The organism is Pseudochelatococcus sp., from assembly GCF_050946405.1.
Taxonomy (GTDB): Bacteria; Pseudomonadota; Alphaproteobacteria; order Rhizobiales; family Beijerinckiaceae; genus Pseudochelatococcus.
Map to the genome: position 1 here is coordinate 172,331 of NZ_JBMNUS010000006.1, position 57,671 is coordinate 230,001.

A 57,671-nucleotide genomic window follows, 5' to 3' on the forward strand; every position below is an offset into this window, starting at 1 on the left:
GCCGCGTCCGCGCCGGTCATCTGGTGCAGGCGCGTGAAAACCGGCACGAAGGCGGCGTTGAAAGCGCCTTCGCCGAAGATCGCGCGAAAGTGGTTCGGCAGCCGCAGGGCGACGAAGAAGGCATCGGCGATCAGCCCCGCGCCGAGCAGCGCGGCCGTCGCCAGATCGCGCACCAGGCCGGTGACGCGCGACAGCAAGGTGAAGCCGCTGACGGAAATGAAGTGCCTGAGCATGGTGCGGTCAGTCTGGGGCAGTTTGCGCTCAAGCCGATCAATCGATTTGAACGCAAGTTGCGGTGAGGTGCGAAATCCGGAGCGGCATGACGATCCCACTTGAATGCGCGCCGCTCCAGCGCCATCAAGTCCGGCGCCATCAGTCCAGCGTCATGCCGGCCGCCACCGCCAGCGCCCGGCGCATGGCGATATTGGCCGGATCGCCCGTCTGCGGCAGGCCCTCCAGTTTCTCGAAGGCCATGATGGCCTGCCGGGTGGCGGGGCCCATCAATCCGTCGGCGGTGATGGCGTAGCCGAGCTTGACGAGCGCCTTCTGCACGGCGAGCACGCCGGCGGGCGCACCCGCCGGCTTCGCCTCGCGCGGCGGCGCGCCCGTGGCGAGGAGATGGGCGATGGGGTCGTTCGCGGCGGGTGCGGCGTCGATGACCGTGGCGGCGCCGCCGCGCCTTGGCGGCTGCGGCTGCGCCGCCGTTGTCTCTGCGGGCGTATCTGCCGGCAAGGATGCTTTCGCCGGCAAGGACATTTCGGCCGGGCGCGGTGCGGGCGGCAGCGGAACGGGCTTCGCCGGCGCGCGCGGCGCGGAGGGGGCCGCCGTTTCCCTGCCCGCGCCGAACAGCGGCGAGGGATGCGTTGTTTCCTGAAGGAAGGCGGCGTTGACGATGATCGCCACGGCCATCGCCGTGCCCGCGATGCCGCCGCCGAGCGCCGCCGGATAGCGTTTCAGCGCGCCGAGGCACGCTGCCGCCACCGTTATCGTCACCGTCACGCCGAGCGCCGCGATGCCTGCCGCCATGTCGAGCGTGCGCCTTGCCGGGGAGGGCGGGCGTTGCGGGGCGCGGCGCGCGCGCGCGGCTGGCGATGCCGGTCCGCGCGTGCGTTCCGGCGCGGGCGCGCGCCTGACGGCATCGAAGTCGGAGCGGGCGAGAGCTTCACGCACGGGTCTGATCGTTTCCTTCACGGGGCGCGGCCCCGCTGGTGGGGCGGGGCGATTCCATCGCCGGCGAGTATGGCACGGCAGGTTTAAGCGAACGCTAAAGGTTCCGCCACTGAAGGTTCCTGCGGGCGGATATCATGAGGCCAGCGCCTGCGCGACATGGGCGCGCAACTCCCCCAGCGTGAAGGGCTTCAGCATGATGCCGGCGAGATTGGCGAGCCCCTGCGCGCGCTCGTGCTGGTCGGAATAGCCGGTCATGATGAGGATCACGAGGCCGGGCCATTGCGCGGCGGCGGCCTGCGCCAGCGCGATGCCGTCCATCAGCGGCATGCGCACGTCGGTGAGCAGCAGGTCGAACGCGCCGTGCGCGGCGGTCAGCACATCCAGCCCTTCCGCGCCGTCGCCCGCGGTCTCGACGTCGTGGCCGTCGAGTTCCAGCCCGCGCTTGAGAAAGCCGCGCACGCTGGCCTCATCGTCGACGAGCAGGATGCGCGCCATGGTCAGCTCCCGTGCTTTTCGATGACGCCGATATACGGCAGTTGGCGGAAGGAATGGGCGGCGTCCATGCCGTAGCCGACGACGAACAGGTCGGGACAGGTGAAGCCGACGAAATCGGGGTGGATCACGGTGGCGCGCTTGCCGGGCTTTTCCAGCAGCACGGCGGTCAGCACCCGCCGCGCGCCGCGCGCGACCAGCAGATCCTTGGCGAAGGCGAGCGTGCGGCCGGATTCGAGGATATCGTCGAGCAGCAGCACGTCGCGGCCCACCACGTCGCTGTCGATATCCCGGACGATATTGACGGTGCCCGACGACACCAGCGCCTCCTTGTAGCTGGAGAGCTGGATGAACTCGACCTGCGGCGCGAGGCCCGCCCGGTGCAGGGCGCGGATCAGATCGGCCGCGAACATGAAGCTGCCCTTCAGCACCGCGACGACCAGCAGGTTACGCGGCCGCGCGGCCGCGATCTCGCGCGCGACTTCTTCGTTGCGGGCGGCGATGGCGGCCTCGTCGAACAGGGGCCTGATGCGCACGGACTGGTTCATGCCTGATTCCGGTGTTGGTCGAGCGCGGGAGATACCACGTCGCCGCCGCCTTCTCCAGCCCTGCCGCGCGGCGCGCGACGCATCTGGCGCGGCGTGCCGAGTCCCGGCGTCAGGCCCTCGCGCATCACCATCCGCCGCAGCGGCGCGATGAGGCCGAGCGCCAGCAGGCCCGCGCCGCGCAGCAGGTCCGCGGGCAGCATGTCGGCGAGCAGGGTGCGGTTCAGCAGATCGATGGCCCCGGTGCGAAGCTGCGTGTCAGCCGCCCGCCCGCGCCCGAAGCGCGCCAGCACCTGCGCCGCGCCGATATCCTCCGCCCTGTCGCGTGCATCCGCCACCGCGTCGCGCAGCGCCGCCCCGTCGCGCAGGCCCAGGTTGAGCCCCTGCGCGCCGATGGGCGGGAAAACGTGCGCCGCCTCGCCGATCAGCACGAGCCGCCGCGCCGTCAGCGGCGAGGCGCTCATGCCCGACAGCGGCACCGCGCCGCGCGGCCCGGCGACCTGCATCGCGCCGAGCAGGCTGTGCGCCTCGTTCTCCACCGCGCGGGCGAAGGATGCGTCGTCCAGCGCGGCGAGGCGCGCCGCATCCTGCGGCCGGTTGACCCAGACGAGGCTCGACAGACGCCCCGGCAGCGGCACCAGCGTGAAAGGCCCCGCGCGCGTGTGGAACTCGGTGGAGGCGCCGCCGTGATCGCGTGCATGCGACAGAATCGCTGTGACGGCCGTCTGCGGATAGGCCCAGGTGCGCGTGCCGATGCCCGCCGCGCGCCGCAACGTCGACTGGCGGCCCTCGGCCCCGGCCGCGAGGCGGGCGGTGATTCGCCTGCCGTCGGCGAGCGTGACCGCCGCCGCCGTGTCATCGGCGGCGAAGCCCGCCGCGCGGGCCGGGAAGAGCGCGAGCCCGGCGCGCGCGCGCGCCTCCTCGGCGAGGTGGGCGACGAGCTTCGTGTTCTCGATATTGTGGCCGAAAGCGTCGAGACCGATCTCGCGCGCATGGAAGGTGACGGGCGGCGGGCGGAACAGGCTGCCCGTCGCGTCGACGATTCGCATCTGCGTCATGGGCGCGGCGTCGGGCGCGATGCGCTCCCACACGCCGATCGCCTTGAGAAAGCGCACCGAGCCGTCGAGCAGCGCCACGGTGCGCCCGTCGCGCGGCACGCCCGCCTCGCCGACGAGGGCGGTTGCGAAGCCTTCGTTCGCCAGCGCGATGGCCGTCGCCAGGCCGGCAGGACCGGCGCCCGCGACAACGATGTCGAAATCGTGCGCCACACCGGAATCCGTCGCCATGGATCTCTCCCTGTGCCGTGCCGTCCGCCGCGTGCACGTTATCCGATTACATAGAGCGCTTTCCGATCAAATGGAATTACCAGATCGACACGAATGGGCTCAAAACAGGGAATCGCGGTGCGTCGGGACGCGCCGGGCGAAACGTTTGCGTCGATGTGCGCTGCCGCACCGGCGCCCCGCGGCAAACCGGTTGGCATACGCACGGACACCGGCATACTCTTCCGGAAGTTTGCCGGCGCTTGCCGTTTCGCCTTTCCGTCACGAGAAGCAATCCAGGGAGCATTTCAATTGAGCGCGATCGTCGTACATGCCTATGGCGGCCCCGATGTGCTGTCGTTCGAGCCGCTTGCGGTTCGTCAGCCGGGGCCGGGAGAGGTGCTGGTGGCCAACCGGGCCGTGGGCGTCAATTATATCGATACCTACGTCCGCTCGGGCGTCTACAAGGTGCCGCAGTTTCCCTTCGTGCCCGGTGACGAGGCGGCGGGCGAGGTGGAGGCGGTGGGCGAGGGCGTCGACGAATTCGTGCCCGGCGACCGCGTCACCTACACGAATCATCTCGGCGCCTATGCCGAACGCACGGTCGTGCCGGCGAAAAGCGTTCTGAAGCTGCCGGGCGCGATCGGTTTCGAGACGGCGGCGGGCAGCCTGCTCAAGGGCCTGACGGCGGAATACCTGCTGCATCGCACCTTCCGGGTCGAGCCCGGCCATACGGTGCTGATCCATGCCGCCGCCGGCGGCGTCGGCCTCATTCTCACGCAATGGGCGAAGCATCTCGGCGCCACCGTCATCGGCACCGCGGGTTCGCCCGAGAAGGTGGCGCTGGTGCGCGCCAACGGCGCCGATCACGCCATCGACTACAGCCGGGAGGATTTCGTCGCCCGCGTGCGCGAGATCACGGAAGGGCGGGGCGTCGATGTCGTCTATGACGGCGTCGGCAAGGCGACGTTCCCGGCCTCCCTCGACGCGCTGAAGCCGCTCGGGCTGTTCGTGAGCTTCGGCAACGCCTCCGGCGTCATCGAGGCGTTCGACATCCTGCTCCTCAGCCGCAAGGGATCGCTCTTCGTCACCCGGCCGACGCTGGGCACCTTCACGTCGCAGCGCGATGTTCTGCTCGCACAGGCGGAAAACCTGTTCGGCGTCATCGAGAGCGGCAAGGTGCGGATCGCCGTGAATGCCCGCTACCCGCTGAAGGACGCGGCGCAGGCGCACCGGGCGCTGGAGAGCCGCACGACCACGGGCGCGACGATCCTGTTGCCATAAGGCGCCTGTCGATCGGATGGAATCATCTGATCGACAGGAATGCGCTCATGATCAAAACCTCGCCGGCGATTGCTGCCGGCGCGGCTTCCCGTTCAGGTGCGATCGTCCATCGGAATGCTGGCATCGGGCTGCGCCGTCTCCGTCGCCTCCTTTGCGCGTTGGAACAAACTTTCGTCCAGTTCCCGCAATCTCCGGGACAGCGGCTTGATGTAATGGGACGTTTCCTCGCTCACCTTGTAACGTTCGCCGACCTGGCTCCAGCCTGCGGGAATGTACCGGGACTGCGCTTTTTCCGCCAGAACGTCGCCGATGGCGTTGATATGGACGACGCGCACGTCCGCCATACTCTTCCCCATGGCGCGCCGGAAGTGGGCCAGACGTTCGATGAGATAGGGAGACAGCGCCATGGCGTCGAAACAGGTCGTTTCGGTGCCGTTGAGGATGCCGGCGTACTGCGCCAGCCCGCCGCCCAGCGAGTTGCCGGTGACATGGACCCTGGCTTTCCTCTCGCTGACCTGTTTGCCTTGCTCGCTCCGCTCGATGACGGCCTTGACGAGATCGCCCGCCCGCCTGAAAATGCCGACATCGACGCCGAACATGCCCAGGGTGGCGAAGCCCATGGTGGCCGCGCTGCGGACGCCGTTGAAAGCGACGAGTGTCTCGCCGTCGTCGCGCGTGAACACATTCACCCGGACGGGAAGTTTGAAGCTTCGGATGAGTTCGTCGTAGCTCGCATCCCGCCGCCAGCCATCCACTTCGTTCCCGTCGATCCAACTGTCATCCGTCGTCTGCGACAGGATATCCGCCAGCGGCGCGACACGGTGAACGATCTCCTGATGCTCCGGGTTCTCTTCCGACAGAACCCGCTGCTTTTCGCCGCGCGTCTTCCAGCCGTCTTCGATCAGGTCCACCGACTTCTTGAGCAGGCGGTTGTCCACCAGCGAAACCGGGATACCGACAGCGCCGCCGATGATGCCGAGCAAGATCTTGCCCGTGTTGATCGTCAAACGCTCCACTGCCGTGACAGCCGTCCCGGCGAGATCGCCGGTGCCTCTCAGCAGAACGCCTACCCCGCTGACGGCTTTGCCCGTATATCTCGCGAAGCGGTTCGGCGAGGCTTCGAGATGGTCGCCGGCCCCGGCGATCAAGGCCCCCGGAACTCTTAGCAGCGCTCCGGTCAGGAAGCCGAGGGATGCCTTGCCTCCGCGTGTCGTGAAACGGCTCGCATCGACGGGGGAAGAGGACGGCAACGCCGTGCAACTTTCATCGGACGTATTCCGGACATTGGACAAGCTGTTTTGTTGCGAGAACGGGAGATTTACATGCTGTGCGGAAGTCTGGCCGGCGCTGCCGGTGTGAGTAGCGCCTTGTTCCGGGTATGACACGGGCCCGCTACGGCCAAGTATGGGTTTGACCATGGCAATATCCTCTGAAAAACATAAAAAATAAACCGCCGCAAAATACTGCGGATGCTTTCGGGAATCAATCGAAATGCCACGGGGCAACCCGCCTGCATTTTCCGCTCCGGCCTGTTTCCTCTCTCGCTTGTTTCCTCTATGGCTGGTGCCCGCGCGGCTTCCTGTTGATGCGCGACCATCCGCCGTGCAGTCCGAGCAGGATCAGCGCCAGCACGAAGGGGATGAGGTAGTAGAACAGGCGGAACATCAGCACCGCGCCCAGCACTCCCTCGCGCGACAGATGCGAGAGCGCGATCAGCATCGTCGCCTCGAACACCCCGAGCCCGCCGGGCGAGTGGCTGATGATGCCCAGCATGCAGGCGAATACGTAGATCGCCAGAAAAGTCTCGAAGCTGATGTTGTGGCCGCCGGGCAGCAGCACGAACAACACCGCCGCGCTGGCGCAGACATCGCCCGCGCCCAGCAGCGTTTGCCCCAGCGAAAGCCGGAAGCCCGGCAGATCGAGCCGCCAGCCGCGCACGATCACGGCGCGGCGCTTCAGCGACACCCAGACGAAATAGCCCGCCAGCGCCGCCAGCACGCCGATGCCGGCAAGCTCGATGATGGACGGGCGCAGGTAGAGGATGGCGCTCAGGGCCGGCGCCTCCCGGAACAGGCTCCACGCCAGCACGCAGCCCATGCCGAGCCAGAATGTGATGCCGGCGATGATGGTGAGCGAGGCGATCTTCCAGGCCTTCAGGCCCGTCGGCGAGTAGATCCAGTAGCGCACCGTCCCGGACGTGACCACGGGAAAGCCGAGCGTGAAGCTCACCGCATAGCTCGTGAAGGAAGCGAGCGCCGTAATGTGGTAGGCGATCCGCTCGCCCAACTGGCGCAGCGCGAGAAAATCATAGCCGGTCAGCAGGCCGTAGCTCACAAGGGTGAACAGCGCGGCGAGGCCGATCTGGCGCAGGCTCGCCGATTTCAGCGCCTCGCGCAATTGCGCCGCGTCTACCTCATGCGCCAGATGCCACAGCGCCACGAGGGCGGCGAGGAAGATGCCGGCGCTGAGCAGCGCGCCCAGCATCTGCCAGCGCTGCCGGCGGCGGATCAGCGCCTGCGCCCGCTCGCGCCGCCGCTGCGAATCCGTCAGAGCCTGCGAAACCGGGGCGTCGGAGGAGCCGTGCGGATCTGAAACCTGCGGATTCATTCGTATTCCACCTGCGAACCGCCGGCAGGGAGCCTGTGGCGTCGTTGAGATCGCTATTTCCTTGAGCCGCTCACCGTCCGCCGTCGCCATTGTCCGCCGGATCGTGGCGAATACGCGGCGGCGCATCGGTCCGGCGGTGAAACGCAAGGTCGATCACCGCTTCCACGCGCACCAGCCGGCGGTCGATGTCGATGGCGAGATTGGCGAGTTTTTCGACCTTTTCACCTTGCTGGCGCACGCGCTCCTCGATCAGGATGATGGAGCGGATCGCCGCCATCGCATCGCGCAAGGCGCTCACGCCGCCTGCCCCTTCGCCTCTTCCCTGGCGGAGAAATAGGCGAGCGCCGCGTCGAGCGCCGCATCCGTGCGATCGAGCTGGGAGAGGGTCGCCGCGCGCGAGGCATGGAGCGCTTCCAGCAGCAGTGCCAGTTCCCGCTCTTCCTCCTCGCGCCGCTGTTGCGCAGCCGCTTGCGACGGGTCGAAACAGTGCAGGCTGCGGCGCACGTATTCGGCGGTGGATATGCCGATTTCGCGCGCGCGCGTCTCCACCCGCCGCTTGTCCTGCGGCGAGATGGGCACGATCAGCCGCTCGGATGCGAGAACGCTCATGGCCGCCTCCCGACGATGAGCATGTCCATGTCCATGTCCATGTCCAAGTCGATGTATAACTAGGCTGCCGGCGTTCCGATTGCAAGCGGCATAAAGCCCCCGGCCGGGCAGCGGGCTTCGGCCGGGGGCTTCGCGTCATGCCGGGCGGCGGTCAGTCCTCCTGCCCGCCGTTGCCGTTCTTGCCGCCGTTCTCGGCCTTCTGCTTCGCCTCGAGATCCTCGCCGGTTTCCTGATCGACGACCTTCATCGACAGGCGCACCTTGCCGCGATCGTCGAAGCCGAGCAGCTTGACCTTGACCTTTTGGCCTTCCTTGACGACATCCGTCACCTTGTTGACGCGCGTGGCGGCAAGCTGGGAGATGTGGACGAGACCGTCGCGGGCGCCGAAGAAGTTCACGAAGGCGCCGAATTCGGCCGTCTTGACGACGGTGCCCTCGTAGATGGCGTTCAGTTCCGGTTCCGCCGCGATGGAGCGGATCCAGTTGATGGCGGCCGTGATCGACTTGGTGTCGGAGGAGGCGATCTTGACGGTGCCGTCGTCGGCGATGTCGATCTTGGCGCCGGTCTTCTCCACGATCTCGCGGATGACCTTGCCGCCCGAGCCGATGACCTCGCGGATCTTGTCCTGCGGGATCTTCAGCGTCTCGATGCGCGGGGCGTAGGCGCCCAGCTCGTTGCGGGCGGAGGTGAGCGCCTTGGCCATCTCGCCCAGGATATGCAGGCGGCCGCCGCGCGCCTGGTCGAGCGCGACGCGCATGATCTCCTCGGTGATGCCGGCGATCTTGATGTCCATCTGGAGCGCGGTGATGCCCGCCTCCGTGCCGGCCACCTTGAAGTCCATGTCGCCGAGATGGTCCTCGTCGCCCAGGATGTCGGACAGCACCGCGTAGCGCTCGCCCTCCAGGATGAGGCCCATGGCGATACCGGCGACGGGGCGGCGCAGCGGCACGCCGGCGTCCATCAGCGCCAGCGAGGTGCCGCAGACGGTGGCCATGGACGACGAGCCGTTCGATTCGGTGATCTCGGAGACGGCGCGCAGCGTGTAGGGGAACTCGTGGTGCGCCGGCAGCAGCGGATGCACGGCGCGCCAGGCGAGCTTGCCGTGGCCGATCTCGCGCCGGCCGGGCGAGCCCATGCGGCCCGTCTCGCCGACCGAGTAGGGCGGGAAGTTGTAGTGCAGCAGGAAGGTTTCCTTGCGGGTGCCTTCGAGCGAATCGATGAGCTGCTCGTCATCGCCGGTGCCGAGCGTGGCCACCACCAGCGCCTGCGTCTCGCCGCGCGTGAACAGCGCCGAGCCGTGGGTGCGGGGCAGGAAGCCGACCTGCGCCAGAATCGGGCGCACGGTCTTCACGTCGCGTCCGTCGATGCGGATGCCGTTGTCGAGGATGTTCCAGCGAACGATCTTCGCCTGCACGTCCTTGAAAACGCCCTTGATCTTCTCGGCGTCGAAGCGCGGGCTCTCGCCCCCGGCCAGCGCATCGAGCACCTTGGCCTTCGCGGCGTCGACGGCGGCGTAGCGCTGCTGCTTGTCCACGATCCGGTAAGCGGCGCGCAGATCCTCTTCCGCGGTTGCGAGCACCGCCTTCTCGATCTCCGAAACATCCTCGGAGGCGATATCGCGCGGGTCCTTCGCGGCCTTTTCGGCGAGGCGGATGATGGCGTCGATCACGGGCTGGAAGCCCTTGTGCCCGAACACGACGGCGCCGAGCATGACTTCCTCGGACAGCTCCTTCGCTTCCGATTCCACCATCAGCACCGCGTCGCCCGTGCCGGCGACGACGAGATCGAGGTCGGTGTCCTCGCGCTGGGCGATCGTCGGGTTGAGGATGTATTCGCCCTTGGAATAGGCGACGCGCGACGCGCCGATCGGCCCCATGAAGGGCACGCCCGAGAGCGTCAGCGCGGCCGAGGCGGCGACCATCGACACGACGTCGGGATCGTTCTCCAGGTCGTGCGTCAGCACGGTCACGATGATCTGCGTGTCGTTGCGCCAGCCGTCCACGATGAGCGGGCGGATCGGGCGGTCGATCAGGCGCGAGACGAGCGTCTCATGCTCGCTCGGGCGCCCCTCGCGCTTGAAGTAGCCGCCCGGAATGCGGCCGGCGGCATAGGCCTTTTCCTGATAATTGACGGTCAGCGGCAGGAAGTCGATGCCGGGCTTGACGTCTTTCGCGGAAACGACGGTGGCGAGCACGGTCGTCTCGCCATAGGTGGCGAGCACGGCGCCGTCTGCCTGACGGGCGATGCGCCCGGTTTCCAGCGTCAGCGTCGTGCCGCCCCAGACGATTTCCTCGCGTTGAATATCGAACATGTCTGTCTCTCTTGCTCTGCCGCGTCGCGCGGCAAGTGTGCTCGGGCGCGTGACGACGGACATCCCTCGCGCCCTCGGGTCGGAAGGCCATGAGCAAGACGGCGGGAGGCTCCGGCGAAGCCCCCTGCGATCCTGCCATGGCCGTCTTCCGGCGAAACCGCAACGCCCCCTAACAAACAGGCGTTGCGTGAAGATTGTGCGACCGCCGCCCGGTCGCGACGCATCGGCGGACCTTTCGGGCGAGCGGTTCATCCGTGACGATTCCGGCAAAGGCGATATCGCCGCGCGCCGGGAATGGCGTCTAAACAGGGAAGGGGAGCATTTCCGCGAAAAGCGGAAACGCTCCGGAATGCCGGGGCGCGAGGCGTCCCGGATGTTTGGAGTGCTTCTGTTCTGAACAGAAACAGTCCGGCTTCTATCCGCGGCTGAAGAAGCTTCGCTTTTTCAGCTTTTCGCTTCAACCGAAACGAGAAAACTCCGGGCCGTCATCGCGCGCGCAATGAATGCGATCGCACCTTGCCGGCGGATCGCCGCTGCGGGTCAGCGGCGGAGGCCGAGGCGGCCGATCAGCGTGCGGTAACGGTCCTCGTCCTTGCCCTTCACGTAATCCAGCAGCTTGCGGCGCTGGGACACGAGCTTGAGAAGGCCGCGGCGGGAGTGGTTGTCCTTGGCGTGCGTCTTGAAGTGCTCGGTCAGGTTGACGATGCGCTCGGTCAGGATGGCGACCTGCACTTCCGGCGATCCGGTGTCATTGGCGACGCGGGCATATTCCGTGACAAGCTCCTGCTTGCGCTCGGGAGTAATCGACATCGGGTTTCCTTTCGTTGTTGGCGGGCGCGTCAGTGCGCGCCGCTGAGGTTGAAGACGCGGCGGGCGACGATCTCCCCCGCTTCCAGATCCGCCACGGCGACGAGTCGTCCCTGGCAGGTCACGGCAAGCGGGCCTTTGATGATCGGTGCATCCCGTCCGCGCAGGAGTACGGTCTGGCCTCTTGCGAGCCGGACCGCGTCCGCCCTGCTGACGGCCAGCGCCGGGATGTCGTCCAGCGCGGTCTCAACGGGCAGAAGTACTTGCGGCAACAAGGCCAGGTCGATCTCCTGATCGCCCCCCGCCTGGCCACTTTCGGGCTTATGACTCAATTCCTGCAACCTCGCCAGCGAAATCGTGCGGTCGAGGCGGAACGGCCCCACGCGCGTGCGGCGCAGGGCGCTGACATGGCCGAAGCAGCCCAGCTCCCGGCCCAGATCGCGCGCGATGGCGCGCACATACGTGCCCTTGCCGCATTCGGCTTCCAGCACGCTGGTGTCGTCCGTATGCTCCACGAGGCTCAGCCGGTCGATGATGACGGGGCGCGCGTCCAGTTCCACCACCTCGCCCTCGCGCGCCAGATCGTAGGCGCGTTCGCCGTCGATCTTGATGGCGGAAAAACGCGGCGGCACCTGCATCAGCTCGCCCGTGAAGCGCGGCAGCATGGCCTCCACCGCCGCCCGGTCTGGACGCAGGTCGCTCTGGCGCGTGACCTCGCCTTCCGTGTCGTCGGTGGTGGTTTCCGAGCCCCAGCTCACGTTGAACGTATAGGCTTTGCGGCCGTCCATCACGTAGGGCACCGTTTTCGTGGCCTCGCCCAGCGCGATCGGCAGAATGCCGGAAGCCAGCGGGTCGAGCGTGCCGGCGTGTCCGGCCTTGCGGGCGTTGAACAGGCGCTTGATGACAGCTACCGCGTAGGTCGACGTCATGCCGACCGGCTTGTCGAGGATGAGCCAGCCGTTGACGTCGCGCTTGCGCCCGCGCGATTCGCCATGCGGGCGCTGCCGCGCGCCGCGGGGCTGGCGCTCGCGCGCCGGGGCCTCGGCGTCCATTCCCGTTCGTGCCGGCCCTTCCTCAGCGGTCATGATCGCCGTCGTCATCGTCTCTGCGGTCCTCGTCGTCCAGTGGTTTCGCGGCCGCCGGTTCTCCGGCGGCCCGGCTTGTGCGCAGCAGGCTGTCGATATGGCTCGCCTCGTCGAAGGATTCGTCGAGACGGAAGCGGATGTCGGGCGCATAGCGCAGGTTGATGCGGTGCGCGATCTCGGTGCGCAATTGCCGGCGATTGCGCTCCAGCGCCGCCAGCACGGGCGCGGAATCCTTACCCCCCAGCGGAATGATGTAGGCCGTGGCGAGGCGCAGATCGGGCGACATGCGCACTTCCGGCACGGTGATGACGTGGGAGGCGAGCACGTCGTCGTGAATCTCGCCGCGCATCAGGATTTCGGCAAGGGCATGGCGCACGAGTTCGCCCACGCGCAAGCCGCGCTGGCTGGGGCCGGAGCCCGCTTCGAACTTTCTTCGGGACATATGTTTCGCATCCCCCGGAGTCGGACCGGGGCCTTTCTTATGGCTGCAATGATTTCAATTGAAGGGGAGGGGAAAAACCCCTCCCGGAACCGGTGTCACGGCGCGCAGCGGGATTCCTCGCTCGCCGGGCGTTACAGCGTCCGGCGGATTTCCTCCACGGTGTAGCACTCGATGACGTCGCCGGGGCGCATGTCCTGATAGCTCTCGAACGACATGCCGCACTCCTGCCCCGCGACGACTTCCCTGGCGTCGTCCTTGAAGCGCTTGAGCTGCGACAGCTTGCCTTCGTGGATCACCACGTCGTCGCGGATGAGGCGCACCTGCGCCCCCCGCTGCACCACGCCGTCGGTGACGAGGCAGCCCGCCACCTTGCCGACCTTCGAGACGCTGAAGATCTCGCGGATCTCGGCGTTGCCGAGCGTGTGCTCGCGCAGGGTGGGGGCGAGCATGCCCGACATCGCCGCCTTCACGTCATCCACCAGGTCGTAGATGATGTTGTAGTAGCGGATCTCGATGCCGGCGCGCTCGGCCGATTCGCGCGCTTCCTTGTTGGCGCGCACGTTGAAGCCGATGACCACCGCGCTCGACGCTTCCGCCAGCGTGATGTCCGATTCGGTGATGCCGCCGACGCCCGAGTGAATGATTCGCGCCGCGACCTCGTCGTTGCCCGCCTTTTCCAGCATGCCGACGATCGCTTCGGCGGAGCCCTGCACGTCCGCCTTGACGACGAGCGCGAACTCCTTGCGGCCGGAGCCTTCCTTGAGATCGCGCATCATGTCGGCCAGCGAGCGGGCCGCCCCCGCGCCGCGCACCGCGGCAAGCTCGCGCTTGCGGCGGATGCGGTATCCGGTGATCTCGCGCGCCCGCGCCTCCGATTCGACGACAGCCACCCGGTCGCCGGCTTCCGGCGTGCCGTTGAAGCCCAGCACCTCCGCCGGAACGGACGGGCCGGCTTCCCGAATCTGCGCGCCGGTGTCGGCGATCAGCGCACGCACGCGGCCCCATTCGGCGCCGGCGACCACGATGTCGCCGACCCGGAGCGTGCCGCGCTGCACGAGGACCGTGGCCACGGGGCCGCGGCCGCGGTCGAGCTTGGCCTCGATCACGGTGCCCTCGGCGGAGTGTCCGGCGTTCGCCTTCAGCTCCAGAATCTCGGCCTGCAACTGGAGACCCTCCAGCAGCTTGTCGAGATTGGTGCCGACCTTGGCGGAGACCTCGAATTCGAGTGTCTCGCCGCCCATCGATTCGACCATGACGCTGTGTTGCAGCAGTTCCGTGCGCACCCGCTGCGGGTTGGCGTCCGGCTTGTCGATCTTGTTGATCGCCACGATCATCGGCACCTGCGCCGCGTTGGCGTGGTTGATGGCCTCGATCGTCTGCGGCATCACGCCGTCGTCGGCCGCCACCACCAGCACCACGATGTCCGTGACCTTCGCGCCGCGTGCGCGCATGGCGGTGAACGCGGCGTGGCCGGGCGTGTCGATGAAGGTGATCTTGCCGCCGAGCGGCGACGTCACCTGATAGGCGCCGATATGCTGCGTGATGCCGCCGGCCTCGCCGGACACGACATTGGCATGGCGAATCGCGTCGAGCAGCGACGTCTTGCCGTGGTCGACGTGGCCCATGATCGTGACCACCGGCGGGCGCTGCTCCAGATCGCCCTCGGCGTCGGGCGTCGCGTCGAACAGGCCCTCTTCCACGTCCGATTCGGCCACGCGCTTGACGGTGTGCCCGAGTTCCTCGGCGATGAGCTGGGCGGTGTCGGCGTCGATCACGTCGGTGATCTTGTGCATCTGGCCCTGCTTCATCAGCAGGCGAATCACGTCGACGCCGCGCTCGGCCATGCGCAGCGCCAGCTCCTGGATGGTGATCGTTTCGGGAATCACCACCTCGCGGATGATCTTTTCCTTCGGCTCGACGGCCTGCTGGCCGCGCATGCGCTGCTGCCTGCGGCGGAATGCGGCGACGGAATGCGTGCGCTCGCCGTCGTCGCCGGCCGTCGCCGCCGTTACCGTCAGGCGGCCGCGGCGCTTCTCGTCGCCGGCGCCCTTGGCCGGGCGCGCCGGCGGCAGCGCCGGGCGCGCGGGTGCTCCGCCGCCGGGACGGCGTGCCGAACGCGCGCTGTCGCCGTCTTCTGCCGCTGCCGCGACGCGTCCCCGCGCGGGCGCGGGTGCTGGCGCGGCAGCGGCCGGCGTGCCGCCGGCGGTCCGCCGGGGCGGGGCCTGATCGGTTGCCGGCCGTTCCCGCGTGCGGGGGGCAGCCGGCGCGGCGGCCGTTTGTCCGGCATCCGCGCCGAGACGGCGGCGCGCTTCTTCTTCCGAGCGACGCTTGAGTTCTTCTTCCTGACGGCGGCGCTCTTCCTCCTCGCGCTTGCGCGCTTCGGCGGCCTCACGCTCGATCTTCTCGCGCGCCTCGCGCTCGGCGCGCAGCTTCGCTTCCTCGATGGCGCGGCGGCGCTCTTCTTCCTCGCGCTTCCTCGCTTCGGTCAGCGCGTGCATGCGCGCATCGCGTTCCTCGTCCGTCAGCGTCCGCAGCACCACGCCGGAACCGCCGCGCTGTCCGCCTCCCGAGCGACCTCCGGGGCGACCGCCGCCGCCCGCGCGGCCGCCGGGGCCGCCCTGACGCCCCTGCGGCGCCGGCGGTGTCCGCACCGGATTGGCGGGCGCGGGGGCGATCCGCGCCGGCGGTGCCGACTTGGCGGGCTGTGCGGGTTTGGCAGGCTGCGCCGGCGTGGCGGGCTGCGCCTGTGCGGCGGCGGGCTCCTTCCGTGCGGCGGCGCTTCCGGTGTCGGCTTTCGCCGCCGGAGCGGGCGTGGCGACGGGAGCGGCCGGCGCGGACGCATCGGGAGTTGCCGGGACGGGCGCGGCCGGCTTCGTTTCGGTGGCGACGGGCGCAACCGGCTTCACTTCAGCCGGGGCGGAAGCCTGCGCGGCTGCCGGCTTCTCCGGGACGGCGGCCGTCACGGCCGGCTTCGTTTCCGCGACGGGCGCGACCGGCTGCGGCGCGGGAGGCACGGCGGGCGCCGCCTTCGGCGCAGGCGCGGGCGCCGCCGCAGCGGGCGCAGGCGGCGTCTCCTTCGTTTCACCGGCAGCGGGCGCGATCACCCGGCGCTTCACCTTTTCCACCACCACGGCCTTGCTGCGCCCGTGAGAAAAACTCTGGCGCACGACGCCCTGTTCGACAGGGCGCTTCAGCGTCAGCGTCTTCGATGGCGTCACGCTCAGCGTCTTGTCGTTCGGGTTCTTGGTATCGGTCATTCCGTCGGTGTCCTGCGCCTTCGCGTTCATTCTTGCCCCATGATCGCCTCGTCGTCCGGCTTCCCGCCGCGCTCAGGTTCCTCGGAACCCGTTTCCGCTGCGGCGGAAGCCTCGCTGGGAGGCGTCGAAAACCCTGTCGTGGAATAACGGGCCAGTCTGTGCCAGCGCGTCATAAAACCGTCGCTTCCCGATCCGGCGACAAGAGCTGCATGTATCACATGTGTGCGCCCCAAAGCCAAATCCAAATGCGAACCCTCAAAACAATCAATGACCGGAACGGCATCCGATCGTTCATTGTGGCCGCGGCGCAACGCCTGCGCCAGTTTGCGGCGACCGTCCGGCGCCGCTTCCCGCGCGTGGATGAGCGCGGCGATGACGGCCTTGCCTTCCGCGGCGGCGAGCGCCTCCACCTTGCCGAAGCCCGTCACCACGGCTCCCGCCTTGTTGGCGAGCGCCAGCGCCTGCAAGGCATCCCGGCGCAGCAGCGCCTCGACATCGTCGGCCAGCGTGGCGGAGACCTTCACGCCCGCCTTCAGGCCGCGGGCGAAGGTCTTGCCGCGCGCGGCCGCGGCAACGGCCTCGCGCGTCGCCTCGATCCAGACGCCCCGCCCCGGCAGGCGGGCGCGGATGTCGGGCACCACGGTCCTGTCCGGTGCGGCGACGAAGCGAATCATCGCCTCTTTCGCCATCGGCCGGCGCGACAGGGCGCAAGTCCGGCTGTCTTCGCGCCGGCTGTCTTCTTGCCGGCTGTCCTCGCCCGCCGGATCGTGCCTTTCGGATCGTGGCAAACCCGCTCCCTCCGCCTCGTTACGCCTGCCCGGCGGCTTCGGCGTCGGCGGCGTCCGCCGCCTCGCCGTCGTCTCCGCCATCGACGGGCTCGGGCGCCTCGATCCAGCCGGCCGCCACGCGCGCGGCTATGATCATGTCCTCGGCTTCCTGGCGGGAAATCTCGAAGCCGTCGAGAATGCCCTTGTGCCGGGTGACGTCGTGCCCCTTGCGCTCCGACCACCCGGCCAGCTCGTCCGTCGCGCAGCCGGCCAGGTCTTCCACGGTGCGGATGTCGTTCTCGCCGAAGGCGACGAGCATGGGCGTGGTCACGCCGTCGATGGCGCGCAGTTCGTCCGCGACGCCGAGCTCCTTGCGGCGCGCATCCTGCTCCGCCTCGATGCGCGCCAGATAACCCTGCGCGCGCGACTGGATCTCGGCCGCCGTGTCCTCGTCGAAGCCCTGGATCGCCGTCAGCTCGCCGAGTTCGACGAAGGCGATTTCCTCGACGGACCGGAAACCCTCCGATGCCAGCAATTGACCGACCACCTCGTCGACATCGAGCGATTCCATGAAGATGGCCGTGCGCTCCGCGAATTCCTTCTGGCGACGCTCCGATTCCTCGTGCTCGGTCAGGATGTCGATGTCCCAGCCCGTGAGCTGCGAGGCGAGGCGCACGTTCTGGCCGCGCCGGCCGATGGCGAGCGAGAGCTGCTCGTCCGGCACCACGACCTCGATGCGCTCGGAATCCTCGTCCAGCACCACCTTCATCACTTCGGCCGGTTGCAGCGCGTTGACGATGAACGTCGCCGCGTCATGCGACCAGGGAATGATGTCCACCTTCTCGCCCTGCAATTCCTGCACCACGGCCTGCACGCGCGAGCCGCGCATGCCGACGCAGGCGCCCACCGGATCGATGGAGGAATCGCGCGAAATCACCGCGATCTTGGCGCGGGAGCCCGGATCGCGGGCCACCGCCTTGATCTCCACGACATTGTCGTAGATCTCCGGCACTTCCTGCGCGAACAGCTTCGCCATGAACTGCGGATGGGTGCGGGAGAGGAAGATCTGCGGCCCGCGCGTCTCGCGGCGCACGTCGTAGACATAGGCGCGGATGCGGTCGCCGGGCCGGAAAGTCTCGCGCGGAATGAGTTCGTCGCGGCGCACGATGGCCTCGGCGCGCCCCATGTCGACGATGACGTTGCCGTATTCCACCCGCTTGACCGCGCCGTTGACGATCTCGCCGATGCGGTCCTTGTATTCCTCGTACTGGCGGTCGCGCTCGGCCTCGCGCACCTTCTGCACGATCACCTGCTTGGCCGACTGCGCGGCGATGCGGCCGAAGTCGAACGGCGGCAGCGTGTCGGAAATCGAATCGCCGATCTGGGCCGCCGGATTGTGGCGGCGCGCGTCGATCAGGCTGATCTGCGTCGCCGGGTTGTCGAGATCGGCATCGTCGACGACGAGCAGGTGGCGCGACAGGCGCAGTTCGCCGGTGCGCGGGTCGATTTCCGCGTGGATGTCGGTTTCCGCCCCGTAGCGCGAGCGCGCCGCCTTGGCAATGGCGTCCTCCATCGCCTCGATCACGATGGCGCGGTCGATGGCCTTCTCGCGCGATACGGCGTCGGCGATCTGCAGAAGCTCAAGCCTGTTGGCACTGACGGTCATCCGCCACTCCTTCCGTGGGTTTTGCCGAGGGTCTTGCTGTCGGCGCCTGCTTTCCCGCCCCTGGGCGCGCCGGACTTCTTCCTGCCGGCGCCGGGGCCGGAGGGGCCGGGCGGGGCGGGCGTATTGTCGTTGTCGGCGTCTTGCGGGAGTTCCTCGTCGGCGGAATCGGCCTCCTCCTCGCGGGCGGCGCGCAGCGCTTCCCTGACGAGCGCGTCGGTCAGCACGAGGCGCGCCGCGCCGATGTCGCGCAGGGGCAGCGCCGCCACCGGGTCCTCGCCGTCCGCCGCGTCGGGCAGCTCGATGAGCGCGTGATCGTCGCGCACGCCCCGCAGGATGCCGCGAAAACGCTTGCGGCCGTTGAGAGGCAGCGCAAGATCGATGCGCGCCTCGTGGCCCGCCCAGCGGATGAAGTCGCCGGCGCGCACGAGCGGCCGGTCGATGCCGGGCGAGGAAATCTCGAGATTGTAGTTGCCGTCGATCGGGTCTTCGAGGTCGAGCGCCGGCGACACGGCGCGGCTGACGGCCTCGCAATCGTCGACGCTCATGCCGCCGTCGGGCCGCTCGGCCATGATCTGAACCGTGCAGCCGGCCTGTGCCGTCACCTTGACGCGCACCAGCCGATAACCGAGATCCACCAGCACGGGCTCGACGATCGCAGCCACCCGCGCGGCCACGCCGGTTTCGGTCGTCAGCCGCCGATCCTGCTGCGCGTGGTGAGAATTGTCAGTCGGTTCCATAGGCTCTCGTCAGGGGTTTTCGTCAAAAGGTTTTCTCAGAGGCCGGCACGGCGATGACGCCGATGGGGCAATGCGAAAAAGAGCGGTTCCGGCGGAACCACTCATCCTAACAGCCCATATGAACCATCTGATGTGATGGCTCAATATAGTCCAGCCCGTCCTGCGGCGCAAGTGCTGATTCGTCGCCCGCCGAAACGCGCCGCGCGGCGCTCGGGTCAAGGCCGCGCAATGCCGGTCGGCGGCCGCGGCCATCCTTGCGAGCCGGGGTTATCGTTATGAATCGCGTCGCGGGTGCTATTTCGATTTGACATGCGTCGCCAAGCCGATTAACGGGATCGCTCCGTATTTATCTGGAGTGACAGCGACCGTGGCGAAACCGGAACTCGGCACGAAGCGCCAATGCCTGAGCTGCGGCGCCAAGTTTTATGATCTGAACAGGGATCCTATCCTGTGTCCGAAGTGCGGCGCCCCGTTCCAGGCGTCTGTCGTGCGCCCCGTGCCGGCGCCCGCCAACGACGTGGATGACGACGAGGCGGGACTGGAGACGGAAGCCGTCGATCTGGTTTCGCTCGATGACGTCGCCTCGCAGGAAGACACGCCCGAATCGGCGGGCGATGACGACGATATCGACCTCGGGGAGGATCTTCCCGACGACGAGGAGACCTTCCTGGCCGATGAGGACGAGGAAAACGACGACGTTTCCGGCCTTATCGACGGGGATATCGACACCGAGGAGGAAAATTGACGGTGTTTTGCCAGCATTCGAGGCTTGAGCCGGACGAGAGTTGGCGCTATAGAAACCGCTACTGATTCTTCAGCGGTCGGTAGCGCGGCGCTTCCCAAGGTGCCGCGCGTTTCAGTTGGGGTCATAGCTCAGTTGGGAGAGCGCTTGAATGGCATTCAAGAGGTCGGCGGTTCGATTCCGCCTGGCTCCACCAGTTTCCCCTCGGTTTCGTGCGCAAGGGCGTTCGAAGTCGATGGATGTAGGCGCCTGCTTCTGGCGCGTCTGTTGAGAGGGCAAGCGGGAAACCGCATGCTTGATGGGGTCATAGCTCAGTTGGGAGAGCGCTTGAATGGCATTCAAGAGGTCGGCGGTTCGATTCCGCCTGGCTCCACCAAATTTCCCTCTTTTTAAAGACAAGTTTCTCTCGCTTTAGAATCAAGTCCCGGCTGCCGGATGCGGCCGTGTTTCTCGCGGCATGCCGGTTCGTTCGCCCGCCGGTTCGGGAATCTGCCGATCCCTTTCCATATTATTTAATGTCACGGCGCCGCTCTTGACGATGCGGATTTCGGCCGTGATCGCGGGGCGTCCTGTTTGCGCCGCTCTCCGGGCCGCGATCCCGGCGAACGATTTGGCATGCCCGTCGCCCGCGTCGAGGGCGATGGCGCGGATGTGCGCCGGATGCGGCATTCAAGCAGTAATTTTCAGACGCAATCATACACTAATTATCATAGTCATTGTCTCCGGCGGCCATTTTCATTCGTTAAATCTGCGTTCGAAAAGCTGTTTAAGGCAGTTTGGCGTACTTTTTCTTTTGAAAACATCATGAACTTTACGACAAAAAAGCAATCAAAGCCTGCATAAAAATTAATATAAACGCTCAAATTTAGTTCAATAATATCATATTCAGACAATTATATATAATATATTTAAATAAACATGTATTATTATTTTATATAATATAAATATATAATGATAGGAAGGTGGATTCATTGCGGATATCGTTATGTATATTTCATCAGATACGTTTCAACTATGAATGTCATTTTTAACAAATGAAAGTACGAGATATACATTTTACAGAATTATATTGTAGGGTGTTAAGCTTTTTTTAACTGGTTTTTATGTGGTGCAAATCCGCAACATGGCGATAGTTTCATGACAAAAAAGTCTTGTTTTCTGATTTTCGGCGTAGTGGGTGCGTGCGGGTCGTTGCGTGGCGGCGCGAGTATGGGGTATAGCAGTTCACTAAGGTGCGAGGCAGCTTCGGTCTCGCCGATGCGCCTTTGAACATGAGAAAGAAGGGATCCGTCATGGCTCTTACCGAAGATCAAGTGAAAGACCTCTACGCGAACATCGTTCGCCGTGAGCCCAATGCTCACGAGCTCGCCGCCGGTCTGAACAGCACCGATACGGCGCTGACGAACACTCTCATTTCGCAGGCGCAGGCGGACGTTGTTCCGTTCATCTATCTCTATCAGGCCGCGTTCAACCGTATCCCGGACGCTGCGGGCCTTGATTACTGGGTTTCGGAGTACCGCTCCAACTTCCCGGCGCTCAAGCTGTGGGACTACACCGCCAAGTTCGTCGATTCCGACGAGTGGGAAGCCCAGTTCGACGACATCCTGCCGCAGGCCAAGATCGAGCAGCTCTATCAGAACGTGCTCGGCCGCTCGGGCGACGCTGAAGGCATCCAGTTCTGGACCGAGCAGCTCGTGACCGGTCAGAAGACGCTGACCGACATCCTTTACGACTTCTCGCAGTCCGTCGAGAACAAGCAGAACAACGGCGCCTCCGCCGCCAACCTGCTCGCCCAGCTCGGTTCCGGCGATGCCGAACTCGGCACCGGCGCTCCGCTGTCCGACTTCGCTCCCGCCGACCCGGTTCCGGGCGCTGCGGTGCTGACGACGGGCGTCGACGTCAAGACGCTGGCTGTCGGCCAGGAAGTCGTGGGCAGCACGACCACCTACACCGACGGCGACGCCATCACCGGCACGGCCAATAACACGGCCACGCTGACGCTGAACGGCGCCATCTCCTACCAGGGCGTTCTGGAGAACGTCGACAACGTCGTCCTGCGCTCGCAGAGCGGCACCGAGGTCAACACCTCCGGCTGGACCGGCACGAAGAAGATCACGCTCGACAAGGTTGTTGCCAACGTCGCCCTGCGTGACCTCCAGTCGTCCGACACCCTGGTCAACATCGTCGACGCCAACAAGGCCGACAAGAAGATCGAGCTGACCTACGACGCGCAGGGCATCTCCGAGAACGGCGCCAACATCGGCGTGCGCGAGACCTTCGCCGCCATCAAGCTCGGCGTCGAGACCAGCGTCGATGCCGCGATCAAGACGATCAACGTCGCGATCAACGACGTCGCCGGCAAGAACTCCACGCTCGCCGACCTCGAAGGCCACAAGACCGAGACGCTGAACTTCACGGGCGGCTTCACGGGCGGCAAGTTCACCATCGTCGACGCTCTCGACGAGACGCTGACGAAGATCGACGCTTCGACCGTCAAGTCCGACCTGGACCTCGACACGTCCAAGACCTTCACCGCGCTCCAGGCGCTGCTCGGCGAAGGCAACGACGTGCTGAAGACCGGCGACACGCTCGGCACCGGCGACGTCTATGACGGCGGCGCGGGCAACGATCGCATCGTCACCGACTTCGCGTCGATCAACGATCCGAACCGTACGCCCACCATCCGCAACGTCGAGACGCTGGAAGCCTCGTTCCAGGCTGCCGTGCAGCTCAACGGCACCAACATCGACAAGAACCTCGCGACGATCGACCTCAATGCGTCGGCTGCCCGCGCGGACTTCAACTTCTTCAACAACGGCCTGAAGACGGTCAACGTCAAGGGCGCCGCCGCTCAGGGCCTCGAAGTCGACTACGACGGCAAGGAGTTCGCCGAACTCACCGTCAACTTCAGCGCGAGCGCCGGCAACGCCGGTAACAAGGCCGCCCTGCGCGCCATCAACGCCGATACGGTTGCCGTGAACTTCCTCGCCGGCGCCACGCTCGCCAACGGCATCCAGATCGACGACGACTTCTCCGGCCGCTTCACCGAGAAGCTCGACATCGTGAACAAGTCGACCGGTAATGCCGTGGTCGGCAACCACTTCGGTACGGCTGTCGTCGACGGCAACACCGTCAAGGAGTTCACGGTCAAGACCGAGAAGGACGGCGACCTCCAGGTCGGCAGCTACAACTACGCTGCTCTCGCCGAGGCCACCAAGCTTCAGCACCTGGTCGTCGAAGCCGCTTCGAACAGCATCGTCGACCTCGGCGCCATCGGTACCGCGTGGGACAAGACCGACCGCGACGCTGCGGATGACCTCGAGACGGTTGTCATCAAGGCCGCCGACTTCGCCGAGATCCGCTCCTACGGCATCGACGCCGACGACTCCAACGGCCAGGGCAACAGCGCTGCCACCGTGACGAGCCTCGACGTGACGGGCGGCCGCAGCTCGCGCATCGAGCTCAACGGCAGCACGAACCAGCTGGTCGTCGATCGCTACCTCACCTCGAACATCAAGCTGTTCGGCGCGACCGTGGATGCTTCGGGCTACAACTGGCTCCAGGCCGCCTCGATCGGCGTGCTGAACATCGACTCGAAGGGCGTTGTCGACGGCAGCGTCACCGAGACCGCGACCGCCAAGGGCCAGACCGTTGCGCAGTTCAAGGACCTGATCGGTCTCGACCTCGAGGCGCAGTCCAACGGCGTCATCAACGTCAAGAGCGGCCAGGTCACGGGCTTCTGGTTCGAGGACGAGGTGGTTTCGACCATCGACGCTTCGGGCGCCGGCACCGCTGCCAAGCACTTCGTCACGGCCAACGGTTTCGACGCCTACTTCGGCGCCGATGTCGCGGACGCTGTCGGCCTGACCAACCAGATCGACTACTCCTTCGCGGTTCTGACCACGCCGAACGCCGACGCCGGCTTCTCGTTCAACGGCTCTGCCGGCAACGACTACGTCGTCGCCACGCACGCCGCTGACGTGCTCAAGGGCAACGCCGGCAACGACTTCCTCATCGGTAACGGCGGCAACGACGTTCTCGAGGGTGGCGAAGGCGCCGATATCCTCGTCGGCGACAGCCTCGAGGCGACGCACGGCATTCGGCTGGTGCTCGCTGACGTCAGCAGCAGCGACAGCAACTACGGCTCCAACGGTGCGGGCACCTACGCTGTCGGCAACGACACCATCGACGGCGGCGCCGGCAACGACATCATCATCGGCGGCGGTCAGCTCGCCGGCGGTCGCGACATCCTGACGGGCGGCTCGGGCAACGACAAGTTCGTGTTCAACTTCGACGCCAACCATCAGGGCGCTTACAGCGAATCCGGCAAGTCCACGTTGCAGAACGACGTTGTGTGGAACGATGTCATCACCGACTTCACCACCGCCGGCGACCAGATCGTGATCGACGTGACCAACCCGGTCAACGATTACGTCATCGCGGTGTTCAACGGTCAGGACATCTCCTTCACCGGTAATCTGACCGAGGTGAAGCCGGTTACGGTCATCCTGCGCGTCGGCCAGTACAACGAAGACGGTTCGTTCAACTACGTCGAGAACGGCCCTGACGTGCAGGCCCTGTTCCGCGCCGAGGGCGAGCTCTTCGCTCCTTCGCTCGGCAACGGTTCGTTCGCGGAGTTCGTCGCCAACCAGTTCGTCGGCACCAACGGCGGTTCGGCCTACAACTACGCGGATCACGAGATCGCCCTGCTCGGCGCGGCCAAGACCCTTGGCAGCCTCGACCTGAACGATATCGTCTTCGTCTGATCCTCGAAGACGGCATCGGGAAAATATCCCTTCTTTCAGGGGGCCCCGGCGTACGCGCCGGGGCTTCTTTTTTTGCCGTCTTCGTCACGGGAACGGCGATGGCGGTGGCGGATCTATCGAGATGTGGATTTCTTGGGGCGCCACGGAAGAAGCCGTTCGTTTCCGCTTGCGTTCCTGCGCGGAGTTTTCTAAACACCAGCAGATGAACAGCCCGTTGCGGGTGGTGATTCCGTCTGGTCGCGGAGCGTAGCGCAGCCCGGTTAGCGCACTAGTCTGGGGGACTAGGGGTCGTGGGTTCAAATCCCGCCGCTCCGACCATTTTTTCCGATACAAGCCGATCTTCCCGCCGATAAGACCGTTGCTCCGCCGTGCCGCGCCAGAGAACGGCCCGTCAGGACAGGAGGACGCATGTCGCACGGCATCATTCTGAACACGCTCTCGGACAGGATTCGCGCCGCGTGGCGGGACGCGGCGGCCGCGGCTGCGGCGGGTGGAATCGCCTGGACGCTGGCGGTCTGGCTCTTCGGCAACAGCCGCCCGCTTTTTGCCGCCGTCACCGCCATCGTCTGCCTTGCGCCGGGACTGCCGAATCACGGGCGGCAGGCGGTCGGCCTCCTGATCGGCGTGGCCACGGGCATTCTCGTCGGCGAAGCCGCGCTCCTTCTTCCGGAGGGAATCCTGATGCCGGCAGGGCCGTCGCTGCTGCGGATGACATCGGCGACCTTGCTTTCCATGCTGATTGCCGTCTCCTTCGGCCTTGCGCCGGTGGTGGCGATTCAGGCCGGCGTCTCGGCCGTGATGGTGCTCTCCCTCGGCCCCGCCGATGCCGGGCTGCTGCGGCTGGAGGACGTGGCGCTGGGGGTCACTGTCGGCCTCGTCTTCAGCCAGATCCTGATCACGCCGGATCCGGTCCGTCAGATCGACAAGGCGGCTGACGGCTTTCTGATGCAGCTTGCGCGCGCCTTCGAGGCGGCGGCGGAGGCGCTGGAGCTGCGGGACGCGGCAAAGGCCGAAGCGGCGGTCGGGGACATTGCGGCGGCTCACGACAGCCTGATCAATCTCGGCACGGGCATCGACCTCGCCCGTCAGGCGGCGCGCTGGTCGGTGCGCGGGCGACTGGCGGAGAGCGCCGTTTCCGGCCGCGCCGCCCGCTACGATCGGCATGCCATCCGCCTTTATTCCTCGGCGTTGTTGTTCGGCGAGGCGATTGTCGGCGCGCTGCGCAACAGCCCCGGCCCGGCTCCGGCGGGTATGCGGGAGGCCGCGCTGGAGACGGCCCGGCGCTGCGCCCGTCTCGCGGAGGCCGCGCCGATTCCGGGGCCGCTCTATCGCGCTCGCCCGTCGTTGTCGGATGCGGACTGGCACGAGGCCGCGGTTCATCTGCGGTCGGCGTCCGATGCGCTGGCGGCGCTGGAGGAACTGGAGCGTCCGCATGCCTGAAAAGGAGGCACTTCCGCGTTTCGCAGAAAGGTGGAAATGCCGTACCGTGCGCTGCTTTGAAAAAGGCAGGCCGGGCATGCGTCCGCGCGGCGCGCGCGGGCTTCGGTCGCACGGGATTGTCATGAAGAATGCGGCGAAGCGCGCTACTCCATGCGTGCTTTGAATCGACCGGCTCTTGAGGAATCAACCATGGCTGACAGGATCGACCATATCGTCTTCGACATCGGCAAGGTGCTGATCCATTACGATCCGGCTCTTCCTTTCCGCCGCATCATTCCCGATGAAGAGCGGCGCCGCTGGTTCTTTCTCAATGTCTGCACGATGGAATGGAATGTGGAGCAGGATCGCGGCCGCTCGTGGGCGGAGGCCGAGGCGCTGCTGATCGCGAGCCATCCCGAATACGCGGAGGAAATACGCGCTTTCCGCATGTATTGGCACGAGATGGTTCCGTATGCCTATGACGGCACGGTCGCCATTCTCGAGGATCTGATCGCGCAGGGGCGCGATGTAACCATGCTGACCAATTTCGCCGCGGACACCTTTGTCGAGGCGCGCGAGCGGTTTCCCTTCCTCAACCGGCCGCGCGGCGTCACCGTTTCCGGCGAAGTCGGTCTGATCAAGCCCGATATCGCGATATACGAGCGTCATGCCCGCGACTTCGGCCTCGCGCCGGCGGCCACGATCTTCGTCGACGACTCCTTTCCGAATGTCGAGGGCGCGCGCGCGGCCGGCTGGCAGGCGCTGCATTTCACCGGCGCGGAACGGCTGAAGGCCGATTTCGCCGCGCTGGGAATATCCGTCTGATCCGTCGCGGCGGGAGGAACTGCCGGTCGCCAAACGCCGGATGACAAGTATCGGATGCAGACGAAAAACGTCCAATTCACCGGATGAAACTGTACAACTCATCCTGTTCGATTTAGCTGGATAAGATTCGGAAATTATCCGAACGTTGTATATTTGCATAATTGCCATGATCAGGCTTTTTCCGTATCAACTGTGGCGTGTAGAGCCCTTTCCCTGCCCGGGGCATCGGGGCGCATCGTGGAAAGGATGATCGCGTGACCGTTTTGCTGCATCGCACTTGCCGGTCCTCGGCGCCTTGGCGCATGCTCATGCCCGTAGCGCTCTCGCTGTCCCTTTTCCTCACCGCATGCGGCGAAAGCGAAGAAGCGCAGGCGCCGGAGCCGCGTCCCGTCCGCAGCGTCGTGGCGACACGGCAGGCGGCGAGCGAGACGATTTCCCTCACGGGCCAGGTGGAGGCGCAGAACGAGGCGAGCTACGGTTTTCGCATCGGCGGACGCATCGTCGAGCGGCTGGTGAATGTCGGCGACAGGCTGGAGCCCGGCCAGGTGCTGGCGCGGCTCGATCCGCAGGACGAGCAGAATGCGCTGCGTTCGGCGCAGGCCGCTCTCGCCGCCGCCAATGCCGATCTCTCCCAGACCCGCAATCAATACGAGCGCCAGCGCCAGCTCCTGTCGCGCGGGTTTACGCCGCGCGCGCAGTACGAGCAGGCGGAACGCGCCTATCTCGCCGCCCGCTCGCAGGTGGAAGACGCCGAGGCGCGCCTGAAGATGGCGCAGGACCGGCTGGCTTTCACCGAGCTGAGGGCGGATTCGGCCGGCGTCGTCACCGCGCGCCGCGCGGAAGCCGGCGAGGTGGTGCAGGCCGGCCAGCCGGTGATCGAAGTTGCCCGGCAGGACGGGCGCGATGGCGTGTTCGAGGTACCCGCGGCACTGCTCACGTCCCTGCCGTCCGATCCGCAGGTGGAAATCGTTCTGGCGAACGATCCCGGCGTGAAGGCGCTTGGCCGCGTGCGCGAGGTGGCGCCGCAGGCGGACCCGATAACGCGCACTTTCCGCGTGCGCGTGGGCCTCATCGATCCGCCCGAGGCGTTGCGTCTCGGCACGACGGTGGTCGGGCGGGTGCTCGTGGATAACGGCGAGGCGATCGAGGTGCCCGCGACGGCGCTCACGCGCCTGAACGACAGGTCGGCCGTGTGGGTGGTGAACCCGGCCGACAACACTGTCAGCCTGCGCAACGTGGAAGTGCTGCGCTTCACGCCCGCCGCCGTCTCGATCGGCGAGGGGCTCGAGGCGGACGAGATCGTCGTGACGGCCGGCGTGCAGGCGCTGCATCCGGGTCAGCGCGTGCGCCTGCTGGGAGCACAACAGTGAAGGGCGGCTTCAACCTCTCCGCGTGGGCGCTGCGCCGTCGCTCCATCATCATCTATCTCATGGCCATCGCCGCCGTGGCCGGCGTGATGGCGTTCAAGGGGCTGGGCCGGGCGGAAGACCCGACCTTCGTCATCAAGACCATGGTCGTGCAGGCCAACTGGCCCGGCGCGACGCTGGAAGAAACGTTCCGGCAGGTGACGGAGCGGATCGAGCGCAAGTTGCAGGAAACGCCGCAGCTCGATTATCTGGAAAGCTACACGAAGCCGGGCACCACGACGATCTTCGTGCATCTTCAGGGCGCGGCGACGGCTGCCGAGGTGCCGGACATCTGGTATCATGTGCGCAAGAGCGTGGGCGACATCCGCCACACCTTGCCGCAGGGTATGATCGGCCCCTTCTTCAACGACGATTTCGGCGATACTTTCGGCATCATCTACGGCTTCACGGCAGACGGCTTCACGCATCGCGAGCTGCGCGACTATGTGGAAGATGCCCGCTCCGAGCTGTTGCACGTGCCCGATATCTCGAAGATCGAGATTCTGGGCGCGCAGGACGAGCGCATCTTCATCGAATTCTCGATGCAGCAACTGGCCAGCCTCGGCATCGATCGGGCCGCGGTGCTGGCAGCGCTTCAGGCGCAGAACCTCGTGCGCCCCTCCGGCGAGATCCATACGGAGGCGGAAACGCTGTCCGTGCGCGTTTCGGGCGCCTTCACGGGCGAGGCGGACATCGCGAACGTGAATTTCGTGGTGAACAACAGGCTCATCCGCCTGTCCGACATCGCCACCGTCCGCCGCGGCCTCGCCGATCCGCCGCAGCCGATGTTCCGCGTCAATGGCGAGCCGGCGATCGGCCTCGCCATCGCGATGCAGGACGGCGGCGACATTCTCGCCATGGGCGCCGACATCGACGCGACCATGAATCGCATCGTGGCCAACCTGCCGGTGGGAATCGAGGCGCATCTGGTCGCCGATCAGGCGGTGACGGTGGAAGGCGCCATCGCCGAATTCATGGAAAGCCTGTGGCAGGCGGTGGTCATCATTCTCGTGGTGTCTTTCATCGCGCTGGGGGTGAGGGCGGGCGCCATCGTCGCGCTGGCCATTCCGCTCACGCTGGCGGTGGTGTTCGCCGTCATGCAGATCGCCGGCATTGACATGCAGCGCATTTCGCTCGGCGCGCTCATCATCGCGCTGGCGCTCATGGTCGACGACGCCATGACCACCACGGACGCCACGCTGACGCGCCTCGCCGCCGGCGACGACAAGGTGAAGGCCGCTTCCTTCGCCTTCACGGCCTATGCCGCGGCCATGCTGGCCGGCACGCTGGTGACGGTCGCCGGCTTCGTTCCCGTGGGGTTCGCTGCGAGTTCCGCCGGCGAGTATACGTTCACCCTGTTCGCGGTGGTGACGATCGCGCTCATCGTCTCGTGGCTGGTGGCGGTGCTGTTCGCGCCGCTGTTGCAGGTGCTCATCCTGCGCGCTCCGCCGAAGGCGGCGAATGCCGCCGCCGGCGCGGCGCCGAAGGGGCTGCTCGGCGTCTATCGCGGCTTTCTCGTCGGCTGTCTCAGGCTGCGCGTGGTGACGATCGCGGTGACGCTGGGCCTGTTCGTGCTGTCGGTGCTGGCGCTGCCGCTCATTCCCCGGCAGTTCTTCCCGTCGTCCGACCGGCCGGAGCTGCTGGTGGACCTTTCGTCGCCGCAGAATTCCTCCATCTACGCCTCCGAGAAGGTGGCGCGGGATTTCGACGGGCTGCTGAAAGGCGACCCGGACGTGGAGCGCTGGAGCACCTATGTCGGGCGCGGGGCCATCCGTTTCTATCTGCCGCTCGACGTGCAGCTTCCCAACGATTTCTTCGCGCAGACGGTGATCGTGGCGAAGGACGTCGCCGCCCGCGACCGGTTGCGCGCCAAACTGGAAAAGGCGCTGGCGGAGGATTTCCCGCAGCTCGTCTCGCGCATCTCGCCGCTGGAGCTCGGCCCGCCCGTGGGCTGGCCGGTGCAGTATCGCGTTTCCGGCCCGGATATCGAGAAGGTGCGCGCCATCGCCTTCGATCTCGCCGCGGCGGTCGCCTCGTCTCCCCTGGCGGAGAAGGTGAACTACGACTGGATCGAGCCGGCGCGGCAGGCGCGCATCCGCGTCGATCAGGACGAGGTGCGCCTGCTCGGCCTCTCCACCGCCCAGCTCGCCGGGGTGCTGAACACCGTGTTTTCCGGCGCGCCTGTGACGCAGGTGCGCGACGACATCTATCTCATCTCCGTGGTGGCGCGCGCCGACGACGAGGAGCGCGTCTCGCTGGAACGGTTGCCCAATCTTCAGGTGCCGCTGCCCGGCGGGCGCACCGTGCCGCTGAGCCAGATCGCGACCTTCGAGTTCGATCAGGACTATCCCGGCATCTGGCGGCGCGACCGGGTGCCGACCCTTACCGTGCAGGCGGATGTGGGACAGGGCGTGCTGCCGGAAACGGTGGTGGACGAACTGACGCCGAAGATCGAGGAACTGCGCGGGAAGCTGCCGCAGGGATATCGCATCGATGTCGGCGGCACGGTGGAGGAAAGCGCCGCGTCGCTCGCTTCCGTGATCGCCGTCGTGCCGGTGATGCTGCTGCTGATGTTCACCGTGCTGATGTTCGAGCTGAAAAGCTTCCAGCGGCTCATCGTCGTGATTTCGGTGGCGCCGCTGGGGCTTCTCGGCGTGGTGGCGGCGCTGCTCGTGTCCGGCAGGCCGCTGGGGTTCGTCGCCATTCTCGGCGTGCTCGCCCTCATCGGCATGATCACCAAGAACGCCGTCATCCTCATCGGCCAGATCGAGGCGGACCGGGCGGCGGGCAAGAAGGTTCTGGACGCGGTGGTGGATGCTTCCTCCAGCCGTTTCCGGCCGATCATGCTCACGGCGATATCCACCGTGCTGGGCATGATCCCCATCGCCCCGACGGTGTTCTGGGGACCGATGGCCTTCGCCATCATGGGCGGGTTGCTGGTGGGAACGCTGCTCACCCTCATCTTCCTGCCCGCGCTGTATGTGACCTGGTTCGGGCCGGATACCGGACCCGAGCGGGAATCCGCCGAAACCGCATCCACCCCGGCCCCCGCCGAAGGCGCCGCGCGCGCCTGAACCCGGACGGGGCCGTGCGCCTCCACCGGCCGGCGGATCCAACCGGAGACAGGACCCATGCCCGAGACAGGTGGTGTCCTGACGCTCTTTTGTCTTCTCGCTGACCCCGGCGCAGCACCTCCCGGCTGCTCCCCCGTTAACCGCGATACGCTGCCGGAAGGAGTGTAATCCATGGGTTTCATCGGTATCATCGTCAGTCTGGGTTTTCTGAGCTATCTGGCCTTTCGCGGCTCCAGCATTCTCGTGCTGGCGCCGCTGGCGGGGCTCATCGCCGCAATCTTCTCCGGCATGCCGCTGCTGGCGAGCTGGACGCAAACCTTCATGCCCAATGCGGCCGATTTCGTCTCCCAGTTCTTTCCGCTGTTCCTGCTGGGGGCCATCTTCGGCAAGCTGATGGAAGATTCCGGCTCCGTCACCTCCATCGCCAATTACATGACGGAGAAGCTCGGCGCGCAGCGCGCGATTCTGGCCGTCGTTCTGGCGGGTGCGATCGTCACCTACGGCGGCGTCAGTCTGTTCGTGGCCTTCTTCGTGCTGGCGCCCATGGGCATCGCCCTGTTCCGTTCGGCCGGCGTGCCCCGGCGTCTGATGCCGGGGGCCATCGCGCTCGGCACGTCCACGTTCACCATGTCGGCCATGCCCGGCACGCCCTCCATCCAGAACGCCATTCCGATGCCGTTCTTCGGCACCACGCCTTTCGCCGCGCCGGGCCTCGGCATCATCGCCTCCGTCGTGATGCTGGCCTTCGGCATGTGGTGGCTGACGTTGCGTGAAAAGAGCGCGCGGGCGCGCGGCGAGGGTTTCAGCCCCGTCGATCTTTCCGTCTCCACGACCGAATCCGTCGAGGACGCGACCGAGGACCCGATCGTGCGCGAACGCGCCACGACCGCCGGCTCCTTCGATCCGGCCGAGATCCATCACAGCGAGGAAACGCATAAGGGGCCGCCGATCTTTCTCGCGGCCCTGCCCATCGTCGTCGTGATCCTGGTCAACCTGCTGATGTCCTTCGTCGTTCTGCCGCTCATGAACACGGAGTTCCTGGCGCTGCCAGAGTGGGGCGGCGTGTCGCTGTCCGCGGTCGGCGGTGTCTGGTCCGTCATCGTGGCGCTGCTGGCGGCCATCATCACCGCCATCGCCATCAATTTCCGCGGCGTGCCGGAGCTGCGCGCCACCGTGTCGGCGGGGGCCAACGCCTCGGTGCTGCCGATTCTCTCGGTGGCGAGCCTCGTGGGTTTCGGCGCCGTCGTCGCTTCGCTGCCGGCTTTCGAGGATGTGCGCAACTGGGTGCTGGGCATCCAGGGCGGCCCGCTCGTGTCGCTGTCCGTCGCCACGAACATCCTGGCCGCGCTCACCGGCTCCGCCTCCGGCGGCCTGACCATCGCGCTGGATGCGCTCGGCCCGACCTATTTGCAGATCGCCCGCGATATCGGCATGGATCCGGCCCTGATGCACCGCGTGGCCGTGATCGGTTCCGGCACGCTCGACAGCCTGCCCCATAACGGCGCGGTGGTGACGCTGCTCGCCGTGTGCGGCGTCACCCACAAGGAGGGTTATCTCGATATCGTGATGGCCGGCATCGTGGGGGCGCTGCTGGCTCTCGTGACGGTCATCATTCTCGGCTCCGTGGCGGGGAGTTTCTGAGCGTGTCCCCGATCGAGAACGAGACGCCCCGCCGCCTGCGCCAGTTGCGTCGCTTCATCGCGCGCGGCGTGGTGATGGGCCGGTGGGCGATGGTGCCGCTGTTCGTGGGGCTGCTGGTGGCGCTCGCGCTGCTGGTGATCACCTTCTTCATACAATTGTGGAGTTTCATCGTTGCGATCGGCTCGATAAGCGATACCGAGAGCATCATGAAACTGCTCACCCTCATCGATCTCGCGCTGATCGGCGGGCTTATCGTGATCGTGGTTTCTTCCGGCTATGCCAATTTCGTGGGAAAGCTGGACAATACTTCGTCGGAAGACTGGCCGGTCTGGATGACGCGCATCAGCTTTTCCGGCCTCAAGCTCAAGCTGTTCGCCACGCTCATGGCGATCACGGCGGTGGCTTTTCTCAAGGCGCTGATGCGGCTTGAGGCGGATGTGAGCGAGGCGCAGGTGCGCTGGCTGGCGGTGGCCTGCGTGGTGTTCATCCTGGCCTACGCCACGCTTGCGCTGACGGATCGGTTCACGCATACGGACGACGATGCGTGAGGCGCGGACGGTGAGCGATTTCGGCCTGCGGCGGGCGGCGAAACCTCTCGCCCGCCGGGGGGAGTGACATGAAGGTACTTGTGGGTCTCGTGGCCGCAGTCGCAATCGGTATCGCGCTGTCTCTGGCCCATTCCATTTTCGCGCCGGTGGCGTTCGCCCTGTTCATCATCGCCGTGGTGTGGCCGATGCAGAGCGCGCTGGAGCGGCGCATGCCCGCGTTGCTTGCCACCGTCGTGACGCTGCTCACCACGCTGCTGGTGGTCGGCGCCGTTACATGGTTGATCGTCTGGGGGCTTGGGCACGTGGGACAATGGGCCTTCGCCAATACCGCGCGCTTTCAGGCTCTTTACGATCAGGCGGGCGCGTGGCTCGAAGGGCATGGTTTCGTGCCGGCGGCGCTGATCGCGGAAAATCTCGACGTGCGCTGGCTGCTGCGGGTGTTTCAGGATCTCTCGTTCCGGCTTCAGGGGCTCACCAGCTTCCTCATCTTCACTTTCGTCTACGTTTTGCTCGGTTTGCTGGAAGCGCGCAGCATCGAGAGCCAGCTCCGCAAGCTCGGCGCGGGCGGCGCGCACGCGGAACTGGGCCGGTTCCTTCTCGCCTCGGTGGCGGATATCGCCCGCAAGTTCCAGAAATACATGGTGGTGCGCACGCTGATGAGCATCGCCACCGGCTTCATCGTGTGGGCCTTCACCCTCACCGCGGGGCTGGAACTGGCGCTCGCCTGGGGCGCGCTCGCCTTCGCACTGAATTACGTGCCCTTCATCGGGCCGTTCGTGGCGACGCTGCTGCCCACGCTGTTCGCGCTGGCGCAACTCGGCTCGTGGGAAATGGCGGTGTTCGTCTTCGTCAGCCTCAACGTCATCCAGTTCCTCACCGGCAGCTACATCGAGCCGCGCATGGCCGGGGCGGCATTGGCGACATCTCCCTTTCTGGTGCTGTTCTCGGTGTTCTTCTTCGCGTTCCTGTGGGGCATCGCGGGCGCCTTCATCGGCGTGCCGATCCTGATCGCCGGCCTCACCTTCTGCGCGCATCATCCCTCCGGCCGCTTCATCGCCGATATCTTTTCGGGGCAACCGGCGGAGAAGAAGCGGCCCGGGATCGACGGCCTCGCCTGACGGCGACGCCGCCTCATATTCATGCGGAAAGCGCGCACGCCTGTCGTTCCGACGCATCGGGGCGCGGCGGCGCTTCCGCCGCGCGCATGCCGAGTTTCGCCAGAAGCGCCGCATCCGCGTCGCGGGCGGGATTGCCGGTGGTGAGCAGCACGTCGCCGGTGAAGATCGAATTCGCGCCGGCAAGGAAGCACAACGCCTGCATCTCGTCGCTCATGGCGTGACGCCCCGCCGACAGCCGCACCACGCTTTGCGGCATCAGGATGCGGGCGAGCGCGACGAGACGGGCGAAGGAGATGGCGTCCGCCGGCTTCGCCTTGTCCATCACCGGCGCGCCCTCGATGGCGTTCCACATGTTGAGCGGCACGCTTTCGGGGTGGCGCTCCAGCGTGGCGAGCGTCACCAGCATGGCGATGCGGTCGTCCACCGTCTCGCCCATGCCGACGATGCCGCCGCAGCATACCTTGACGCCGCCCGCCCGCACGTTGGCGAGGGTTTCCAGCCGGTCGTCCAGCGTCCGCGTGGTGACGATCTGCGGGTAGAAGGCGGGCGAGGTATCGATGTTGTGGTTGTAGTAATCGAGCCCGGCCGAAGCGAGGCGCTCGACCTGCGCCGGCGTCAGCATGCCGAGCGTGACGCAGGTCTCCAGCCCGAGCGCTTTCACGCCCGCGATCATGGCGCAGACGGCATCCATGTCCCGATCCCTGGGGCTGCGCCACGCCGCGCCCATGCAGAAGCGCGTCGCGCCGCCTGCCCTGGCGCGGCGGGCCTCGGCCAGCACGCGCTCCACCTGCATGAGCTTGCCCGCCTTGACGCCCGTTTTCCAGTGCGCGCTTTGGGAGCAATAGCCGCAATCCTCCGGGCAGCCGCCCGTCTTGATGGAGAGCAGCGTCGCGGTTTCCACCACCGCCGGGTCGAAATGGCGCCGGTGGATTTCCTGCGCGCGGAAGAGCAGCGCCGGGAAGGGGAGATCGTAGATCTCCCGCGCTTCGGCCACGCTCCAGTCGGTTCGCACGGAGGCGGTCCGCAAGGAGTCCGTTCGTATGGCGGCGGTTCGTATGGCGGCGGTCTGCGTCGCCGGCAGGCCGGTTGCTTCGGTTGCGACGCTCATCGGCCGGTCTTCTCGAAGAAGCGGGCCGGGATGAAGCAAACGCCGAGCGCCACCATGGCGATATTGATCAGATCGCCGAGGATGAAGGGCATGAAGCCAAGCGCCACGATCCGGTCCACCGGGACAAAGAAAGCGAGCCACGGCAGACCGGCGGCATAGATCACGCCAAGCCCCGCCAGCATGGCGAGTGTTTTTCCGCCCGCGCCGCGCCCGCGCGCCAGCGCGCCCGTCACCGGGTTTGCCGCGAGATAGCCGATGAGATAGCCGCCCGTCGGGCCGGCCATGTAGGCAAGGCCGATGCCGCGCTCCGGAGTGCCGGAAAAGACCGGCAGGCCCGCCGCGCCCGCCGCGAGATAGGCGAGGAAGGTCGCGGTGGCGAGGCGCGGCCCCGCCGTCACCGCGATCGCCATCACGGCCAGCGTGTGCAGCGTCATCGGCACCGGCCATGAGGGTACGCGCAGCTTGGCGCAAAGGGTGATCAGGGCCGCTCCCGCCACGATGAGGGCGACCGTCTGCGCGATGGTTCTGAAGCCGGATTTTTTGACGCCGGTTCCGGAGAAGGCGAGTGTCTGGCTCATGCCGGTTCCTTTCATTTATAGATAATCCGATGGGCTATCTATAAGGAATCCACAAGATCGGCTGAGTCGCAAGAAAAATATAGATAATATCAGCCTACGATGGCGAACGCGTCCCGCTGGCGGCCGCCGGCGGCGGGAACCGGCCGATGGCCGATCCACTGCACATGCCGCGCGAGCGTGGCGCAGGCGGTTTCGATATCGCCCTTGCGCAGGGCGGCCAGGATGGCCCGGTGATCGTGATCGGTCCGCGCTTCCCAATCCGACCGCCACGCCGCGAAGAGGAAGCGCGCGCTCGCCGCATGCAGGTCGTCGATGGCCGCGAGCAGGCGCGGCATGCCGCAGGGTTCGAGGATGAGACGATGGAAGCGGCGGTTCGCTTCCTCCCAGGAGCGCACGTCGCGCGAATCGTCGCCGGCCTTCGTCGCCTCGTCGGCGGCGGCGAGAACGGCCGGCGTCAGGTTCCGGGCGGCATGGCGCAGCGCCAGCACCTCCAGCGCCGCGCGCATCTCGGCGACCTCCTTGACCTCCGCCAGATTGAAGGCGGCCACCCGGACGCCGCGCCGCGGCTCGCTGACGGCGAGCCCCTGCGCCTCCAGCCGCCGGAATGCCTCGCGCACCGGGACGTGGCTGGCGCCGAACTCCACCGCGACATGATCCTGCCGCAGCCGGGCGCCGGGCTCGATCTCGCCGGCGATGATGCGGTCCGCCAGCGTCCGGCTGATACGGGCGGCCAATGTCTCTTCCGATCTTGCGCTCATGTATTATAGATAATTTGAAGCGTCCATTATGTCGATCATGTCGGCGGGGCGGACCGCCTATTGGGCCGGCGAGAGGGTCGTTTCCGCCGCGGCGGGCGCCTGCACGGCATGGAGCCGCCGGTAGAGGCCGTTCGACGCCAGCAATTCCGCATGCCGGCCTTCCTCGGCGACGCGGCCGTTCTGCACCACCACGATGCGGTCGGCATGGGCGATGGTGGCGAGCCGGTGGGCGATGACCAGCGTGGTGCGGCCTTGCGACAATTCGCCCAGCGATTGCTGGATGGCGCGTTCGGTCTCCGTGTCGAGCGCGGAGGTGGCTTCGTCCAGGATCAGGATCGGCGGGTTCCTGAGGAAGATGCGGGCGATGGCGAGACGCTGCTTCTGCCCGCCGGAAAGCTTGACGCCGCGCTCGCCGATCACGGTGTCGAGCCCCTCCGGCAGCGCGGCGATGAGGTCGTCCAGCCGCGCGCGGCGCACCGCCTCCCGGATCTCGTCCTCGCCGGCATCGAGGCGGCCGTAGGCGACATTCTCGCGGATGGTGCCGGCGAACAGGAAGACGTCCTGCTGCACGATGCCGATGTTGCGGCGCAGCGAGCGCAGCGTCATGTCGCGGATGTCGATGCCGTCGATGGCGATGGCGCCGGAATCGGCCTCGTAGAACCGCGGCAGCAGCGAGCAGATCGTCGTTTTGCCGGACCCCGACGGCCCGACGAAGGCCACCGTCTCGCCGGGCGCGATCGTCAGGCTGATGCCGCGCAGCACCGGCCTGTCGGGCACATAGCCGAAGCGCACGTCGTCATAGCGGATCGCCCCGCGCAGGAGGCCGGCGTCGACCGCCCCCTCCCGGTCGTCGATGTCGGGACGGGTGGCGAGAAACTGCACGTAGCGCTGGAAACCGGCGAACCCTTTCGGATAGGTCTCGATCACGGCGTTGATCTTGTCGATGGGGCGGAAGAAGACGTTCACCAGCAGCAGGAAGCCGACGAAACCGCCGGCGCTCAGCTCGCCCCGGATGACGAAGAAGCTGCCCGCCAGCATGACGACGATCTGCACCAGGCGCATGGCGAGATAGCTCAGCGTCGTGGAGGCGGCCATCACCTTGTAGGCTTGCAGCTTGGTGTCGCGGTAGGCGCGGTTGTCCTGCGCGAACAGGCGGCGCTCGTGGTCCTCGTTGGCGAAAGCCTGCACCACGCGGATGCCGCCGACGTTCTCCTCGATGCGGGCGTTGAAGCGCGCCACGCCGCCGTAGAGCGCGTGCCACGTCGCCGTCATGCGCCCGCCGTAGCGCGCCGTCACCCAGGCGATGAGCGGCACGATCAGCGCCGTGATGAGCGCGAGCGGCGCATGCACCCACAGCATCAGGGCGAAGGCCCCGAGCAGGGTCATGATGGCGATGAAGACGTCTTCCGGCCCGTGATGGGCGACCTCGCCGATCTCCTCCAGATCCTTCGTGAGGCGCGCGACGAGGTGGCCGGTCTTCTGGTTGTCGAAGAAGCCGAAGGACAGTTTTTGCAGATGGTCGAATGCCTTGCGGCGCATCTCGGTCTCGATGTCGATGCCGAGCATGTGCCCCCAATAGACGACGACGGCCTGCAACCCGCCGCTGACGAGATAGGTGGCGAAAAGCCCCGCCATGGCGAGCACGATGAGCCCCCACTCGCCCGTCGGCAGCAGGTGATCGACGAACAGCATCACCGCCAGCGGAAAGGCGAGCTCCAGCAGGCCCGCCGCCACCGCGCACCAGAAGTCGAGCAGGAACAGTTTCAGGTGCGGGCGGTAATAGGCGGCGAAACGTTTGAGGAGGTCGGTCATGGCGTCACGTCGGTTTGGCTGCCGGTCGGGCGAAGCGCGGGCGGATGACGTTGCATGGAGCCGGCCGGCGGCTCCTGTCAATCCTCGCGCGCGTCGTCGCCCGCCGCGCCGCGCCGCCAATAGGCGAAGGCATGGCATCCGTCGTGCGTCAGGCCGGCTTCCTTCAGCGCGAATCGGCGGATCGCCCGCGCCTGCGCGTGCTCGCATCCCGCCCATATGAAAGGCGGCTCGCCGCCGTCGCCGAGCCAGGGATGATCGCGCAACGCGCGCTCCAGCAGACCGGTGCCGTCGCGGTGCAGCCAGCGCAGATCGAGGCGGGCGGCGGATGTCAGCGGCTGCTCCTCGGCGGCGTCCGCCACCTCCACGAAAGCCGCCACCTCGGCGTGGGCCGGCAGGGTTTCGAGCTGGCGCGCGATGGCGGGCAGGGCGGTTTCGTCGCCCAGCATGATGTAGCGGCGCGCCTCGCCGATGACGCTGCCGCCGGGGCCGGTCATGCCCACGATGTCGCCCGGCCGCGCATGCCGCGCGAAACCCGCGCCGGGCGCGTCGTGACCGTGGCCGTCGCCGTGCAGCATCATGTCAATGGCGACCTCTCCCTTCCGCACGTCGATATGGCGGATGGTGTAGACGCGCGCCGCCGGCCTCGCCGCGCCCTGCGGCCATTGCGGCCGCCCGTCCTCGCCGCACACGGGCCATTGCGGCGCGGCCGGGCCGGGCGGCGGAAACAGCAGCCGCACATGCAGCCCGCCGGTGGCGAAGCGGCCGAGATCCTCGCCGGAGAGCACGATGCGGCGCATGCGCGGCGTCACATGAGTGACTGACGCCACGCGCATCTCGCGAAAATAGGGCAGCGGCTCTCCGGCGGCCCGGCCGTCGCCGGTCCAGCGAATCGCCGGTTCCTGCCCGCCGGCGAACTCCAGCACATGCTCGGCCACGATCAGCTTGAGGAACGACAACCCGGTGTCGTCGCCGCTCTCCAGCGCCACGGTCAGCGCGTCGCCGGCGATTTCAACGCGGGCGGTGCCGTAGTCGGCCCGGAACAGCGCGCCGTCGCCGAGGCGCTCCACCGGCACGTGCTCCGCCAGATGGTCGCACAGGCGGTTCAGCAAATCGCGCGGATCGGCCAGCGCGATGCGGGTCGCGGCCGCCAGGCGGGGGGTAGTAGGGCGCGGATCGGTCATGCATGCTCTCCGTTGTCATCGCCCGGCGCCGGCGCGCCCGCGGCCGAGCAGCCAGACCAGATACGGGCCGCCGAGCAGCGCGGCGAACAGGCCGAGCGGCAGTTGATAGGGAAAGGCCGCCATCCGCGACAGCCAGTCGGACAGCATCATCAGCCCCGCGCCGATCAGCACGCCGCCGGCCATGCCGGGAAGGGCGCGCGTGAGGCCGACGAGCCGCGCCAGATGCGGCGCGATCAGGCCGATGAAGCTCAGCGGGCCGACGAACAGCGCGGCGGTGGCCGTCAGCAGGCCGGCGAGCACGATCAGCGCCGCGTGGCTGCGCCGCACCGGCACGCCGAGGGCGGCCGCGGTGACGGGGCCGAGCGGCAGGATGTCGAGCCAGCGGCCGGCGAAGGGGAGCGGCGCGAGCAGGAGCACGGCGGCGACGCCCGCCAGCAGCGCCTGCTGCGGGGTGGCCATGTTTACCGAACCGCTGATCCAGCGCAGCAGGGTAAACGCCCGCTCGCCGCCGGTGGCGATCACCGCCGTCAGCACGGCCGAACACAGCGCGCCCATGGCGACGCCGCCGAGCAACAGCCGCTCCGGCCCGAAACCGCTGCGCGCGGCGATCGCCAGCATCAGCACCAGCACGACGATCGCGCCCGCCGCGGAGGCCGCGAGCTGGAGGCCGAGGCCCGGATTGTCGACGAGATAAAGTGCGGCCGTCAGTCCCGCGCCCGCGCCGGTGCCGACGCCGAGAATTTCCGGGCTGGCGAGGGGATTGCCCGTCACCCGCTGCAACAGCATGCCGGCGCCCGCCAGCATCGCGCCGCTGGCGGCGGCGATCCCCAGATGCGGCGCCCGCCACGCCAGCAGGTCCGCGAACAGCGCGCCGGTGGCGATCGTCCAGCCGTCCGGCCCGCGCCCCAGCGCCAGAGCGGCCGCCGCCACGCCAAGACACGCCAGGGAGAGGGCGGCGAGCAGCCGCCACGGCCGCCGGCTGCGCATGCCCGTGGCCGGGCCGGCATGCAGCGAGGGCCATTCCGCCATGCGGATGCGCGGCAGAAGCCACAGCAGCAGCGGGCCGCCGAGCAGCGCCGTCGCCGCGCCGGTGGGAATGCGCTCGCCCTGCGCGCCGGCCATGAGCTGAACGCAGCCGTCGGTCAGCCACAGCAGGATCGCGCCGATCAGGGGCGCCGCGATCATGCGCGCCCGCAGCGTGCGCGCGCCGCCGAGATGGGCGAGAGTAGGCGCGGCGAGGCCGATGAAGCCGATCACGCCCACCTCGGCGGTCACGGTCGAGGCGAGCCATACCGCAAGCCCGATCGCCGCGAGTCGCATGGCGTCGACGGCGATTCCCAGATTGCGGCCCGTCGCGTCGTCGAGCCCGAGGATGGCGAGCGGGCGCAACAGCAGTACCGCCCCCGCCGCCACGACGGCGAGCCGGATGCCGATGGTCGTCGCCGCGCCCCAGTCCTGCTGGGCGAGCGCGCCGCCGCCCCAGATGAACAGCGAGAACATGTAATCGCCGTTGGCGAGAATGAGCGCCGCGCTGGCGGCGGTGGCGGCCAGCGCCGTCATCATGCCGGCGAGCACGACGGAAACCGGCTCCAGCCCCCGCTTCCAGGTGAGGGCGAGAATGAGCGCCGCCGCGCCGACGCCGCCCGCCAGCGCGACGCCCTCGCGCGACAGGGCCATCAGCGAGGGAGTGGCGATGGTGGCGGCCGCCATCGCCAGTTGCGCGCCCGCCGCGATGCCGAGCGTCGACGGCTCGGCCAGCGGGTTGCGCAGCACCCGTTGCAGCAGCAGGCCGGCTAGGCCGAGCGCCGCGCCGGCCGCCAGCGCCACCGCCGCGCGGGGCAACAGGCCGTGGGTGAGGATCACCCGCCCGATCTCCCGCATGTGCGGGGCGGAAAAGGCCGCGTCGGACAGGTGCAGGCCGATTTCCACCGCGAACAGGATCGCGGCCAGCAGGGCGGCGGCGCCCCAGAACAGCAGCGGGCGCAGGGCGAGGCGGTCAGTCATGAAGCAGGCCTCCGCCGTCCCGCCCGCCGCTCTCGGGCAGGGCGGCGAAAAGCCGCGCGAAGCGGCGGGCGGCAGGCAGGGCGCCGAAATGATTGACGGGCTCCATGATCGCCACGCGCCCCGCCCGCACCATGGGCAGCGCCCGCCATAGCGCGCTCGTCGCCAGCACCCGCCGCGCCTCGGGCGGTATCGGCTTCACGACGACGACCCGCGCCTCCGGCACGCGCGCCAACGCCTCGATCCCGACCGGCGCGGCGGCGGAATAGCTTGATGCGCCCTCCCAGGCATTGGCGAACCCCAGCCTGTCGAGCACGTCGCCGAACAGGCTGTCGTTGCCGAAGGCCCGGAAATGCCGCGCATCGCCGAGGTTGATGACGAAGACCGGCCGGCGTTCCGCGCCCGCGAGCCGTCCGCGCAGATCCCCGATGGCGCGGCGGCTCTCCTCGATGACGCCTTCGGCCTCGCGGGTTCTCTCCAGCCGCTCGCCCAGCGCCCGCGCCGCCCGCTCGGCATGCGCATAGGGCGGCTTGCCGCGCTGGAAGATGGTGACGGAAAAGACCGGTGCGATCCGCTCGTAGAGCGGCCCGAGATGCTCGTAGAAATTCGAGAGCAGGATGAGGTCCGGCCGGACGATGCGCAGCAGCTCGAAGTTGGGCGCGCCCCGCAGCCCGAGGTCGGCGACGCTCGCGGGGACGGCCGGCTCGACCACGTATCGGCGGAACTGGATGAGTTCGCTTGCCGCGACCGGCACCACGCCGAGCGCGAGCGCCGTCTCCAGCATGGCCCAGTCGATCGCCGCAACGCCCGCTCCGGCCTGCGCGGCGGCGGGCCCTGCCAGCGCCGCCCCCGCCAGCGCCTTTCCTCCCACGGCCAGCGCCGCGCGGCGCGTTATCCCGCAAGGGGGCATGGGCGCCTCACTCCACATAGCCGATGGGCCTGCCGGTCGCCGGATGGGGCAGAATCCCCATGCGCACGCCGAAGAGGGCTTCCAGCACGGCGGCGTTCATGATCGCGGCGGGCGCGCCGCGCGCCATCAGCTCTCCCTGGCGCAGGGCGAGGATCTCGTCGCAGATCATCGCGGCCATGTTGATGTCGTGCAGCACGATGACCGCCGTGAGCCCGCGCGAGCGGCTCAGCCGGCGCACCAGCGCGAGCATTTCGGCCTGATGCGCGATGTCGAGCGCGGATGTCGGCTCGTCGAGCAGCAGGCAGCGGGCATCCTGCGCCAGCATCATGGCGAGCCACACCCGCTGACGCTCGCCGCCCGACAGGCGGTCGACGAGCCGGTCGCGGAAGCCGGAAAGGCCCGTGTCGGCCAGCGCCTCCTCCACCTTCGCCCGGTCGCGCGCGGTGAACCGCCCCAGCGCGCCATGCCAGGGAAAGCGCCCGAGCGCCACCAGCTCGGCCACCGTCATGCCCTCGGCGGGCGGCGTGAACTGGGGCATGTAGGCGACGGCCCGCGCGAAATCGGCCGCACGCCACTCGCCGATCGCCTTCCCCATGAAGCGCAGGCGCCCGCCGGTGGGATCGAGCTGGCGCGCCAGCATCCTGACGAGCGTGCTCTTGCCCGAGCCGTTGGGGCCGACGAGGCCATGGATGCGCGCGGGCGCGATCGCCAGCGTCAGGCCGGGAATGATGGTGCGGCGGGCAGCCGAAAAGCCGACCCCCTCCAGTTCGTAGAGGGGGGCGGCGGAAGCGTCGGCCGTGGCGGTGGCTGGGGTCATAAATCGATATGAGCCTTGAACTTGAACACCCGCCCCTCCGCGTAGCCGCAGGTGAACTGCGTCTGGCAGCTCGCCACGTATCTCTTGTCGAACAGGTTGGTGACGTTGAGGTCGACGCCCCAGTTGTCGCGCTTGTAGCCGATGCGCCCGTCGAACACGGTGGCCGAGGGCACCTTGAGCGTGTTCTCGTTATCCACCCACGACGAGCCGACGTAGCGAATGCCGCCGCCCAGCACGAGCCCCTTCAGCAGGCCGCTGTCGAACGTGTAATCGAGGCCGAGCGCCGCCTGTTGCTCCGGGATGATGTAGGGCGTGTTGCCGATGAGGGCCGTGTTGGCGTCGTTGGTGATCTCGAGGTCGAAGGCGGTGAAGGACGCGAGCACGCGCAGGTTGTCGGTGACGTTGACCTTGGCCTCGAACTCCACGCCCTGCGAGTTGACCTCGCCGATCTGTGTTTCGGCCAGCAGCGGGCCGGTGATGACGTTTTGGCGCGTCAGGTCGAAGAAGGACAGCGTGAACAGACCGTCGACGAAGGTCGGCCGGTATTTGACGCCGACCTCGTACTGGTGGCCGCTTTCCGGCTTGAACATGTTGGTGGCGAGCGATGAGCCGATCGAGGGCAGGAAGAAGGTCGCAATGCTCGCGTAGGGCGTGATGCCGTTGTCGAACTCGTAGGCCAGGCCGGCGCGGCCCGAGAATTTGGCGTCCGTGCCTTCATAGGCCGGCGTGCCCTTCGCCTCCGTTTTCACGTAATCGTAGCGCCCGTTCAGCGTCGCGATCCAGCCGCCGCCGAAACGGATCTGGTCCTGCAAGTAGAGGCCGACCTGGTTTTGCTTGATGTTCTGGTCGATATAAGGACTGCGCAGGCCCTGCAAGGCGCCGTAGACGGGAAAAACGGCGCTGATCGGCGTCGCCGCGCCGGTCGCCTGTATCTGGTTCATGTCGATGTATTTGTAGTCGATCCCGAACAGCAGCCGATGGTTGAGCGGCCCGGTATCGACCTCGCCCTCGAGCTGGTTGTCGACCGTTACCGATGTCACGTCGCTTTCGTGGCCGAAGTTGATGCGCTGGAGCAGGAAGTCGGGGTCCGTGGGGACGGGCGAGAATCCCAGATATCCATATGCATAGAGCGAGCTTTCCTTGACGTCGCTGTAGCCGAAGCGGAAATTCTGCCGCACGGCCCAGCGGTCATTGATGGCGTGCTCCAGCTCGTAGCCGACCGAAACCTGCCGGCGCTCGTAGGAATCGATGTCCGGCTCGGTGAAGTTGGCGTCGCGCCTGATATGGCCGAAGGGCGCGGGGCGCGCGGTGCCGATGTAGGGCAAGAAGGCGCCGCCGCCGTGGTTCTGGTCGAAGAACGTGTAATTGCCGAGCACCGTCAGGCTGGTGTCGCCCGTGGGCCGCCAGGTGAAGCTCGGCGAGAAGGAGCCGCGCAACTCCTCGGCGAAGTCCGTGTAGCCGTCGCCGCCGATGAAGATGCCGGAGAAGCGGTAGTCGAGCTTGTCGGTCAGCCTGTCGCCGATGTCGACGCCGAGATAGGCGGTGCCGGCGTCGTTGATGCCGGCCTCGATATAGCGCTTGCGCTCGCCGGTGGGGCGCTTGCTGACGTAGTTGACGATGCCGCCGGGGTTGCTGCCGCCGTAGAGCACGGAGGCCGGCCCGCGCAGCACCTCGATGCGCTCCAGGTTGAACGTATCGATATAGAAGCCGCCGAAGCCATAGCTGAACAACGGCAGGCCGTCGAGGTAGGCGCCATTCGCCGTCGCCTGGAAGCCGCGGATGAACATCCAGTTGGTGTCGCTGTCGGCGCCGAAGGGCTGCGCGAACACGCCGGCCGTGTAGCGGAGGGCCTCGTCCACCTTCTGCGCGCCCTGATCGTCGAGCTGCCGGCGGCCGATGACCGACACCGATTGCGGAATGGCCTCGATGGGCGTGCTGGTTTTGGACCCCGTCGCCGTGCGCCGCGCGACATAGCCGTTCACCGGACCCGTCGCCGACCCGCGGCCGCCCGTTTCCTCGACGACCACAGGCTCCAGCGTGAGGCTCGCTGCGGCCTCCTGGCCGAAGGCGCGCCAGGGCACGGCAATCGCCAGCAGAGCCGTCGTGGACAAGAGTATAAGGCCGGAGCCGGAGCGCTTCGTCATTGCCGTTTTCCCACACTTTCCCGCCGGAAAGCCGCCATGGAACGGTCGCGGCCGTTTCATGGCGATCCATCCTGTCGCATGGGGTGTGTAGCATCGGCGGCGGCGCGCTGGATTGAACGTTCTTGAGGCGGATCGGACGATTTTGGCCTGTTGTCGGCGTCGGGATCACGCGTCCGCGCCAGCGCGGGGCAGGAGACGCAGCGGGAGACGGCGTGATCGCGCTTCCACGCGGCGGGCGTCGTGCCGACCACCTTGCGGAAAATGCGCGTCAGATGCGCCTGATCCGCGAAGCCCGCCACCGCCGCGACGTCGGGCAGGGAGGCGTCGCGATCCGCCAGCAGCGCCTTCACCCGGTCGATCCGCGCCTTCATCTGCCATTGATGCGGCGGCAGGCCGGTCGATGCCTTGAACGCATGGCTGAAATAGGATTGCGAGAGCCCGGTGAGCTCCGCCAGTTCCTCAAGCCGGATGCGGCGCAGGCAGTTGTCCTCGATATAGGCGATGGCGCGGCGCAGTTGCCAGTGCGGCAGCCGGCTGCGCCGGCGCGGCTCCTTCTTCTCCACCTGAAGCGCGGCCGTGAGCAGCGCGTTGATCAGGCCGTCGCCGTAAAGGTCGTCGAGGCTGCTCGGCCGCACGCATTCCTCGGCGATCAGGCGGGCGAGCCGCACCACCCGGTCGTCGGCGAACATCAGGCGCGGCGTGTCGAGACATCCGCCGCCGGCCTTCTCGCCCATCCGCATGTCGAGCGTGCGCCGGTCGAAATGAAGGTCGAGATGCTTCAGGTGACGCAACGGCTGGGTGCGGGACCAGATACGCACATCCGCCGGAACGTAGCAGACGGGATTGCCGCCGACGCTCGTCGTGCGCCGCGCCGCGCCATGGGCGGATTCCACGATGTCAATGCCCGCATCCGGCATGTCGGCGCCGGCCGCCTGCTCCAGCACGATGAACAGGCGGGGATCGGGCGACACATATTCGCCCTTCGCGCCGCGCGGGCAGGCGACCTCCCATACATCCGCGACGACGCCGCTCCACGAACGCCATTTCAGAGGAGCGACGACATCGACCCCATCATGAAAGCTTTGCATCCGGGGGCGGAAAGACATTCGAAGGATCCGTTCCGATGATTGATATTCTACTTAGAATAAATAAATACAATTGCAGCATATCTGCTTTGTCGATCTTCTATTATCATGGGGTATCGTAATTTAAAACACCCGTTATTTCTTAATTGTAACAATTAAAAATAATATATCGCGCGGGGATGAGGTTGTTGCCGGAGGCGCCGCCGCCGTGAAGATATGTCCGGACGAAAATATCCGTTTTGCGCCCGGAATGTTCTTGTTTCTTTTCTTGGGCCGGCGGCTTCCGGCCCGGTCGCATCCGGCGCGATCGGTTCCGGCCCATTCGGTTCCGGCTCATGAACGAAAAAAACGCCGCGCCACCATCGTGCTGCTCGGGCACGACCGGTTGCGCGGCGTCATGTCAGTGTCTGTCCGGGCGCCGTGGCCGGCGCCGGTTCAGGTGTCGCCCGGCGCGGGACGCGTGTCCCGGATCCGCCCGGCGCGGGAGGCCGGCGTCAGCCGACCCGGCCGAGGCGGTGGTAGAGATTGGAGTACTTGGACGATTCGGGCTTGTCCCCGATTTCCTTCAGGTAATGCGCGATCGCGGTCCGAATCAGATCGAAATCTTCCTGCGAGAAAACGGCGCGCGAACGGTGGGGCTGCTGAATGGGATTCAGCGTGTCTTCCTGATGCTCTTCATTCTGGTGCCCGGACATTATGCTTTCTCCTGACTGGAATCGGGTGGGCGAGGGGCCGCCCATCTGCATGGTCCCAAGAAATTCGCCGCGTGTCACGCGGCGAACCGGTTCAGCGCCGCATCACGCGGCAAACTGGTTCATCGTGTTGTCCTTGCCACCGGCCTTCAGCGCGGCCTCGCCGGAGAAGTATTCCTTGTGGTCGTCGCCGATGTCGGAGCCGGCCATGTTCTGGTGCTTGACGCAGGCGATGCCTTCGCGGATCTCCTTGCGCTGGACGTTCGCCACGTAGCCGAGCATGCCCTGCTCGCCGAAGTATTCCTTCGCCAGATTGTCGGTCGACAACGCGGCGGTGTGGTAGGTCGGCAGCGTGATGAGGTGATGGAAGATGCCGGCGCGCAGCGAGGCGTCGCGCTGGAACGTCCTGATCCTCTCATCGGCCTCGGCCGCAAGGGCGGTATCGTCGTAGTCCGCGCTCATCAGCTTCGCGCGGTCGTAAGCCGAGACGTCCTTGCCTTCCTTCTGCCAGTTGTCGAACACCTGCTGGCGGAAGTTCAGCGTCCAGTTGAACGACGGCGAGTTGTTGTAAACCAGCTTCGCGTTGGGGATGACCTCGCGAATCCGGTCCACCATGCCCGCGATCTGCTCGACGTGCGGCTTCTCGGTCTCGATCCAGAGCAGGTCGGCGCCGTTCCGGAGCGCGTTGATGCAGTCGAGCACGCAACGGTCCGTGCCGGTTCCCTCGCGGAACTGGAAGAGGTTCGAGCGCAGGCGCTTGGGGCGGAACACCTTGTTGCCGCGCGTGATCAGCACTTCGCCGTTGAGGTGCTGGCCTTCCGCAACCTCCTCCACGTCCAGGAAGGAGTTGTACCTGTCGCCGATGTCGCCCTCGGCCGCGCTGAAGGCGATCTGCTTGGTGAGGCCCGCGCCGAGCGAGTCGGTGCGCGCGACGATGATGCCGTCCTCGACGCCGAGTTCAAGGAACGCGAAGCGCAGCGCCCGGATCTTGGCCACGAACTCCTCGTGCGGCACCGTCACCTTGCCGTCCTGATGCCCGCACTGCTTCTCGTCCGAGACCTGATTCTCGATTTGCAGCGCGCAGGCGCCCGCCTCGATCATCTTCTTCGCGAGCAGATAGGTCGCCTCGGCGTTGCCGAAGCCCGCGTCGATATCCGCGATGACCGGCACGACGTGGGTCTGGTGGTTGTCGACCGCCGCGATCAGTTCGCGCTCGCGGGCCGTGTTGCCGGCGTCGCGGGCCGCGTCGATCTCGCGGAAGATCAGCCCGAGCTCGCGCGCGTCGGCCTGACGCAGGAAGGTGTACAGCTCCTCGATCAGCGCCGGCACGCTGGTCTTCTCGTGCATGGACTGGTCGGGCAGCGGGCCGAACTGGGACCGCAGCGCCGCCACCATCCAGCCCGACAGGTACAGGTAGCGCCGTTCGGTGGTGCCGAAATGCTTCTTGATGGCGATCAGCTTCTGCTGGCCGATGAAGCCGTGCCAACAGCCGAGCGACTGCGTGTATTGCGCCGGGTCGTTGTCGTAGGCCGCCATGTCCCGGCGCATGATCGCCGCCGTGTAGCGGGCGATGTCGAGCCCCGTCTGGAAGCGGTTTTGCAGGCGCACGCGCGCCACGGCCTCAGGCGTCACGCCCGTCCAGTTCTCGTTGGAGCGGATCAGCTTCGCGGCGTCGTCGATGTAGCTCTGGTATGACATTTTTCCCTACCAACATTCCGATTAGTTGCGGCTGAAATGATCTTTACAGCGTCCAGGCCGCGGTGCCGAGAGGGCTTCGTGTCAGGTTGTCAAACTTTACAAAATGCGATTGTAATGTTGTAAGGATTGTCCGGGAATGCTATGAGAAAGCCATGGAAAAGCATGGCGTCTATCTGGGGCCCCGTCTGCGCCGTCTGCGCCGCGATCTCGGGCTCACGCAGGCCAACATGGCGGCGGATCTCGATATTTCGCCGTCCTACATCGCGCTCATGGAGCGCAACCAGCGGCCGGTCACGGCGGAAACGCTGCTGCGTCTGGCGAAGGCGTACAAGGTCGATTTCTCCGATTTCGGCGACGAGACGGGGCCGGATCTGATCGCCCGCCTTCAGGCGGTGATGCGCGATCCGATTCTGGCGGATCTCGATCTGCCGCAGATGGAAATCGCCGATCTCGTGCACAGTTTTCCCGGCGTGGCGGAGGCGATGCTGCGGCTGCACACCGCCTACAAGGAAGAGCAGTTCGCGCTGGCCGACCGCCGGCAGGAGGGGCCGGGCGAGAGCATCGGCGCGTCGGGCGATCCGGTGGCGGCGGTGCGCAGCTTCCTGGCGGCCCGGCGCAACTGCTTTCCCATTCTCGACGCCGCGGCCGAGAGGCTGTCGGCGAAGATCGCCGAGGCGGGCGGGCTTGCGGGCTTCTTCCGGGAGCGGCACGGCCTGCGCGTGCGGCGCATGCCGCCGGAGGTGATGACGGGCTCGCTCCGGCGTCTCGACTGGCACCGGAAGGATGTCCTGCTCGACGATACGCTCGATGCCGCAAGCCAGAATTTCCAGCTTGCCCAGCAGCTTGCCTATCTCGAATTCGATCAGGAACTGCGCGAGGCGACGCAGGAGGGCCATTTCGAGACCGACAACGCGCAGCGTCTGGCGCATCGCGCGCTGGCTGCCTATTGCGCGGCCGCCATCGTCATGCCCTATGCGGCCTTCGCCAGGGCCGTCGAGAACCGCCGCTACGACATCGAGGCCATCGCGCGCCAGTTCGGCACCAGCTTCGAGCAGACGGCGCATCGGCTCACCACGCTGCAAAAGCCGGGCCACGAGCGCGTGCCGTTCTTCTTCATCCGCGTGGACGCCGCCGGCAACGTGTCCAAGCGGCTGAACAGCGGTACCTTTCCCTTCGCGCGCCATGGCGGCGGCTGCCCGCTGTGGAGCGTGCACCAGGCGTTCACCATGCCGCGCCGCCTCATCACGCAATGGCTCGAACTGCCGGACGGCCAGCGCTTCTTCTCGATCGCGCGCACGGTGAGTTCCGGCGGCGGCGGCTATGGCGTGCCGACCGTGGAACGCGCCATCGCGCTGGTGTGCGAGGCCCAGCATGCCGAACGGCTGGTGTACAGCCGCAGCCACCCGCAGCCGGTGACGCCGACGCCGATCGGGATCACCTGCCGGCTGTGTCACCGCACCTCCTGCACGTCGCGTTCGGAACCGCCCATCGGCCGCCAGATCCTGCCGGACGATTATCGCCGCACCGACGCGCCGTTCGGTTTCTCCGATACGTAAGGCGGGTTGCGGCGTCCGCTTTGGAAGGGGATCGCTCGCGATCGCCCCCGGCAACGGTGGCATTTTGTTCCGGGATGGTTTAGACGGGAAGCGAGCCGAGCGATTGGCGTTTTACCTTGCAAGATTCCCGGAAGGCTTTCCTTGGCAGACGATCAGGCAGACGAGAACAACAACCCCGGTCCGGGTGCCCCGGAAGGCGACATCAAGCCGGTCTCGATCATCGACGAGATGAAGCGCAGCTATCTCGACTACGCCATGAGCGTGATCGTCAGCCGCGCGCTCCCGGACCTGCGCGACGGGCTCAAGCCCGTGCACCGGCGCATCCTCTATTCGATGCACGAGAACGGCTACACGCCGGACAGGAAATACGTCAAATCGGCGCGCATCGTCGGCGATGTCATGGGTCAGTATCACCCGCACGGCGACGCCTCGATCTACGACGCGCTGGTGCGCATGGCGCAGGGCTTTTCCATGCGTCTGCCGCTCGTGGACGGGCAGGGCAACTTCGGCTCGGTCGACGGCGATCCGCCTGCGGCCATGCGCTACACCGAATCGCGCCTCGCGAAGCCGGCGATGGCGCTGCTGGAGGATATCGACAAGGATACCGTCGACTTCCGCCCCAACTACGACGAATCGAAGGATGAGCCCGCCGTCCTGCCGGCCCGCTTTCCGAACCTGCTCGTCAACGGCGCCGGCGGCATCGCGGTCGGCATGGCCACCAACATCCCGCCGCACAATCTGGGCGAGGTGGTGGACGCCTGCGTGGCCTACATCGCCGATCCGGCGATCACGCTGGAGCAGCTCATCGAGATCGTGCCGGGGCCGGACTTTCCCACCGGCGCGTCCATTCTCGGCCGCTCCGGCATCCGCGCCGCCTATGCGACGGGGCGCGGCTCCATCGTGCTGCGGGCGAAAAGCCGCATCGAGGAAATCCGCAAGGACCGCGAGGCGATCATCTTCACCGAAATTCCCTATCAGGTGAACAAGGCGGCGCTGGTCGAGCGCATCGGGGAACTGGTGCGCGAGAAGAAGATCGAGGGCATCGCCGAACTGCGCGACGAATCGGACCGCGAGGGCATGCGCATCGTTGTGGAGCTGAAGCGCGACGCGGTGGGCGACGTGGTGCTGAACCAGCTCTACCGCTTCACGGCGCTGCAATCGAGCTTCGGCGCCAACATGGTGGCGCTCAATGGCGGCCGGCCGGAGCAGTTGCGGCTGCGCGACATGATCGCCGCCTTCGTCGATTTCCGCGAGGAGGTGGTGGCGCGGCGCACGCGCTTCCTGCTCAGAAAAGCGCGCGACCGGGCGCATGTGCTGGTGGGGCTCGCGATCGCGGTCGCCAACATCGACGAGGTGATCCGCCTCATCCGCACCGCGCCCGATCCCAACGCCGCGCGCGAGGCGCTGATGGCGCGCGACTGGCCGGCGCGGGACGTGGAGGCGCTCGTGGCGCTGATCGCCGATCCGCGCCACGTCGTGCAGGCGGACGGCACCTACCGGCTGTCGGAGACGCAGGCGCGCGCCATTCTCGACCTGCGCCTGCAACGCCTCACCGCGCTGGGGCGGGACGAAATCTCGGACGAACTGAACAAGCTCGCGGCCGAGATCGAGGATTATCTCGATATCCTGCATTCGCGCGCGCGCATCCAGGGCATCGTGCGCGACGAACTGATCGCGGTGCGCGACGCCTTCGCCACGCCCCGGCGCACCGAGATTCTGGACTGGGATTCCGATGTCGACGACGAGGACCTGATCCAGCGCGAGGACATGGTGGTGACGGTGTCGCACGCCGGCTACATCAAGCGCGTGCCGCTTTCCACCTACCGGGCGCAGCGGCGCGGCGGCAAGGGGCGCGCGGCGATGCAGACGCGGGACGAGGATTTCGTCACGCGCCTCTTCGTCGCCAACACGCACACGCCGGTGCTGTTCTTCTCATCGCGCGGGCAGGTCTACAAGGAAAAGGTGTGGCGTCTGCCGCTCGCCGCGCCGAACGCGCGCGGCAAGGCGCTCGTCAACATCCTGCCGCTTTCGGCGGGCGAGCGCATCACCACCATCATGCCGCTGCCGGAGGACGAGGCGGGCTGGGCGGCGCTCGACGTCATGTTCGCGACGGCCTCGGGCAACGTGCGCCGCAACAAGCTCTCCGACTTCGCGCAGGTGAACCGCGCCGGCAAGATCGCCATGAAGCTCGACGAGGGCGACCAGATCGTCGACGTGCAGATCGGCACCGAGGCCGACGACGTGCTGCTGACCACGGCCCTCGGGCAGGCCATCCGCTTCGCGGTGTCGGAGGTGCGCGTGTTCAAGGGCCGTGACTCCACCGGCGTGCGCGGCATTGCGCTCGCTGCGGGCGATCGGGTGATCTCGATGTCCATCCTGCGCCATGTCGAGGCGGGCGCGGAGGAGCGGGTGGCTTATCTGCGGCTTGCCAATGCGGCGCGGCGCGCGGTTTCCGGCGAGACGGACGAAGGCGCGGAGAGCGAGGACGGCGCGCAGGAAGACGCAGCGCAGGAAGACGCAGCGCAGGAAGACGCAGCGCAGGAAGACGGGGGGATCGAGGCGCGCGCGCTGGAAACCGCGCCCGAACAGGAGATCGTGCTCGGGCAGGAGCGCTACGCGGCGCTCGGCGCGGCGGAGCAGTTCGTGCTCACCCTCTCCGAAAACGGCTACGGCAAGCGCACGTCCGCCTATGAGTACCGGACGACCGGGCGCGGCGGCAAGGGCATCGTCGCCATGGCGGTGAACGGCCGCAACGGCCCGCTGGTGGCCTCCTTCCCGGTGGAAATCTCGGACCAGATCATGCTCGTCACCGATGGCGGGCAGCTCATCCGCGTGCCGGTCGAGGGCATCCGGCTCACCGGCCGGTCGGCGCAGGGCGTCATCGTGTTCAACACCTCGGCGGATGAGCGCGTGGTGTCCGTCGAGCGCGTTTCGGACGATGGCGAGGGTGAAGGCGAAGGCGAGGGGGAGGGCTGATATGGCGCGTGTGGCGATCTATGCGGGTTCGTTCGATCCGGTGACGGGCGGCCATATCGATGTGGTGCGCGGCGCGGTGCTGCTGGCGGACAGGCTGGTCGTCGCCATCGGCGTCCATCCCGGCAAGACGCCGCTGTTCACCGCGCAGGAACGCGCGGTCATGCTGCATGAGGAATGCGCGCCGCTCGCGGCGGCGGCGGGCGTCGATTTCGACGTGATCACCTTCGACGATCTGGTGGCGTCGGCCGCCCGGCGTCTGGGGGCCTCGCTGCTGATCCGCGGCATCCGCGACGGCACCGATCTCGACTACGAGATGCAGATGGCCGGCATGAACGGCGCTCTGGCGCCGGATGTGCAGACGGTTTTCCTGCCGGCGTCGCCCGCCACCCGCCATATCACCGCGACGCTCGTGCGCCAGATCGCGAAGATGGGCGGCGATGTTTCGCAGTTCGTGCCCGAGCGCGTGGCGCGGCGTCTGCGGGAAAGAGCTCAGGCCGGCTGAGGCGCGGACCTTCGCCGGTGGCGGGTGCGCTGGAGCACGTCATGCCCGGCCGGTCTGCGAATCTTGCCGCGGATCATGTTTTTGCCCTCCCGCCGCGTGGTAGCTTGCGGGCCGGTGCTTTCCCGCGCCGATGATGGGCGGTCTGTGAAACGAGGGGCGATATGGGCGGTCTGGCGGGCAGATGGCTGACGGCGGGTGTTGCGCTCGTTATGGCCGGGGGCGTTTACTTCGGCTGGCGGGAGCTTCAGCCGGATGCGCTGCCGGAGGGCATAGCCAGCGGCAACGGCCGCATCGAGGCGACGGAGATCGACGTCGCGACCAAGGCGGCCGGCCGCATCAGGGAAGTTCTCGTTCAGGAAGGCGATTTCGTGGCCGCCGGCCAGATTCTCGCGCGGATGGACACCGACCAGTTGCAGGCCGAAAGGCGTCAGGCCGAGGCGCAGCTCAAGCAGGCGGCCATCGCCGTCGAAACCGCGAAGAACCAGGTGGCGCAGCGCCGGGCCGAGCAGGCCGCGGCCGTCGCCGTCGTCGCCCAGCGCGAGGCGGAGCGCGACGCCGCCGACAAGAAGCTCGCGCGCTCGGAACAGCTCATTCTCCGGGACAACGTGTCCCAGCAGGTGCTTGACGACGACCGCGCCCGCGCGCTGGGCGCCAGGGCCGCGCAGGAAGCGGCGAAGGCGCAGCTTGCGGCGGCCGAGGCCGCCATCTCCGCCGCCGAATCGCAGGTAGTGGGCGCGGAGGCGGCCGTCGACGCGGCGCATGCGACCATCGAGCGGATCGATGCGGATATCGCCGACAGCATTCTCACCTCGCCGCGCGACGGGCGCGTGCAGTTTCTCGTCTCCCGGCCCGGCGAGGTGCTCGCGGGCGGCGGGCGGGTGCTCAATCTCGTGGATCTCAGCGATGTCTACATGACCTTCTTCTTGCCCACCGATCAGGCGGGCAGGCTCGCGCTCGGCGCCGATGCGCGCATCGTGCTGGATGCGGTGCCGCAATACGTGCTGCCGGCGAAAATCTCCTTCGTGGCGGATGTCGCCCAGTTCACGCCCAAGACGGTGGAGACGGCCATCGAGCGGGAAAAGCTGATGTTCCGCGTGCGGGCGCAGATTCCGCCGGCGCTTTTGCGCAAGTACATCGAGCACGTCAAGACGGGGCTGCCGGGCGTCGCCTACGTCAGGCTCGCCGCCGATGCGCAGTGGCCGGCGCCGCTGCAAGAGACGGTAAGCCCCTGATGACGGGTGTTCCGCCGCCTGCCGCGCCCGCTATCGCCGCGCTGAAGGACGTCGGGCTGCGCTACGGCCGCACCCTGGCGCTGGAGAGCGTCACGCTCGACATTCCGGCGGGCGTCATGGTGGGGCTGATCGGACCCGACGGCGTCGGCAAGTCGAGCCTGCTGTCGCTCGTCGCCGGGGCGCGGGAGATCCAGCGCGGGCGCGTCGAGGTGCTGGGCGGCGACATGGCCGATGCGCGCCATCGCAACCGCGTCTGCCCCGGCATCGCCTACATGCCGCAGGGCCTCGGCAAGAATCTGTATCCCAGCCTGTCCGTCTTCGAGAACGTGGATTTCTTCGGCCGGCTGTTCGGGCACGACCGGCGGGAGCGGGAGGAGCGCATCGCGCGGCTGCTTGCGCGCACGGGCCTCGCGTCCTTCCGCGACCGTCCCGCCGGCAAGCTGTCCGGCGGCATGAAGCAGAAGCTCGGCCTGTGCTGCGCGCTCATCCACGATCCCGACCTGCTTATTCTCGATGAGCCGACGACCGGCGTCGATCCGCTGTCGCGCCGGCAGTTCTGGGATCTGATCGACGATATCCGCCGCGAGCGTCCGGGCATGAGCGTGATCGTCGCTACCGCCTATATGGAGGAAGCGGCGCGCTTCGACTGGCTCGTGGCCATGGACGACGGCCGGGTGCTCGCCACCGGCGCGCCGGCGGAGCTGCTGGCGCGCACGGGCGCGGCGACGCTCGACGACGCCTTCATCGCGCTGCTGCCGGAGGAGATGCGCGCGGCCCACCGCGAGGTCGTGATACGCCCGCGCGAGCACCGCCCCGGAGAGACGCTCGCCATCGAGGCGCGGGGGCTGACCATGCGATTCGGCGATTTTACCGCCGTCGATCATGTGAGCTTCGAGATTCCGCGCGGCGAGATCTTCGGCTTCCTCGGCTCCAACGGCTGCGGCAAGACCACGACCATGAAGATGCTCACCGGCCTGCTGCCGGCGACGGAGGGCACGGCGAAACTTTTCGGGCAGGTGGTCGACCCGCATGACATGGAGGTGCGCAAGCGCGTCGGCTACATGAGCCAGGCGTTCTCGCTCTACGCGGAACTGACCGTGCGCCAGAACCTCGACCTGCATGCCCGCCTGTTCCGTCTGCCGCCGGAGACCGTTTCCGCCCGTATCGACGAGATGGCGCGTCGCTTCGATCTGGCGGACGTCATGGACGCGCTGCCCGACGCCCTGCCGCTCGGCATCCGGCAGCGGCTGTCGCTGGCGGTGGCGCTCATCCACGGGCCGGAAATCCTCATTCTGGACGAGCCGACCTCCGGCGTCGATCCGGTGGCGCGCGACGCGCTCTGGCAGGAACTGATCGACCTGTCGCGCAACGACAACGTGACGATCTTCATATCGACCCATTTCATGAACGAGGCGGAGCGCTGCGACCGCATCTCGCTCATGCATGCGGGCAAGGTGCTCGTCAGCGACACGCCCGCCGCCATCGTCGCGCAGCGGGGAACCGCGACGCTGGAGGACGCCTTCGTCGCCTATCTGGAAGACGCGGGCGCGGGCGCGGAGCTTGCCGCCCCCGCCACGGCCGATGAGCCCGCGCCCGTGGAGGCGCTGCGGCAGGCAAATGGCGGGCAGGCGGCGTCCGCATCGCGCATTTTCGATTTCCGGCGCATGTTCAGCTACGCGCGTCTCGAGGGGCTGGAGTTGCGGCGCGATCCGATCCGCGCCACGCTGGCGCTCGTCGGCAGCGTCCTGCTGATGTTCATCATCGGCTACGGCATCAGCATGGACGTGGAGGACCTCACCTTCGCCGTTCTCGATCACGACCAGACGACGCTCAGCCGCAGCTACAGCCTCGATATCGCCGGTTCCCGCTACTTTATCGAGCGCCCGCCGATTCGCGATTACGCCGACCTCGACCGGCGCATGCGCGCGGGCGAGCTGGCGCTCGCCATCGAGATTCCGCCCGGCTTCGGCCGCGACGTGATGCGGGGCGGCAATGTCGAGATCGGCGTCTGGTTCGACGGCGCGATGCCCCAGCGGGCGGA

At 67.2% G+C, this 57,671-nt stretch carries 44 protein-coding genes and 3 tRNA genes (2 of these 47 running past the window's edge); 18 read left to right on the plus strand and 29 right to left on the minus strand.

Features of this window, described 5'->3' with window-relative positions:
* From murJ to ACOYJQ_RS11065, 5 genes are all read right to left on the minus strand, one after another.
* Nucleotides 1-233: the 5' portion of a murein biosynthesis integral membrane protein MurJ gene (murJ, locus tag ACOYJQ_RS11045; protein WP_433458417.1), read on the minus strand. Its footprint begins 1,315 nt before the window's first position; only the first 233 of its 1,548 coding nucleotides appear in the window; its start codon is at nucleotides 231-233; its stop codon lies beyond the left edge, outside the window.
* Between the two features lie 139 nt (nucleotides 234-372).
* The gene (locus ACOYJQ_RS11050) at nucleotides 373-1,170 is read right to left on the minus strand and encodes a peptidoglycan-binding domain-containing protein (RefSeq protein ID WP_433458419.1); all 798 of its coding nucleotides are present in this window, start codon (nucleotides 1,168-1,170) and stop codon (nucleotides 373-375) included.
* 132 nt (nucleotides 1,171-1,302) lie between these two features.
* On the minus strand, nucleotides 1,303-1,665 hold the full coding sequence (locus tag ACOYJQ_RS11055) for a response regulator (RefSeq protein WP_433458421.1): 363 nt from the start codon (nucleotides 1,663-1,665) through the stop codon (nucleotides 1,303-1,305).
* 2 nt (nucleotides 1,666-1,667) lie between these two features.
* Nucleotides 1,668-2,210 (minus strand): hypoxanthine phosphoribosyltransferase, encoded by a 543-nt coding sequence (gene hpt, locus ACOYJQ_RS11060; RefSeq protein WP_433458423.1) that lies wholly within the window; start codon nucleotides 2,208-2,210, stop codon nucleotides 1,668-1,670.
* Nucleotides 2,207-3,493 carry a UbiH/UbiF family hydroxylase gene (locus ACOYJQ_RS11065; RefSeq protein WP_433458425.1) on the minus strand — a complete coding sequence of 429 codons (1,287 nt, stop codon included), beginning with the start codon at nucleotides 3,491-3,493 and terminating at the stop codon, nucleotides 2,207-2,209. The genes hpt and ACOYJQ_RS11065 overlap by 4 nt, the downstream gene beginning before the upstream one ends.
* A 288-nt stretch (nucleotides 3,494-3,781) precedes the next feature.
* Between ACOYJQ_RS11065 and ACOYJQ_RS11070 the strand changes: the two genes are divergently transcribed.
* The gene (locus ACOYJQ_RS11070) at nucleotides 3,782-4,753 is read left to right on the plus strand and encodes a quinone oxidoreductase family protein (protein ID WP_433458427.1); all 972 of its coding nucleotides are present in this window, start codon (nucleotides 3,782-3,784) and stop codon (nucleotides 4,751-4,753) included.
* A 92-nt stretch (nucleotides 4,754-4,845) separates the two neighbouring features.
* Here ACOYJQ_RS11070 and ACOYJQ_RS11075 read toward each other — a convergent pair whose 3' ends face one another.
* The 12 genes from ACOYJQ_RS11075 to rimP form a co-directional block, all read right to left on the minus strand.
* Entirely contained in the window at nucleotides 4,846-6,003 is a 1,158-nt protein-coding gene (locus ACOYJQ_RS11075) for a hypothetical protein (RefSeq protein ID WP_433458429.1), read from the minus strand.
* A 304-nt stretch (nucleotides 6,004-6,307) separates the two neighbouring features.
* Entirely contained in the window at nucleotides 6,308-7,360 is a 1,053-nt protein-coding gene (locus ACOYJQ_RS11080) for a lysylphosphatidylglycerol synthase domain-containing protein (protein ID WP_433458431.1), read from the minus strand.
* A 70-nt stretch (nucleotides 7,361-7,430) separates the two neighbouring features.
* Nucleotides 7,431-7,658, minus strand: a complete 228-nt coding sequence (locus tag ACOYJQ_RS11085) for a hypothetical protein (RefSeq protein WP_433458433.1) — start codon at nucleotides 7,656-7,658, stop codon at nucleotides 7,431-7,433.
* Nucleotides 7,655-7,969, minus strand: a complete 315-nt coding sequence (locus ACOYJQ_RS11090; protein WP_433458435.1) for a hypothetical protein — start codon at nucleotides 7,967-7,969, stop codon at nucleotides 7,655-7,657. Before ACOYJQ_RS11090 ends, ACOYJQ_RS11085 begins: the two co-directional genes overlap by 4 nt.
* Before the next feature lie 151 nt (nucleotides 7,970-8,120).
* Nucleotides 8,121-10,280 carry a polyribonucleotide nucleotidyltransferase gene (gene pnp, locus ACOYJQ_RS11095; protein WP_433458437.1) on the minus strand — a complete coding sequence of 720 codons (2,160 nt, stop codon included), beginning with the start codon at nucleotides 10,278-10,280 and terminating at the stop codon, nucleotides 8,121-8,123.
* A gap of 540 nt (nucleotides 10,281-10,820) precedes the next feature.
* Nucleotides 10,821-11,090 (minus strand): 30S ribosomal protein S15, encoded by a 270-nt coding sequence (gene rpsO / locus ACOYJQ_RS11100; RefSeq protein WP_433458439.1) that lies wholly within the window; start codon nucleotides 11,088-11,090, stop codon nucleotides 10,821-10,823.
* Nucleotides 11,091-11,119: 29 nt separating this feature from the next.
* Entirely contained in the window at nucleotides 11,120-12,187 is a 1,068-nt protein-coding gene (gene truB, locus ACOYJQ_RS11105) for a tRNA pseudouridine(55) synthase TruB (protein ID WP_433458441.1), read from the minus strand.
* Nucleotides 12,162-12,614 (minus strand): 30S ribosome-binding factor RbfA, encoded by a 453-nt coding sequence (rbfA, locus tag ACOYJQ_RS11110; RefSeq protein ID WP_433458443.1) that lies wholly within the window; start codon nucleotides 12,612-12,614, stop codon nucleotides 12,162-12,164. The genes truB and rbfA overlap by 26 nt, the downstream gene beginning before the upstream one ends.
* Nucleotides 12,615-12,745: 131 nt before the next feature.
* Complete coding sequence (gene infB, locus ACOYJQ_RS11115; protein ID WP_433458445.1) at nucleotides 12,746-15,871, minus strand: translation initiation factor IF-2; 3,126 nt, start codon at nucleotides 15,869-15,871, stop codon at nucleotides 12,746-12,748.
* 26 nt (nucleotides 15,872-15,897) lie between these two features.
* Nucleotides 15,898-16,659, minus strand: coding sequence for an RNA-binding protein (locus tag ACOYJQ_RS11120; RefSeq protein WP_433458447.1), 762 nt, complete (start codon nucleotides 16,657-16,659; stop codon nucleotides 15,898-15,900).
* Nucleotides 16,660-16,678: 19 nt separating this feature from the next.
* Nucleotides 16,679-18,304: a transcription termination factor NusA gene (gene nusA, locus ACOYJQ_RS11125; RefSeq protein ID WP_433458449.1), complete on the minus strand. Its 1,626-nt coding sequence runs from the start codon at nucleotides 18,302-18,304 to the stop codon at nucleotides 16,679-16,681.
* Nucleotides 18,301-19,041: a ribosome maturation factor RimP gene (rimP, locus tag ACOYJQ_RS11130; RefSeq protein WP_433458451.1), complete on the minus strand. Its 741-nt coding sequence runs from the start codon at nucleotides 19,039-19,041 to the stop codon at nucleotides 18,301-18,303. Before rimP ends, nusA begins: the two co-directional genes overlap by 4 nt.
* A 367-nt stretch (nucleotides 19,042-19,408) precedes the next feature.
* Here rimP and ACOYJQ_RS11135 point away from each other — a divergent pair, with 367 nt between their 5' ends.
* The 12 genes from ACOYJQ_RS11135 to ACOYJQ_RS11190 all read left to right on the plus strand — a co-directional run bounded on the left by ACOYJQ_RS11135 (nucleotide 19,409) and on the right by ACOYJQ_RS11190 (nucleotide 34,580).
* Nucleotides 19,409-19,786, plus strand: a complete 378-nt coding sequence (locus tag ACOYJQ_RS11135) for a TIGR02300 family protein (RefSeq protein WP_433458453.1) — start codon at nucleotides 19,409-19,411, stop codon at nucleotides 19,784-19,786.
* A gap of 117 nt (nucleotides 19,787-19,903) precedes the next feature.
* Nucleotides 19,904-19,979, plus strand: a tRNA-Ala gene (locus ACOYJQ_RS11140).
* 104 nt (nucleotides 19,980-20,083) lie between these two features.
* Nucleotides 20,084-20,159 (plus strand) — tRNA-Ala (locus ACOYJQ_RS11145).
* 916 nt (nucleotides 20,160-21,075) lie between these two features.
* Complete coding sequence (locus ACOYJQ_RS11150; protein ID WP_433458455.1) at nucleotides 21,076-24,549, plus strand: DUF4214 domain-containing protein; 3,474 nt, start codon at nucleotides 21,076-21,078, stop codon at nucleotides 24,547-24,549.
* Between the two features lie 240 nt (nucleotides 24,550-24,789).
* Nucleotides 24,790-24,867: transfer RNA gene (locus ACOYJQ_RS11155), tRNA-Pro, on the plus strand.
* A gap of 90 nt (nucleotides 24,868-24,957) precedes the next feature.
* Nucleotides 24,958-25,989: an FUSC family protein gene (locus ACOYJQ_RS11160; protein ID WP_433458457.1), complete on the plus strand. Its 1,032-nt coding sequence runs from the start codon at nucleotides 24,958-24,960 to the stop codon at nucleotides 25,987-25,989.
* 189 nt (nucleotides 25,990-26,178) lie between these two features.
* On the plus strand, nucleotides 26,179-26,793 hold the full coding sequence (locus ACOYJQ_RS11165) for an HAD family hydrolase (RefSeq protein WP_433458459.1): 615 nt from the start codon (nucleotides 26,179-26,181) through the stop codon (nucleotides 26,791-26,793).
* Between the two features lie 302 nt (nucleotides 26,794-27,095).
* Nucleotides 27,096-28,163 (plus strand): efflux RND transporter periplasmic adaptor subunit, encoded by a 1,068-nt coding sequence (locus tag ACOYJQ_RS11170; RefSeq protein ID WP_433458461.1) that lies wholly within the window; start codon nucleotides 27,096-27,098, stop codon nucleotides 28,161-28,163.
* Complete coding sequence (locus ACOYJQ_RS11175; RefSeq protein ID WP_433458463.1) at nucleotides 28,160-31,273, plus strand: efflux RND transporter permease subunit; 3,114 nt, start codon at nucleotides 28,160-28,162, stop codon at nucleotides 31,271-31,273. The genes ACOYJQ_RS11170 and ACOYJQ_RS11175 overlap by 4 nt, the downstream gene beginning before the upstream one ends.
* 171 nt (nucleotides 31,274-31,444) lie before the next feature.
* Nucleotides 31,445-32,914 carry a GntP family permease gene (locus ACOYJQ_RS11180; protein WP_433458465.1) on the plus strand — a complete coding sequence of 490 codons (1,470 nt, stop codon included), beginning with the start codon at nucleotides 31,445-31,447 and terminating at the stop codon, nucleotides 32,912-32,914.
* A gap of 2 nt (nucleotides 32,915-32,916) precedes the next feature.
* Nucleotides 32,917-33,462 (plus strand): YqhA family protein, encoded by a 546-nt coding sequence (locus ACOYJQ_RS11185; RefSeq protein ID WP_433458467.1) that lies wholly within the window; start codon nucleotides 32,917-32,919, stop codon nucleotides 33,460-33,462.
* Nucleotides 33,463-33,530: 68 nt separating this feature from the next.
* The gene (locus ACOYJQ_RS11190; RefSeq protein ID WP_433458469.1) at nucleotides 33,531-34,580 is read left to right on the plus strand and encodes an AI-2E family transporter; all 1,050 of its coding nucleotides are present in this window, start codon (nucleotides 33,531-33,533) and stop codon (nucleotides 34,578-34,580) included.
* 19 nt (nucleotides 34,581-34,599) lie between these two features.
* Here ACOYJQ_RS11190 and bioB read toward each other — a convergent pair whose 3' ends face one another.
* The 12 genes from bioB to ACOYJQ_RS11250 form a co-directional block, all read right to left on the minus strand.
* The gene (gene bioB / locus ACOYJQ_RS11195; RefSeq protein ID WP_433458471.1) at nucleotides 34,600-35,688 is read right to left on the minus strand and encodes a biotin synthase BioB; all 1,089 of its coding nucleotides are present in this window, start codon (nucleotides 35,686-35,688) and stop codon (nucleotides 34,600-34,602) included.
* On the minus strand, nucleotides 35,685-36,266 hold the full coding sequence (locus ACOYJQ_RS11200) for a biotin transporter BioY (RefSeq protein ID WP_433458473.1): 582 nt from the start codon (nucleotides 36,264-36,266) through the stop codon (nucleotides 35,685-35,687). The genes bioB and ACOYJQ_RS11200 overlap by 4 nt, the downstream gene beginning before the upstream one ends.
* 89 nt (nucleotides 36,267-36,355) lie before the next feature.
* Nucleotides 36,356-37,024, minus strand: a complete 669-nt coding sequence (locus ACOYJQ_RS11205; protein WP_433458475.1) for a GntR family transcriptional regulator — start codon at nucleotides 37,022-37,024, stop codon at nucleotides 36,356-36,358.
* Between the two features lie 57 nt (nucleotides 37,025-37,081).
* Complete coding sequence (locus ACOYJQ_RS11210; RefSeq protein WP_433458477.1) at nucleotides 37,082-38,836, minus strand: ABC transporter ATP-binding protein; 1,755 nt, start codon at nucleotides 38,834-38,836, stop codon at nucleotides 37,082-37,084.
* 77 nt (nucleotides 38,837-38,913) lie between these two features.
* Nucleotides 38,914-40,017, minus strand: a complete 1,104-nt coding sequence (locus tag ACOYJQ_RS11215; RefSeq protein WP_433458479.1) for a DUF2218 domain-containing protein — start codon at nucleotides 40,015-40,017, stop codon at nucleotides 38,914-38,916.
* 15 nt (nucleotides 40,018-40,032) lie between these two features.
* Nucleotides 40,033-42,021: a Fe(3+)-hydroxamate ABC transporter permease FhuB gene (fhuB, locus tag ACOYJQ_RS11220; RefSeq protein ID WP_433458481.1), complete on the minus strand. Its 1,989-nt coding sequence runs from the start codon at nucleotides 42,019-42,021 to the stop codon at nucleotides 40,033-40,035.
* Nucleotides 42,014-42,928 carry an ABC transporter substrate-binding protein gene (locus tag ACOYJQ_RS11225; RefSeq protein WP_433458483.1) on the minus strand — a complete coding sequence of 305 codons (915 nt, stop codon included), beginning with the start codon at nucleotides 42,926-42,928 and terminating at the stop codon, nucleotides 42,014-42,016. Before ACOYJQ_RS11225 ends, fhuB begins: the two co-directional genes overlap by 8 nt.
* Nucleotides 42,929-42,935: 7 nt before the next feature.
* Entirely contained in the window at nucleotides 42,936-43,745 is an 810-nt protein-coding gene (locus ACOYJQ_RS11230; RefSeq protein WP_433458485.1) for an ABC transporter ATP-binding protein, read from the minus strand.
* On the minus strand, nucleotides 43,742-45,889 hold the full coding sequence (locus ACOYJQ_RS11235) for a TonB-dependent siderophore receptor (RefSeq protein ID WP_433458487.1): 2,148 nt from the start codon (nucleotides 45,887-45,889) through the stop codon (nucleotides 43,742-43,744). Before ACOYJQ_RS11235 ends, ACOYJQ_RS11230 begins: the two co-directional genes overlap by 4 nt.
* A 56-nt stretch (nucleotides 45,890-45,945) precedes the next feature.
* Nucleotides 45,946-46,995, minus strand: a complete 1,050-nt coding sequence (locus ACOYJQ_RS11240) for a helix-turn-helix domain-containing protein (protein WP_433458489.1) — start codon at nucleotides 46,993-46,995, stop codon at nucleotides 45,946-45,948.
* A 473-nt stretch (nucleotides 46,996-47,468) separates the two neighbouring features.
* The gene (locus ACOYJQ_RS11245) at nucleotides 47,469-47,669 is read right to left on the minus strand and encodes a hypothetical protein (protein ID WP_433458491.1); all 201 of its coding nucleotides are present in this window, start codon (nucleotides 47,667-47,669) and stop codon (nucleotides 47,469-47,471) included.
* 102 nt (nucleotides 47,670-47,771) lie between these two features.
* Nucleotides 47,772-49,364 carry an isocitrate lyase gene (locus ACOYJQ_RS11250; protein WP_433458493.1) on the minus strand — a complete coding sequence of 531 codons (1,593 nt, stop codon included), beginning with the start codon at nucleotides 49,362-49,364 and terminating at the stop codon, nucleotides 47,772-47,774.
* Nucleotides 49,365-49,516: 152 nt separating this feature from the next.
* Here ACOYJQ_RS11250 and ACOYJQ_RS11255 point away from each other — a divergent pair, with 152 nt between their 5' ends.
* The 5 genes from ACOYJQ_RS11255 to rbbA all read left to right on the plus strand — a co-directional run.
* Nucleotides 49,517-50,920 (plus strand): helix-turn-helix domain-containing protein, encoded by a 1,404-nt coding sequence (locus ACOYJQ_RS11255; protein ID WP_433458495.1) that lies wholly within the window; start codon nucleotides 49,517-49,519, stop codon nucleotides 50,918-50,920.
* 228 nt (nucleotides 50,921-51,148) lie between these two features.
* On the plus strand, nucleotides 51,149-53,896 hold the full coding sequence (gene gyrA, locus ACOYJQ_RS11260) for a DNA gyrase subunit A (RefSeq protein WP_433458548.1): 2,748 nt from the start codon (nucleotides 51,149-51,151) through the stop codon (nucleotides 53,894-53,896).
* A 1-nt stretch (nucleotide 53,897) separates the two neighbouring features.
* Complete coding sequence (coaD, locus tag ACOYJQ_RS11265) at nucleotides 53,898-54,398, plus strand: pantetheine-phosphate adenylyltransferase (RefSeq protein ID WP_433458497.1); 501 nt, start codon at nucleotides 53,898-53,900, stop codon at nucleotides 54,396-54,398.
* Between the two features lie 161 nt (nucleotides 54,399-54,559).
* Nucleotides 54,560-55,630, plus strand: coding sequence for an HlyD family secretion protein (locus ACOYJQ_RS11270; RefSeq protein WP_433458499.1), 1,071 nt, complete (start codon nucleotides 54,560-54,562; stop codon nucleotides 55,628-55,630).
* Nucleotides 55,630-57,671, plus strand: the 5' portion of a protein-coding gene (gene rbbA / locus ACOYJQ_RS11275; protein WP_433458501.1) for a ribosome-associated ATPase/putative transporter RbbA. 730 nt of this gene lie beyond the right edge of the window; 2,042 of the gene's 2,772 nt are visible here — the first part of the coding sequence; its start codon is at nucleotides 55,630-55,632; its stop codon lies off the right edge, out of view. The genes ACOYJQ_RS11270 and rbbA overlap by 1 nt, the downstream gene beginning before the upstream one ends.

Coding starts and splice junctions, on each gene's coding strand:
- ACOYJQ_RS11225 (WP_433458483.1), bottom strand. CDS start 42,928: ATGCCCCCTTGCGGGATAACGCGCCGCGCGGCGCTGGCCGTGGGAGGA.
- gyrA (WP_433458548.1), top strand. CDS start 51,149: ATGAAGCGCAGCTATCTCGACTACGCCATGAGCGTGATCGTCAGCCGC.
- infB (WP_433458445.1), bottom strand. CDS start 15,871: ATGACCGATACCAAGAACCCGAACGACAAGACGCTGAGCGTGACGCCA.
- ACOYJQ_RS11245 (WP_433458491.1), bottom strand. CDS start 47,669: ATGTCCGGGCACCAGAATGAAGAGCATCAGGAAGACACGCTGAATCCC.
- ACOYJQ_RS11180 (WP_433458465.1), top strand. CDS start 31,445: ATGGGTTTCATCGGTATCATCGTCAGTCTGGGTTTTCTGAGCTATCTG.
- ACOYJQ_RS11160 (WP_433458457.1), top strand. CDS start 24,958: ATGTCGCACGGCATCATTCTGAACACGCTCTCGGACAGGATTCGCGCC.
- rpsO (WP_433458439.1), bottom strand. CDS start 11,090: ATGTCGATTACTCCCGAGCGCAAGCAGGAGCTTGTCACGGAATATGCC.
- ACOYJQ_RS11230 (WP_433458485.1), bottom strand. CDS start 43,745: ATGACCCCAGCCACCGCCACGGCCGACGCTTCCGCCGCCCCCCTCTAC.
- coaD (WP_433458497.1), top strand. CDS start 53,898: ATGGCGCGTGTGGCGATCTATGCGGGTTCGTTCGATCCGGTGACGGGC.
- ACOYJQ_RS11240 (WP_433458489.1), bottom strand. CDS start 46,995: ATGTCTTTCCGCCCCCGGATGCAAAGCTTTCATGATGGGGTCGATGTC.
- bioB (WP_433458471.1), bottom strand. CDS start 35,688: ATGAGCGTCGCAACCGAAGCAACCGGCCTGCCGGCGACGCAGACCGCC.
- ACOYJQ_RS11190 (WP_433458469.1), top strand. CDS start 33,531: ATGAAGGTACTTGTGGGTCTCGTGGCCGCAGTCGCAATCGGTATCGCG.
- ACOYJQ_RS11205 (WP_433458475.1), bottom strand. CDS start 37,024: ATGAGCGCAAGATCGGAAGAGACATTGGCCGCCCGTATCAGCCGGACG.
- ACOYJQ_RS11235 (WP_433458487.1), bottom strand. CDS start 45,889: ATGACGAAGCGCTCCGGCTCCGGCCTTATACTCTTGTCCACGACGGCT.
- ACOYJQ_RS11150 (WP_433458455.1), top strand. CDS start 21,076: ATGGCTCTTACCGAAGATCAAGTGAAAGACCTCTACGCGAACATCGTT.
- ACOYJQ_RS11090 (WP_433458435.1), bottom strand. CDS start 7,969: ATGAGCGTTCTCGCATCCGAGCGGCTGATCGTGCCCATCTCGCCGCAG.
- hpt (WP_433458423.1), bottom strand. CDS start 2,210: ATGAACCAGTCCGTGCGCATCAGGCCCCTGTTCGACGAGGCCGCCATC.
- ACOYJQ_RS11065 (WP_433458425.1), bottom strand. CDS start 3,493: ATGGCGACGGATTCCGGTGTGGCGCACGATTTCGACATCGTTGTCGCG.
- truB (WP_433458441.1), bottom strand. CDS start 12,187: ATGACGACGGCGATCATGACCGCTGAGGAAGGGCCGGCACGAACGGGA.
- ACOYJQ_RS11055 (WP_433458421.1), bottom strand. CDS start 1,665: ATGGCGCGCATCCTGCTCGTCGACGATGAGGCCAGCGTGCGCGGCTTT.
- ACOYJQ_RS11270 (WP_433458499.1), top strand. CDS start 54,560: ATGGGCGGTCTGGCGGGCAGATGGCTGACGGCGGGTGTTGCGCTCGTT.
- rbfA (WP_433458443.1), bottom strand. CDS start 12,614: ATGTCCCGAAGAAAGTTCGAAGCGGGCTCCGGCCCCAGCCAGCGCGGC.
- pnp (WP_433458437.1), bottom strand. CDS start 10,280: ATGTTCGATATTCAACGCGAGGAAATCGTCTGGGGCGGCACGACGCTG.
- ACOYJQ_RS11210 (WP_433458477.1), bottom strand. CDS start 38,836: ATGACCGACCTCCTCAAACGTTTCGCCGCCTATTACCGCCCGCACCTG.
- ACOYJQ_RS11255 (WP_433458495.1), top strand. CDS start 49,517: ATGGAAAAGCATGGCGTCTATCTGGGGCCCCGTCTGCGCCGTCTGCGC.
- ACOYJQ_RS11165 (WP_433458459.1), top strand. CDS start 26,179: ATGGCTGACAGGATCGACCATATCGTCTTCGACATCGGCAAGGTGCTG.
- nusA (WP_433458449.1), bottom strand. CDS start 18,304: ATGACCGTCAGTGCCAACAGGCTTGAGCTTCTGCAGATCGCCGACGCC.
- rimP (WP_433458451.1), bottom strand. CDS start 19,041: ATGGAACCGACTGACAATTCTCACCACGCGCAGCAGGATCGGCGGCTG.
- ACOYJQ_RS11215 (WP_433458479.1), bottom strand. CDS start 40,017: ATGACCGATCCGCGCCCTACTACCCCCCGCCTGGCGGCCGCGACCCGC.
- fhuB (WP_433458481.1), bottom strand. CDS start 42,021: ATGACTGACCGCCTCGCCCTGCGCCCGCTGCTGTTCTGGGGCGCCGCC.
- ACOYJQ_RS11170 (WP_433458461.1), top strand. CDS start 27,096: ATGCTCATGCCCGTAGCGCTCTCGCTGTCCCTTTTCCTCACCGCATGC.
- ACOYJQ_RS11200 (WP_433458473.1), bottom strand. CDS start 36,266: ATGAGCCAGACACTCGCCTTCTCCGGAACCGGCGTCAAAAAATCCGGC.
- ACOYJQ_RS11250 (WP_433458493.1), bottom strand. CDS start 49,364: ATGTCATACCAGAGCTACATCGACGACGCCGCGAAGCTGATCCGCTCC.
- ACOYJQ_RS11080 (WP_433458431.1), bottom strand. CDS start 7,360: ATGAATCCGCAGGTTTCAGATCCGCACGGCTCCTCCGACGCCCCGGTT.